The 57,671-nt window shown below is 53.7% G+C and carries 48 protein-coding genes, 2 rRNA genes and 1 pseudogene (2 of these 51 only partly in view); 9 read left to right on the top strand and 42 right to left on the bottom strand.

All coding sequences use genetic code 11. The annotated features are described in order from the left end of the window. A protein-coding gene (locus MMC1_RS19435; RefSeq protein WP_049757542.1) for a tetratricopeptide repeat protein crosses the window boundary here: on the bottom strand, positions 1 to 1,662 show its 5' portion. The gene continues 663 nt to the left of window position 1, outside the view; 1,662 of the gene's 2,325 nt are visible here — the first part of the coding sequence; its start codon is at positions 1,660 to 1,662; its stop codon lies beyond the left edge, outside the window. Positions 1,663 to 2,160: 498 nt separating this feature from the next. Here MMC1_RS19435 and MMC1_RS01545 point away from each other — a divergent pair, with 498 nt between their 5' ends. Further along, positions 2,161 to 2,703, top strand: a complete 543-nt coding sequence (locus MMC1_RS01545; RefSeq protein ID WP_011711991.1) for a hypothetical protein — start codon at positions 2,161 to 2,163, stop codon at positions 2,701 to 2,703. Positions 2,704 to 3,160: 457 nt separating this feature from the next. Here the strand turns inward: MMC1_RS01545 and MMC1_RS01540 are convergent, their stop codons facing one another. The 4 genes from MMC1_RS01540 to MMC1_RS19425 form a co-directional block, all read right to left on the bottom strand. Beyond that, positions 3,161 to 4,246, bottom strand: a complete 1,086-nt coding sequence (locus tag MMC1_RS01540) for an NAD(P)/FAD-dependent oxidoreductase (protein WP_011711990.1) — start codon at positions 4,244 to 4,246, stop codon at positions 3,161 to 3,163. Then, on the bottom strand, positions 4,246 to 6,072 hold the full coding sequence (locus MMC1_RS01535; RefSeq protein ID WP_011711989.1) for a LodA/GoxA family CTQ-dependent oxidase: 1,827 nt from the start codon (positions 6,070 to 6,072) through the stop codon (positions 4,246 to 4,248). Before MMC1_RS01535 ends, MMC1_RS01540 begins: the two co-directional genes overlap by 1 nt. A 46-nt stretch (positions 6,073 to 6,118) precedes the next feature. Continuing rightward, the gene (locus MMC1_RS19430) at positions 6,119 to 7,348 is read right to left on the bottom strand and encodes a ferritin-like domain-containing protein (protein ID WP_011711988.1); all 1,230 of its coding nucleotides are present in this window, start codon (positions 7,346 to 7,348) and stop codon (positions 6,119 to 6,121) included. Positions 7,349 to 7,686: 338 nt separating this feature from the next. Next, a complete protein-coding gene (locus MMC1_RS19425; protein WP_011711987.1) occupies positions 7,687 to 10,455 on the bottom strand; it encodes an SUMF1/EgtB/PvdO family nonheme iron enzyme in 2,769 nt (922 codons plus the stop codon). A 219-nt stretch (positions 10,456 to 10,674) separates the two neighbouring features. Here MMC1_RS19425 and MMC1_RS01520 point away from each other — a divergent pair, with 219 nt between their 5' ends. Next, positions 10,675 to 11,097 carry a YqaA family protein gene (locus MMC1_RS01520; RefSeq protein WP_011711986.1) on the top strand — a complete coding sequence of 141 codons (423 nt, stop codon included), beginning with the start codon at positions 10,675 to 10,677 and terminating at the stop codon, positions 11,095 to 11,097. Between the two features lie 15 nt (positions 11,098 to 11,112). Then, positions 11,113 to 11,463 (top strand): arsenate reductase (glutaredoxin), encoded by a 351-nt coding sequence (gene arsC / locus MMC1_RS01515; RefSeq protein ID WP_011711985.1) that lies wholly within the window; start codon positions 11,113 to 11,115, stop codon positions 11,461 to 11,463. Between the two features lie 103 nt (positions 11,464 to 11,566). Here the strand turns inward: arsC and MMC1_RS01510 are convergent, their stop codons facing one another. The 3 genes from MMC1_RS01510 to MMC1_RS01500 all read right to left on the bottom strand — a co-directional run bounded on the left by MMC1_RS01510 (position 11,567) and on the right by MMC1_RS01500 (position 13,258). Further along, complete coding sequence (locus tag MMC1_RS01510) at positions 11,567 to 11,842, bottom strand: hypothetical protein (protein ID WP_011711984.1); 276 nt, start codon at positions 11,840 to 11,842, stop codon at positions 11,567 to 11,569. 143 nt (positions 11,843 to 11,985) lie between these two features. Then, positions 11,986 to 12,591, bottom strand: a complete 606-nt coding sequence (locus MMC1_RS01505) for a hypothetical protein (RefSeq protein WP_011711983.1) — start codon at positions 12,589 to 12,591, stop codon at positions 11,986 to 11,988. Between the two features lie 217 nt (positions 12,592 to 12,808). After that, the gene (locus MMC1_RS01500; RefSeq protein WP_011711982.1) at positions 12,809 to 13,258 is read right to left on the bottom strand and encodes a hypothetical protein; all 450 of its coding nucleotides are present in this window, start codon (positions 13,256 to 13,258) and stop codon (positions 12,809 to 12,811) included. Positions 13,259 to 13,929: 671 nt separating this feature from the next. Between MMC1_RS01500 and MMC1_RS01495 the strand changes: the two genes are divergently transcribed. After that, positions 13,930 to 14,151, top strand: a complete 222-nt coding sequence (locus MMC1_RS01495; protein WP_011711981.1) for a rubredoxin — start codon at positions 13,930 to 13,932, stop codon at positions 14,149 to 14,151. Between the two features lie 171 nt (positions 14,152 to 14,322). Next, complete coding sequence (locus MMC1_RS01490) at positions 14,323 to 14,700, top strand: toxin-antitoxin system YwqK family antitoxin (RefSeq protein WP_143711324.1); 378 nt, start codon at positions 14,323 to 14,325, stop codon at positions 14,698 to 14,700. 87 nt (positions 14,701 to 14,787) lie between these two features. On the opposite strand, the gene MMC1_RS01485 is transcribed toward MMC1_RS01490, so the two are convergent. Beyond that, positions 14,788 to 15,141 carry a hypothetical protein gene (locus tag MMC1_RS01485; RefSeq protein WP_193770182.1) on the bottom strand — a complete coding sequence of 118 codons (354 nt, stop codon included), beginning with the start codon at positions 15,139 to 15,141 and terminating at the stop codon, positions 14,788 to 14,790. Between the two features lie 443 nt (positions 15,142 to 15,584). Here MMC1_RS01485 and MMC1_RS01480 point away from each other — a divergent pair, with 443 nt between their 5' ends. Continuing rightward, a complete protein-coding gene (locus tag MMC1_RS01480; protein WP_011711978.1) occupies positions 15,585 to 16,859 on the top strand; it encodes an HD-GYP domain-containing protein in 1,275 nt (424 codons plus the stop codon). 1,994 nt (positions 16,860 to 18,853) lie between these two features. Here MMC1_RS01480 and hflX read toward each other — a convergent pair. The 3 genes from hflX to miaA all read right to left on the bottom strand — a co-directional run bounded on the left by hflX (position 18,854) and on the right by miaA (position 21,642). Beyond that, positions 18,854 to 20,152 carry a GTPase HflX gene (gene hflX, locus MMC1_RS01460; RefSeq protein ID WP_011711977.1) on the bottom strand — a complete coding sequence of 433 codons (1,299 nt, stop codon included), beginning with the start codon at positions 20,150 to 20,152 and terminating at the stop codon, positions 18,854 to 18,856. Positions 20,153 to 20,218: 66 nt separating this feature from the next. After that, positions 20,219 to 20,476, bottom strand: a complete 258-nt coding sequence (hfq, locus tag MMC1_RS01455; protein WP_011711976.1) for an RNA chaperone Hfq — start codon at positions 20,474 to 20,476, stop codon at positions 20,219 to 20,221. 245 nt (positions 20,477 to 20,721) lie between these two features. After that, the gene (miaA, locus tag MMC1_RS01450) at positions 20,722 to 21,642 is read right to left on the bottom strand and encodes a tRNA (adenosine(37)-N6)-dimethylallyltransferase MiaA (protein ID WP_011711975.1); all 921 of its coding nucleotides are present in this window, start codon (positions 21,640 to 21,642) and stop codon (positions 20,722 to 20,724) included. Positions 21,643 to 21,700: 58 nt separating this feature from the next. Between miaA and MMC1_RS01445 the strand changes: the two genes are divergently transcribed. Beyond that, positions 21,701 to 22,432, top strand: coding sequence for a YciK family oxidoreductase (locus tag MMC1_RS01445; RefSeq protein ID WP_011711974.1), 732 nt, complete (start codon positions 21,701 to 21,703; stop codon positions 22,430 to 22,432). A gap of 68 nt (positions 22,433 to 22,500) precedes the next feature. Here the strand turns inward: MMC1_RS01445 and MMC1_RS01440 are convergent, their stop codons facing one another. The 15 genes from MMC1_RS01440 to MMC1_RS01370 all read right to left on the bottom strand — a co-directional run bounded on the left by MMC1_RS01440 (position 22,501) and on the right by MMC1_RS01370 (position 40,116). After that, on the bottom strand, positions 22,501 to 22,956 hold the full coding sequence (locus MMC1_RS01440) for a hypothetical protein (protein WP_011711973.1): 456 nt from the start codon (positions 22,954 to 22,956) through the stop codon (positions 22,501 to 22,503). A 212-nt stretch (positions 22,957 to 23,168) separates the two neighbouring features. Further along, positions 23,169 to 23,474 carry a hypothetical protein gene (locus MMC1_RS01435; RefSeq protein ID WP_011711972.1) on the bottom strand — a complete coding sequence of 102 codons (306 nt, stop codon included), beginning with the start codon at positions 23,472 to 23,474 and terminating at the stop codon, positions 23,169 to 23,171. Between the two features lie 245 nt (positions 23,475 to 23,719). Beyond that, a complete protein-coding gene (locus tag MMC1_RS01430) occupies positions 23,720 to 25,069 on the bottom strand; it encodes a FliI/YscN family ATPase (RefSeq protein WP_011711971.1) in 1,350 nt (449 codons plus the stop codon). Further along, positions 25,066 to 26,640 (bottom strand): FliH/SctL family protein, encoded by a 1,575-nt coding sequence (locus MMC1_RS01425; protein ID WP_011711970.1) that lies wholly within the window; start codon positions 26,638 to 26,640, stop codon positions 25,066 to 25,068. The genes MMC1_RS01430 and MMC1_RS01425 overlap by 4 nt, the downstream gene beginning before the upstream one ends. Before the next feature lie 158 nt (positions 26,641 to 26,798). Beyond that, positions 26,799 to 27,809: a flagellar motor switch protein FliG gene (gene fliG / locus MMC1_RS01420; protein WP_011711969.1), complete on the bottom strand. Its 1,011-nt coding sequence runs from the start codon at positions 27,807 to 27,809 to the stop codon at positions 26,799 to 26,801. A 301-nt stretch (positions 27,810 to 28,110) separates the two neighbouring features. Then, entirely contained in the window at positions 28,111 to 29,766 is a 1,656-nt protein-coding gene (fliF, locus tag MMC1_RS01415; RefSeq protein ID WP_011711968.1) for a flagellar basal-body MS-ring/collar protein FliF, read from the bottom strand. 128 nt (positions 29,767 to 29,894) lie between these two features. After that, positions 29,895 to 30,206 carry a flagellar hook-basal body complex protein FliE gene (gene fliE / locus MMC1_RS01410; RefSeq protein WP_011711967.1) on the bottom strand — a complete coding sequence of 104 codons (312 nt, stop codon included), beginning with the start codon at positions 30,204 to 30,206 and terminating at the stop codon, positions 29,895 to 29,897. A 14-nt stretch (positions 30,207 to 30,220) separates the two neighbouring features. Then, a complete protein-coding gene (gene flgC, locus MMC1_RS01405; RefSeq protein WP_011711966.1) occupies positions 30,221 to 30,646 on the bottom strand; it encodes a flagellar basal body rod protein FlgC in 426 nt (141 codons plus the stop codon). A 96-nt stretch (positions 30,647 to 30,742) separates the two neighbouring features. Beyond that, complete coding sequence (gene flgB, locus MMC1_RS01400; protein WP_011711965.1) at positions 30,743 to 31,156, bottom strand: flagellar basal body rod protein FlgB; 414 nt, start codon at positions 31,154 to 31,156, stop codon at positions 30,743 to 30,745. A 303-nt stretch (positions 31,157 to 31,459) separates the two neighbouring features. Next, complete coding sequence (gene purF / locus MMC1_RS01395) at positions 31,460 to 32,890, bottom strand: amidophosphoribosyltransferase (RefSeq protein WP_011711964.1); 1,431 nt, start codon at positions 32,888 to 32,890, stop codon at positions 31,460 to 31,462. 173 nt (positions 32,891 to 33,063) lie between these two features. Continuing rightward, a complete protein-coding gene (locus MMC1_RS01390) occupies positions 33,064 to 33,714 on the bottom strand; it encodes a CvpA family protein (protein WP_011711963.1) in 651 nt (216 codons plus the stop codon). A gap of 117 nt (positions 33,715 to 33,831) precedes the next feature. Continuing rightward, positions 33,832 to 35,190, bottom strand: a complete 1,359-nt coding sequence (gene radA, locus MMC1_RS01385) for a DNA repair protein RadA (protein WP_011711962.1) — start codon at positions 35,188 to 35,190, stop codon at positions 33,832 to 33,834. Positions 35,191 to 35,287: 97 nt separating this feature from the next. Further along, a complete protein-coding gene (locus tag MMC1_RS01380) occupies positions 35,288 to 36,085 on the bottom strand; it encodes an SPOR domain-containing protein (RefSeq protein WP_011711961.1) in 798 nt (265 codons plus the stop codon). Between the two features lie 175 nt (positions 36,086 to 36,260). Then, positions 36,261 to 39,107: a hybrid sensor histidine kinase/response regulator gene (locus MMC1_RS01375; protein WP_011711960.1), complete on the bottom strand. Its 2,847-nt coding sequence runs from the start codon at positions 39,105 to 39,107 to the stop codon at positions 36,261 to 36,263. 13 nt (positions 39,108 to 39,120) lie between these two features. Beyond that, complete coding sequence (locus MMC1_RS01370; protein ID WP_011711959.1) at positions 39,121 to 40,116, bottom strand: ABC transporter substrate-binding protein; 996 nt, start codon at positions 40,114 to 40,116, stop codon at positions 39,121 to 39,123. Between the two features lie 620 nt (positions 40,117 to 40,736). Between MMC1_RS01370 and MMC1_RS01365 the strand changes: the two genes are divergently transcribed. Then, on the top strand, positions 40,737 to 40,925 hold the full coding sequence (locus MMC1_RS01365; protein WP_041640587.1) for a hypothetical protein: 189 nt from the start codon (positions 40,737 to 40,739) through the stop codon (positions 40,923 to 40,925). On the opposite strand, the gene alr is transcribed toward MMC1_RS01365, so the two are convergent. Beyond that, a complete protein-coding gene (alr, locus tag MMC1_RS01360) occupies positions 40,922 to 42,112 on the bottom strand; it encodes an alanine racemase (protein ID WP_011711958.1) in 1,191 nt (396 codons plus the stop codon). The two genes, MMC1_RS01365 and alr, sit on opposite strands and share 4 nt — an antisense overlap. 1,418 nt (positions 42,113 to 43,530) lie before the next feature. Further along, positions 43,531 to 45,021, bottom strand: coding sequence for a replicative DNA helicase (gene dnaB, locus MMC1_RS01355; protein ID WP_227665290.1), 1,491 nt, complete (start codon positions 45,019 to 45,021; stop codon positions 43,531 to 43,533). A 130-nt stretch (positions 45,022 to 45,151) separates the two neighbouring features. Between dnaB and radC the strand changes: the two genes are divergently transcribed. Next, complete coding sequence (radC, locus tag MMC1_RS01350) at positions 45,152 to 45,877, top strand: RadC family protein (RefSeq protein ID WP_011711956.1); 726 nt, start codon at positions 45,152 to 45,154, stop codon at positions 45,875 to 45,877. Between the two features lie 56 nt (positions 45,878 to 45,933). Here radC and MMC1_RS01345 read toward each other — a convergent pair whose 3' ends face one another. The 13 genes and pseudogenes from MMC1_RS01345 to MMC1_RS01285 all read right to left on the bottom strand — a co-directional run. After that, on the bottom strand, positions 45,934 to 47,022 hold the full coding sequence (locus MMC1_RS01345; protein ID WP_160162643.1) for a substrate-binding periplasmic protein: 1,089 nt from the start codon (positions 47,020 to 47,022) through the stop codon (positions 45,934 to 45,936). A 48-nt stretch (positions 47,023 to 47,070) separates the two neighbouring features. Then, positions 47,071 to 47,400 (bottom strand): DUF3551 domain-containing protein, encoded by a 330-nt coding sequence (locus tag MMC1_RS01340; RefSeq protein WP_011711954.1) that lies wholly within the window; start codon positions 47,398 to 47,400, stop codon positions 47,071 to 47,073. A 48-nt stretch (positions 47,401 to 47,448) separates the two neighbouring features. Further along, complete coding sequence (locus tag MMC1_RS01335; RefSeq protein ID WP_011711953.1) at positions 47,449 to 47,841, bottom strand: Rid family detoxifying hydrolase; 393 nt, start codon at positions 47,839 to 47,841, stop codon at positions 47,449 to 47,451. A 100-nt stretch (positions 47,842 to 47,941) separates the two neighbouring features. After that, the gene (locus MMC1_RS01330; protein WP_011711952.1) at positions 47,942 to 50,203 is read right to left on the bottom strand and encodes a RelA/SpoT family protein; all 2,262 of its coding nucleotides are present in this window, start codon (positions 50,201 to 50,203) and stop codon (positions 47,942 to 47,944) included. Positions 50,204 to 50,505: 302 nt separating this feature from the next. Beyond that, positions 50,506 to 50,682, bottom strand: a pseudogene (gene rpoZ, locus MMC1_RS22470) (DNA-directed RNA polymerase subunit omega); the annotation flags it as partial. An 80-nt stretch (positions 50,683 to 50,762) separates the two neighbouring features. Then, the gene (gene gmk, locus MMC1_RS01320) at positions 50,763 to 51,386 is read right to left on the bottom strand and encodes a guanylate kinase (protein ID WP_011711950.1); all 624 of its coding nucleotides are present in this window, start codon (positions 51,384 to 51,386) and stop codon (positions 50,763 to 50,765) included. A 14-nt stretch (positions 51,387 to 51,400) separates the two neighbouring features. Then, positions 51,401 to 52,288 carry a YicC/YloC family endoribonuclease gene (locus MMC1_RS01315; protein WP_011711949.1) on the bottom strand — a complete coding sequence of 296 codons (888 nt, stop codon included), beginning with the start codon at positions 52,286 to 52,288 and terminating at the stop codon, positions 51,401 to 51,403. 187 nt (positions 52,289 to 52,475) lie between these two features. Beyond that, a complete protein-coding gene (locus MMC1_RS01310) occupies positions 52,476 to 52,733 on the bottom strand; it encodes a YfhL family 4Fe-4S dicluster ferredoxin (protein ID WP_011711948.1) in 258 nt (85 codons plus the stop codon). A 148-nt stretch (positions 52,734 to 52,881) separates the two neighbouring features. Next, a complete protein-coding gene (gene argC, locus MMC1_RS01305) occupies positions 52,882 to 53,931 on the bottom strand; it encodes an N-acetyl-gamma-glutamyl-phosphate reductase (RefSeq protein ID WP_011711947.1) in 1,050 nt (349 codons plus the stop codon). Between the two features lie 133 nt (positions 53,932 to 54,064). After that, complete coding sequence (gene rpsI, locus MMC1_RS01300; RefSeq protein ID WP_011711946.1) at positions 54,065 to 54,457, bottom strand: 30S ribosomal protein S9; 393 nt, start codon at positions 54,455 to 54,457, stop codon at positions 54,065 to 54,067. 12 nt (positions 54,458 to 54,469) lie between these two features. After that, the gene (gene rplM / locus MMC1_RS01295) at positions 54,470 to 54,904 is read right to left on the bottom strand and encodes a 50S ribosomal protein L13 (protein WP_011711945.1); all 435 of its coding nucleotides are present in this window, start codon (positions 54,902 to 54,904) and stop codon (positions 54,470 to 54,472) included. Positions 54,905 to 55,128: 224 nt separating this feature from the next. Continuing rightward, a 5S ribosomal RNA gene (rrf, locus tag MMC1_RS01290) occupies positions 55,129 to 55,243 on the bottom strand. A gap of 110 nt (positions 55,244 to 55,353) precedes the next feature. Beyond that, positions 55,354 to 57,671: ribosomal RNA gene (locus MMC1_RS01285) — 23S ribosomal RNA — on the bottom strand; it runs 553 nt beyond the window's last position.

Below are 57,671 nucleotides of genomic sequence, written 5' to 3'. Positions count from 1 at the left end.
CTGCCACATTTTTTCCACGTAGTGGGCGGCCTCATGGGCACGCAAGGTGTAAGGATCACCCATAATATAGTCTATCTGGCTCACCCCTGTGGTGGCCGAATAGCCCAGCCATGTGACCTGAATGGGGGCCGGTTTCCAAGCAAACAGGGCCAACCGATTTTTAGCGGTGTGGCCCGCCAAATCCACCAAAATATCAATGCCATCCTGCCGGATGAGCTGAGCCACTTGGGCATCACTCATAAACTCAATATCCCGCCAATGGGCCATGCGACTTTGTAGACGTTGGGTCAGTGCATCCCCCGGTGGACCACTGTTATAGGCGCACAACATAATGCGCTGACCATCCATGGCATGCACGATAGACTCTAAAAAATAACCCACCGGGTGACCACGCAGATCGGGCGAAACCAACCCCACCCGCAGGGGTTTTGGGGGGCTGGCGGGTACCGCGTGCGCAAAGGGCTTGGCCCGCCCCGCAACCAATTGACCAAAGGCGCGGGCTTGCGCCAACATCTGCGCTTGATGGGCATCTGGCAGATAGTGGGCTAAAAAAAGTTGATGGGTGCGTGCCTCTAAATTTTCGGGATCCAACAACACCGCTTGATCATTACACTGTTTGGCTTCTGCAAGCTGAGCGCTGTTGCGGTAGAGGGTACCTAACTGTAGATAGCTTTCACATTGGGGTTGTTGCTGTAAGGCTGCATGAAAACATTGAATTGCCTGGGTGAATTTTAGTTGCCGTGCATAGACTTGCCCTAGGGTATTACGCAAAGCCACCTGCTGTGGATGGTGCGCGATGGCCTGCTCAAGCAGGGCTTGCGCCTCATCCAATTGCCCGATCTGTAGACAAAGCACCGCAAGGTTATAACCGGTAAAAAGATGGTTGGGGGTGACCGCATTGGCATGACGAAAAAGGTGCAGAGCCTCGGTATAACGCCCCTGACGGCCATAGATAACCCCCAGATTAAGCTGGCTAAGCAGGTGATCGGGCAGGTTTTGACGAAACAGCGTCTCGGCTTCGGCCAAGTTACCCTGATCCATCAACAGATTGGCCAGGGCAAAGCGCAACGGTTGGGATTGGGGATGTTCAACCAAACGCTGCCGTAAGTAGGCTTCGGCGGCGGTGTGCTTGCCAATCTGTTTGAGCAGCCCCACAAGATGCAGCAAAAGATCCAGATCTTCGGGCAACATTTGGGCGAGCTGTTGCAGTTGCTCGGTGGCCTCCTGGATGCGGCCTTGCTGCTCCAACCGTTGCGCCATGGCGCGTAGGGGCTGTGGATTGTCGGGCTGCAAACGATAAGCGTGTGCCCAGCAGCTTAGCGCCCCGTTAACCTCACCATAGTGGGCCAAGGTTTCTGCCCACTGCTGCCACAGCAAGGGATCCCCATGGGTTGCGGCCAATAGGTGTTGCATGAGCTGTTGAGCCGGTTGCTCACGCTGCAAGGTTTTATAAAGGATAAAGAGCTGCTGCTGACACTGGGGATGTTGTGGTGCCAAGGCCAACACGCCCTTGTAGTACTGCTCGGCCTCTTGCCACTGCTGTTGATAGTGGGCGTGTATGCCCAAATTAAGCTGGGCGGTTACAAAACCAGGATCACCAGCGGGGACGTCCTGAAACAACACCATCGCCTGCGCCGTTTGGCCCTGCTGGAGATGATGCATTGCCTGTGTAAACGCTGGGACGGATGAAGGGTTCTGCACAGTCACCAAGGGACCTCACAACAAACAAGGGGGATGAGCAGGGTTTGCATTAAAAAATTTTAGCCCATCGCGTTTTATTAAGAGCGATCGAAAAGGGGCAATCTCTCTTCCAACAAAGCCGACCACACCACCATGGAGCAAACCTATGATGCCTCATCGTCCTAGCAACAGCAAGTGACAGCCACGGCACTCATTCCATGTTCCGTTCATACAATGGGTTAAATTTACCAATTTTTGACATGATCTTCGCTGAGAAAAAACGTTCATAGGATCACTCTGTTTGTTTTTTCGAAAGTTATTGATAACAAAAGGAAACCTAAAGCTTTCCTAATCTGGGTCGATAAGATACCTAAGCAGGCTGCCATGGGTTAGATGGCACCCATCCTGACCGCACAGTTGGCTGTGGCATAGGTCAGTCAACGGCGCAGGAGGCTTTCCTGACACAGAGGAGGGAATACGATGAATGGTCTAAAATTCCTGGTTTTAATGGTGGCCGTGGGGCTGCTGAGTGGCTGTGCCATGGTGACGCCCCAGCGCACCACTGGGCCGAGTAAGGTTGCCACTCAAGGATGGGCAGAGTACACCCAATCGCGGGCTGCGTTTGATGAGGTGGAACCCTTTTTAACCACGGTTGAGCAGCTTCAGGCATTGGGTTTTGATCCCCTGGGTGAGCAAGGGGTGTTGCACTTGAAGGTGCATGAGATCGAGCCCCTGCTGCGGGAGGGCTGGGAGGTTGCCGGTGGTCTGCCCCAAGGGGTGCAGGAGTGTCAAGCGGCTGGTGAGGGGTGTTATGCTTATCTATTGCAGGCGCAAGTGCGTAAGCAGGATCTAGGCGTGGCTGAGGATGCCCCTTTTCGGGCGCTATTCTTGGTTAAACGGGTGCCTGCTGTTAAAGAGGATTTGGTTGTCTATAAAATGTGGGATACCAAACCCCATGCCCAGTTGTTGCGCGGGCGCACCCTGGATGGCTGGAAAAAGCTGATGCAGCTTGCTCGTATGTAGCGGATTTAACGCAACCACTACGGACAAGGGGGCTTTGTGGTGATCACAAAGCCCCCTTTTTTTACGGGGCATGTTTCTCAACTCTCGCCGTTCGTTTCGGTCAGAAAATAATGTTGTGAATCAAGCGGTTCGTGTTGCATTTTGTTGTTTTGTAAGGGCTCTGGTCGTTCTGTTTGGGCAAATACCCGGTTAAGATTAGCATGGGAGTGGGCACGATGGCCTGTCCCTTGGTATGCTGTCTCAAGAAGTTGGCCTCGTCCCTGAGCTATATTGCTGATTCGACACCACAATTATAGCCTATACGGGCCAGCTTTGTCCCTGATTTGCTTGGATCTACTCACTCTAACAGAGCGGTAAATGTACGGCGAAACTTGAGCATGTTTAAACCACCAGCACCAAACAGACCACCACCCCGCTCAACCGAGGGGTAGAGACTTCCTTTATGCTCCACACCGCCTTAAGCCAGGTGGCGACGCTGCCAGAAGGGATGCTCGCACCAGCGCCGCTCCCGCCCATAGTGGATCTGTCGCTCTTGAACAAAAAGACGCTGGCTCTCCTGCAAAGCCAAACCGTGGCGGGTCAGCGCCCCGGCATCCCCCTGTAGATGATCCGCCAAGGCGTGACCCGCCGCTATGCCATCGGCCAACGCCCCATTAATGCCCGAAGCACTCAACGGATCCAATCCCAACGCAGCATCCCCCACCGCCACCCAGTCCCGACCCACCACCTGTGGTAGCCATCCCACATGCGCCGCATAGGGGCGTACCCGCGCTTCTAACCCGCTTACCCCCTGCCCTCCCCATAAGCTCTGTGCCAACAAACCATCAAAAACCGACCCTTGCACCAACCCCTGCTGCCTGCCAATCTCCACATCGGTCAAAAAGACCACCACCGCCTGATCCCCCGGTATACCCGCCACAAACCACCATCCATGGGGGGTAGCCTCCACATAAGAGAGGTGCTTTAACCAACTCTCTTTCGCTAAGGTTCCCAACCGTAAATAGGCCGTCAAACGATCCTGTGGTTGCCACCTCACCCCTAACTTGCCCGCCAAATGCGCACCCCGGCCCGAGGCATCTACCAAAACCCGGTAATCATGACGCTGCGCCCCCCCGCCCGGCTCGCTCAACGTAACCCGGTAGCCCCCCTGGGCGATGGGCTCTAACCGGGTCAAATTTGCCACATGCAAATCAATACCCCGATGCTCTGCCGCCTGCCGCAGTTGTTCATCAAATCGATGCCGGTTGAGATGCCAACCATGGCCCCGACCCTGCATCATATAGTCATTTTCCGCTAGCTCGGCCCCACCCCATCGCCAACGAATACCCCGACACACCCAATGCTGCCCCTGCTCCAACAACTGGGGTAGCTCCAGTTGCCGCAACAGGGGCGCCACATCCGGTGAGGCCGACTCGCCGGTTTGATAGCGCGAGTGGGGCAGCGGACGGTGTAACAGCGTAATCTGTGCCACCCCCCGCTGCCGTAAGGTCAAGGCCGTGGCCACACCCGCTGGACCCGCCCCCAGAATCAAGACCCTTTCCATCAGCTATCCGTACTATCCAAACCAGCACGGGGTAGCGTACGCGCTACCTCCACTAACAACGGCTGCTCTGGATCACGGCTCACATTGATAATAAAACCAAGCTCCTTCCAGTGCTCCACCATCTGCATATAGGTGGGAAAGGTCAGGTAAGAACCCCCATTCATATTATAATCCTCCCCAACCCAGGCCACCTGCTTGATCTGCTTACCCTCCACCAACTGCTGCAAAGGCTGACTAAAATCAATCTCTTCCTTCAGCGGCGTGTAGACATTTAAAGGACGCTGAGCCGGCCACCACCACAAAGTGCGCCCCTGAATGGGTTGAGAAGAGCAGAGGTTAAAATCGGCCTGCCAGGGAATGGCCATAAACTTGGTCACATCTCCCGGCTCCAAACCCACCAGGGGGTCCCAATCCAAGGAGAGCGGAAAAGTAATCTGGGGTTTTTTGCGAATACGCAGAGGCTCGGCATAGATCTGCGGCAGACGCGACACCCAGGTCATCTCAATGCCCGGTGAAAAGGGACCACCCACACAGTTCTCCAACACGCCACGGCTGATGGCCTCGCCCGGATGGTTAACCGGGGCGGATTCGGTGCGAAAATAGCCGTTGGCCCACTGCTCCAACATAAAATATTGGGTATCGGTCAACCGCATGTAGCGAGATTTGGTCTCGTTGGTGGTACCAATACAGCCATCCCCCGCCAAATAGGGCATCATGGTGCCACCACGGCTGGGATCAATGAGCACGTTCTCATCCCCCGGGGCCCGCAGATAGTTGAGAATACGTTGCCGCATGGGATCATATCCCGGATCGGGATCACCCAGCACATCATACTGCAAACGGTGGGGCTTGGGCGGAATCGCCACCACCCAAGGATAGCCATCACCCCGTTTAATTAGGGGTAAAATCTCATCGACAAAAGAGGGCTTATAGCCATCCGCCCCCTTTTTCCACATGCCCTGGGCAAAGATGTCAGGACGAGCCCCCAACTTACAGACCGCCGTATCAAAGATGGTGTCGTACAGCGTCACCATATTGGCCACCTCTGGCGCATAGGCCGGTGGTCCGGCAATGACCCACGCCCCCTTGGCCTCGATCACCTGTCCATCCTCTAGGGTAATTTGGGCATCTACCGGGCCATCTGAGGTATCATCAAACCAACCATCATTATTGGCGTAGGCGGTGATTTGGCAGTTATCCTTACTCATCTGGCAACCCGAGCGCCCATGTCCACCCACCACCAATAGGTTCCCCTTGGCATCAAAGCTTAGATCGCCCAACGTGGTAATGGCGTAGGGTTTGGTGTGGGCTGGGGGAAAGGAGTGGGGAATCTCGCTCTGGCTATCGTCAAAGCTGGCAAAAAAGATCTGTTGCTGGTTTGGCTGCGCCACCACCTGCCGGGGACCTGGATCAATCATCATCCCTTGGCGCTGAGCTGGATCGGTAATATCTGCATTACGCAAGGGATGGTTGGGCGCATAACCCAGCTCGCCTGGATTGGTTTGAAACTCATACCAAATGGACTTCTTATTGGCCAAATGCACCGTCCACTCAATACGCTTTACCCCTGGTGTTGCTGGGGTTACCTCAAAGACTTGGCCTTGGTCATCGGTGGCATAGAGGCTAAAACGTGCCGCTTGGCGCTTCATCTTCTGCTCAGCATCTCGCAAACCGTTTTGGTCTACCGTTTGGCCTGTTAAGTCTGTGGGCATGGCACAAGCGGTTTCGGGTCCAATATAAAACCCTTGGCTATCCCCAACGCGGGCAATACCAATGGCCGGATAGACGGTGATCTGTGTGGTGGCGTTGAATGTCGGATGAGACATGATACTTTCCTTATTCTCAAATGGCGTATGTCACAAAAGCAGTGGTTTAGGCTTGAGCCATGCGGCAAAAACCGTCCAGGGCCGTGGTGCAATGCTGGAGCAGTTGCGCCTCTGCCTCGTTCTCATTCTGGTCCGCCAAACGTTGTGTCGCGGTCACGGTAGCTTGGGGAGTGGTCGCAACCCAGCTCCAAGTGGGCAGTGCGTTGGGACCCACGGAGCTGGAGGCTTGATCTGCCCAGATGGGGGTACTCATGAGCACACGGGCCAAATTGGGAAGGGCGATATTCATGATGGGCATCGCCTGTTGTAAATAGGTTTTGCGTGCCTCTGCCCCCCCCTTAAAGGCGTTTTCCAACGCCACCAACAGGTGGGAATAGTACTGGTTGAACAGGTTGGCCGTAGCTATGGCCGTGGGATTGCTGTAGTTGCTTAAACTGGCTACCCCAACCACGGGGTAGGTGCTGGGCAGGGGATCTACCCCATCCACCACACGCTTAAACTTAAAGTAGTGGGAAAGCTCCATGGGGGTTCCGGCAATGGGGCCATAGTTGCCATCCACCCGCACCCCATAGTGGTTGTAGGCCCCCCATGGGGATGTTTGAACCAAGGCATGGTCTGGCGTCACCGCCCCTTCACCCTGTTGTACAATCTGCAAAATGGCCAATTTGGCATCGTCCAGATTGGTCACTTCGATAATCTGCCCACCCCCCTTGCCAAGATAGTAGTTTAAGTGCTGACCATAACCGGGGGTGTTTTTAAAGATGCTCTCCCCCTGCTGCTGCGCCTGCGTCTCCAGATAGATCAAACCCAGCTCAATGGCTTTGTAAAATTGTCCAATGGTTTGTATCTGCTGATCCTGGGGTGGCGCTTCGTATGGGGCGGGGGTTTCAATACCCATAAACACCGTTTCATACACGGCCACGCTGGCCCGGTTCAGGCCAATGTAGGGGGTTGTGCGTTGGTTGGCATTGGGAATAAAGGTTGGATATTTCGGGGTATAGGCCTCCGTAAATCGAGGCACTCCCCCCACCGCCACCAACAAATTGGCCGCTTGATAGACATGAAACATCTCTTCAAACGCGACACTGCGGGTCAGTTGATAGGCACCACTGCTGGTATCCTGCATGGAATAGAGGGCGGTGGTATAGGCGGGGATGGTCGCAAACTCCAACGTTACCGCCGCTTGCAGGTAGGTGTGCAGGGCATCCAGAGTGGTAATGGGTGTATAGGGGCCTTTAAAAAGCGTCTCAAAACAGTTGCAAGGGTGATCTGCCACGCGCTGACTCCTGTGGAATAGGGTGTATAAAATGGTCCGTCGGCATACCCATGGCGAGCGCACTGATACATAAATAGTTTTCTGGGCAGGCCATTTATCCCAAATTGTGCGCACAGCAAGCAGGTTAATACTCTTTTTATTATATTACAAGATGGAATATCTAATTATTGGTGACTAAAATTAATTTAAATATGAGACTAATATTTATGTTAGGCTTGTTATGCCTCACAATCGGTTCATATTGGTGATTAAAGCAGGGCCAAAGGGAGGTGTGTGTGAACACAAAAGCCAGCTCGAAGAGAGCTGGCTTTTGTGGGGTGTTACGGTGTCATCGCCGCTTATGGCGTGGGCAAAATCACCGGCGGGGGATCCATAGAGCCCGCTTGCGGTGTCACAAAACGGGGGATGCCATTGATCATATTGGGCTGTTGTGCTTGGGCGATATTAAGCTGTTCCACGGTGATGGCGGCAGCACGGCGTTCGTCGGTACGACGCACAACGGTGTGGGCTGGGCGTGGCGGCGTGGTACGAATAACCCGGAAACCCAGTGAGGCATGCCGTAACTTGGGGGACAGATCATGGCGCATAGTGGCCCGTGCCTCATCCAAGGGCGGGGTACGCCAGCTCCCACCACGGGCGGCGCGATGGTTGGCCACTTTAGGCCCACTGGGATTATTGCGCGGGCTCTTGGTATAGTAGTTCTCTTGAAAACCGTCCAAGGTCCACTCCAAGACGTTACCACTCATATCAAACAGACCCAAACCATTGGGACGCCGCAAACCCACCGCATGGGTGGAAAGTCCACCATTACCCTGGTGCCACCCCACCGCACTCAGGTCATCCCCCCCACAATACTCCTCATCCTTACCACCACTGCGGCAAGCATATTCCCACTGTGCTTCGGTGGGTAATTGATAATAGGGCTGGCCCACCTTGCGGTTGATTTTTTGCACAAAGGATTGCGCATCCTCCCAAGAGACCTGCTCCACCGGATAGTTGGGACCCAGCTTAAAGAAAGAGGGGTTTTTCTTCATAACCGCAGCCCACTGCCCTTGGGTAACTTCAAACCGGCTCATCCAAAAGGGCGTTAAGCAGACCTCATGGGCTGGCCGTTCCGCAGGCGTCATATTTTTGTCATTACCCCCCATGCTAAAGCAGCCACCGGGCACCTCTACAAAGGTAATACCCGTGTCTGCATCCACCACACTGTTGGTGTCCTGCGTTGGCACGGTTTCCGGATTCACCGTAGCAACCAGATTAACCGGTGCCGCAGGAGGTCTGGCTGGTTTTACCCAGACAGGGGCCTTTTTGGGGAGCGTCTCAGCCTTTTTTGTGACCACCGGTTCAGGTGCGGGGATCGCTATGGCGGTCTTATGCTTGGGCGTAACCTGGGGCCGCGCAGCCAATACAGCACCAGGAATGGGTGGAGCCGTCAACACCTGACCCAACGCTTTATTACGCTCTGGTATGGCCACCCCACGCCCACCTGCCCCGCCAGTTGGATGCCCAGGACCCGGAATAACCTGTCCTTGCATCACGGGGGTAGCATCCAGTGCCACGGGACGATAAACGCTGGATTGATCAGCGCGTTTACCCTGCACCGCAGGGGGGGCCGCCGGCATTAAACCATGGGGGGTGCTGCCTTGGTTGGGCAGCATACCACTGGGCATAGAGAAACTTTGGGCGGGTTGTGCCATAGGGGGAGCCATTGTTGCCCCACCCCTATTTTGCCCACTATCCTGAGGGGGGGCGCTGTGCATTCCCGGCAAAGCCGTACCCGGTTGCACCTCTACGGGCGGGCTCGCCGGTGTGGTTACGGCACCTGCACCGTTTAACGCAGGACCACCGGGCATACCGGGGGCTGGTGCGCCATATCCATGACCAGACCCTGAGAAAGCGGGGGCTTCTCCTCCAACCGAAGGGGCCGCAATGGCTGCGTTCTGATGCATCCAAGTACCCGGTACATGGGGACCCGCCGTACCAGGAGGCATGCCCAATGATACCCCTTGGTTGGGCAACATCGGGTCATGGGTGGGTGGATTGAGCAGCGAATAAGCCCCACCCCCCCCTAAACTGTCCCACACGCGCAACATGCCGCGCTCCCCTAAAAAGAGCGGTTTGGCTGGCGGCCCACCATGCAGAGTGGCTGCCAGAATATTGCCAGGCGGGGCCTGCACACTCTGTAGCGGTTGACCGGTACGGGCATCCCACAAAATCCAGGATTGCACACGGTCTGCACTGAGCAACATGGTGCCATCCTGGCTAAAAACCAGCTCGCTAATGGGGGCGGTGTGCCCCTCTAAAATACTGATGGGGGTCTGATTTTGCGCCTCCCATAGAATAATACCACCCCCTGCATCGGCGGTGGCCATGCGTAAGCCGCCAGGGGCATAGGCCATGCGGGTAATCGCTTTGTTGTGACCTTGGTAATAACCAACGGTTTTGCCCGTCACCACCTCCCAACGCCGCATCAAGCGGGGTTCGTCGGTATCCACCGACAAGGCATAACGTCGGTCTGGTGTAAAGGTCAACAGACGGGTGCGACGTTGGTGCCCACCCAGCATACGACCACTCTCGGTATCCCACAGGCGTACGGTACCATCATCACTGGCGGTGAGAATAAACCGGCCATCCGATGAAAAAGCGGCATCCCGTACCGGGGCTGCGTGACCGGCTAAGGTGTAAATTAGCTGACTGTTATCCAGATCCCATAGTTTAACCAGTAGATCTCCACCGGCGGTAAGCAAACGCTGACTGGCGGGTGAAAAAGCCATGGCGGTTACACCATTGCGGTGACCCGTCAAGCGCACGGCTTGATCCTCTAAACCCACGGTGCGTACCTGAATACCACCCCCTTGGGCGGTTTCCGCCAACCGGTTGCCGTCTGGAGAGAAAACCGCCTCTCGCTGGGGAGGGGCCAACAGCGCACGCGGATCCAAATTACGCTGCACAGCCTTGGTGGCTTCGGGAGCCTGATAGGTACTTACACCCTGATTTTCAACACCTTCCGGTGGTGCTGTGCCGTGCGCATAGGGCAGAGCTGCATGGCACTCCAGCCCAACAAGCATGAGCATGGGTAGAAGCATGAATCGGATAATGGTATGCATGGCTGCGATCCGGTTTCATCTGGATGTTAACAAGCACCACGCCTCAAGGGGCGGCACATGCGGAATCAGGGTCAAGCCTAAAACCTGTTGGGTCAGACCTGGATGTATGGATAGAGTGAACCATCCAACGGCTTTAACGCAAAGATTGTGCCCAATAGGTGCAAGCGTTACCATTTAACCGGTTGGCTCGGCTGTTTAACCCAAAAAGAGGACATTTGCATGGGCATGGGGTTGATCACACTTTTTCTATTGGCTCTGCTGGCCGCAACCCTTTTACCCTTCTCATCCGAACTTATGCTCGGTAGCATGGCCGCCACTGGGGAGTGGTCCTTGTGGCATTTATGGTTGGCGGCCACCGCTGGTAATGTGTTGGGGGCGTTGGTAAACTGGTACCTAGGTGGATGGCTGATGAAATGGCAACACCACCGCTGGTTTCCTGTTTCGCCCCAGGCACTAAGCACGGCAAAACAGCGCTATGATCGGTTTGGGGTGTGGAGTTTACTCCTGGCTTGGGTGCCGGTGATCGGTGATCCCTTGACCTTGGTGGCGGGGCTGTTTCGTACCCCACTTTATCTGTTTATTCCCCTGGTCTCCCTCGGTAAGGGGGGGCGTTATGGGGTGCTTTTATATCTACTCGCCTAAGTTGGAGAAAACCCTATGTCCGTCACCATTTACCACAATCCCCGCTGCTCGAAATCACGCCAAACCCTGCAAATTTTGCAGGATAAAGGCATTGAACCGACGGTGGTGGAGTATCTAAAAACCCCTCTGGATAAAGCGGCTTTACAAAATTTGCTGGCACAGTTGGGGTGCTCCCCCAGAGAGATTTTGCGCAAAGGGGAAGAGGCCTATAAAGAGAACCATCTGCACGATCCCAACCTAACCGACGATCAGTTGCTCAACGTGCTGGTGGCACACCCGAAATTGATGGAACGCCCGGTGGTGGTTCATGGTGAGCGGGCAGTTCTGGGTCGTCCGCCGGAGTCGGTGTTAGCGCTTTTTCCGTAAGAGCACCGCTTAGACAACGACCCATAAAACCACAAAAGCCCTTTTATCCAATGGGATAAAAAGGCTTTGCGGGGGTCATACCTACACCATCACCAAGAGATTGCTACTGAACCAGTTTGCTGCTCTGTTTACTCAGATTATGGGTCAGGGCGCTTAGGTCAACTTCGTGGTTGATTAGGGCATCCATCACCTCATTGACCATGGCATCTATGGCCTTTACCACCGGTTCCGAGCGTTGCAAAGTCACCACATCCTTAGCTGGGCTTGGGTTGAGAATGGGTGAAGGTTCTACGCCATGTCCGCCACTTTTCGTGGGGGCGGCTGGCTTGGGTTGTTGGGCTGCGGTTTGCAATTTTACCATCGTGCTGATGTCGTTCATGGCTCTCTCTCGACATACAACGTAAGGCTCGTTTTCTCGCTTTGCCAGTGTGGTGGACGCCCGTGAGCCTGGTTGAGACGCGCACCCTGTTATGCTTCTGCTTGGTGTGGGTTAGGGTTTAACTAAGCCCACACCACGCCGTGTCAGCTGGCCACACGGCCTTGCAGATCATCAATACGTAAACGCCAAGCCCGATAGGTAGCGGGGGGTATGCTCTCACGGTCTGCTTCGAGGGCGGTGAGCAGATGGTTAGAAAGCCCTTCTAAAGGAAGCCCTTTTTCGGCAGCCGTTTGTAGGTGCGAACCATCCTTGCTCTCACCATGCAGCAGTTTGGTCAAGGCTGCCCGCAGATCGGTGCTGAGACCATTAATAGCTTCCATCCAACGTTTTTCCAGGTTGGGGGGCAGTGGATGATCCCCCACCTTCTCTTTGCTGGGCGGGGCATTGAGCAGTTGGCCAAAGGCCTCCATCTCTTCCCGGCTGAGGGTTTGACGTAGGGCTTCGGGTGTGACGATGCCTTTGGCCGGATCATAACCGGACAATACCCGGTTTTGCAGGCCACGCGGGGGTATGACCGCAGCGGCCATGGTCGCTACAGGATCAACCGTTGAGGGGGGGTCCACTTTACGGCTGGCCTCTTCCAGGGCGGTATCAAAACCCGAGGCATGATCCATTGGCCCACCGCTGGTGCCTACTTTGGTCTGCGTCGGCCCCTGGGGACGATGTGCCGTTGAGGTAATGTGCAACATGGTTGGTCCTCCCTAGACCCCGGTTCTATACGCCGGTATTCAATCCATGAAAAGGGTCATAAAAACGTGGTGAATCCTTCACCTGAAACATCTTCTGCTCTTCTGTCTGAGCACAGACCACGCAGGTACGCACAGCTGTACCTAATGGGCTTGGTTTGACAGAGCTCCCGCCCACCCTTACCCTGGACGTAGGGCAGGTGTAGGGCGTAGCGATGGTTTAGGGTGCATCACACGCGGTGAGCGCCCATAAAAAGAGTTCAAGCAGCGCGTGCTGTTCGTCAAAATCAGCACGGGCATGGCCGGTTCGAGAGAGTTCCGCCATCAACTGGCGGGTCCAAGCCCGATAGGAGCCATGGTTACTGGTCCCTGCATCGGTGGTTAGACCGGGCAGGGGAAAGCCCATAAGATTGGTGCCTTTGTAGAAACGTGCGGCCAAGCGGTCGGCATCTTCATCGCTGAGCATGTTGACCGCCATATCCCAGGCCCGATGCACCGATGTGGGGGCACCTCGTGGTGGAAAGCACCATGCGCGTACTGTGCCAATCTCAAATAGATCATCGCGACGAATTTCCAGCATTGTGTCGTAAATATCTGAATTTATGTCTGATTGACTCTCAAAATGGCAAATGTTGAATCCAAAATTAGCCTGGGGTTGGGTTGATTTCATGGTCGCATCTCCCTGAAGTGATGGACGGGCTGGTTGCGATGTCAAGGGGATGGATGACAAGATCATGACAGTCAATCATGGGGTATCCAACGACCCAAAACCCGCATACTAGAGACCGAACCGTTTAGGATGATGCAATGGTTGTGCCGGTGGTGATGGCAGGGATCCATTAAAAATTATGACAAAATAGTGTATTGTGGATTGAAGAAATGGGGATTTTTAGCCGATCTAACAGTGTAAGCCCTATTGGAGGGTGGTTGTGATGGTCTGTTTTGGGCATGTTTAAGCTTCAGACCACGGGCGAAAGGGCATGGGGGAGGACCGTTTTTTTGGGGGGCTACACCTTAGGCATTGGGTGGGCTTTGAGGGGGGAACTGTTGGTTTTTGAACGCGGGGTTGGCGGGTGCTAAGCTGGGCATGTTGCGCGACCCCTGTCATGGATAAACCTAGGGTGTGTCGTCAATAAATCCATGGCTGTGGGATGAAGATCGGGGCTTGGGCGTGTTGTGTGGTGGGCGACCGGCAGAGTGCGTTGGGCGATCTTTGTGTGACCACTGGGATGAACATTTAGAGCTGACCTGAGTATTTTAATGGCTGGAATAGGGCAGTTATCTTATACGTGGGACGACACACCTCAGATACGGTTTAGGTAGGGCCGTAAAGGAGTTGATATGGGTGTTTGGTGCTGTATGAGTTGTGAGTATGAGTATGATGAGGAGGTTGGTTCCACTGCGACGGGGATCGTTGCGGGAACGGATTTTGACACCCTGCCCAAAGATTGGCGCTGTCCTGTGTGTGGTTTATCTAAGGAGCATTTTCAGAGTGAGGATATGCTCCGGGGTGAATCCCCTATTGAGTTAGCGGATGCTGACGATGAAGAGATTGAGTTTTAGGATCAAGCGATGCTGCTTTCTTTTTTGAGCAAGAGACAGAGGCACGGGCTAGTAGCTCTATTACTTGGCCTGTTGCTGACTGGGTGTGGGCCGACAGAATTTTCCGATTTGGAGATGCGGGGTGGGCGTGCCTATTTAAAGAATTCTGCCGTTCCTTATACGGGTCCTGTGGTGGCTTTTTTCCCAAGTGACGAGGAAGGGGGTGAACGTCAGATCTACATGGAGGGGGGATTTGCCAATGGGTTAAGGGATGGCACATGGACCACCTATCGCACCAATGGTGGTAAGATTGAGGATAAGTATGTTTTGGGGCGGCGCAATGGCACGATTAAGCGGTTTGATGCTCGGGGCAAGGTGCGTTCGGAGGAGTCTTATTTTAATGGTCGTCGGCACGGGGGTGCGGTCTATTATAATGAGGATGGAGGGGTAGCACGCAATCTTTATTACCAAGAGGGCAATCTTCGGGCTTATCCGAGTCCTGCGCGGCGGACCATGATTGAGGATAAGATGAAAGAGGGGCCTGACAGCGATTTGCTTGACATTAAGTAGGCGAATCGTTAGGGCGTGTCCTATCGTAAGACATGGGGCGCGTCTCATGGATATTTTTGGGACACGCCCTAGCCAAGCCGGGGTTTATTAGCGTCGCGCGGTGGGTGTAGGACGCTTGAGTCGCAGCAGCAGTTCATCTTCGATGGAGGCTGCTTTGTTGAAGGTGGCTATTGCTGAATCTTTGTTGCGTTTACGGAAGGTATATTCCCGCACGAAGTCCAAAAATTCAGAGCTATGGAAGCTCATGATCCGGTAGCGTCCTTGGCCGCAGTGGCGGCAGAGGGTACCGGAACCAGCCCAACCTGCATGACCATCTTCGCTGCCGGTGCAGCTATTTTGACCACAGCGCACTTCACCACAGCTTACACACACGTAGATATGTGCCGGACGTCCGTTACAAATGGGGCAACGCATTCCTGTAAATTCTGGCATCTCTTTCATGGCACCAACACATTTTTTAAGGGCTGAGATCATGGTCCCTGGCCTTAATTGCTTGTAAGGCCAGGCGAATGGGTGTTGCATTGTTCAATTTAGCAATGGCTATGCCACAATATTTTTCTAATATTATCCTATATTTGACAAATTTTTGCTGGTGGCATGGGGTATTTTTTGCCGTCCAATATTCGGGAACCAGCAGAAAGGTTCTGTTGAGTAGTTGACGTGCTGGCAAATGCACGCCAGAATTGGTGGTGGTACGTTTAAGTTTGTGTTCTGGCGGTGATATTTTGTGTGAGATTTAAGGGCATTGAGCCCCCTTGTGATGACAATTTGTTACAAGTCTTCATATTGGGGTTATAAGCTGGGCAGGCGGTAAGGTTAAGGCGGGGCGTTGAGATCGTTTTGCATCTTTTTCCACAGGACGTGATGTTTTAAGAGAGTGACTCATGAAAAAGAAAGTATCTGTCAGTCAGCTTGAGCCGGGCATGTATGTGAGTGATTTCAACAATGGTTGGAATGAGGATGCGCGTTCTGGCAAGGATCCCAATGGATTACCGCAGCAGATGATGTTGAAGAGTGATGCGGATGTGAGGCGGGTATTGGCGGATAGCACGATTCGTGAGGTATACATTGACACGGAGCGTGGGCGGGATGTTGAGGGTGCCAAGAGTCAGGCGGAGATTGAGGCGGAGTTAGCGGCGCAGATGATGGAGTTGGGGGAGGAGGGTAATGCGGTTAAGTTACCTAATCCGGATGTGAAGAAGCAGCCGATGGAGCAGGAGTTGGAGCATGCGCATGAGGTGAAGCAGAAGGCGCGTCGTTTGGTTGGGGATATGTTGGATGATGTGCGGTTGGGCAAGACGATTACGGTGGGACCGGTGAAGGAGTTGATGAAGGACATGGTTGAGTCCATGTTTAGCAACAAGGATGCGATGTTAAGTTTGAGTATGATCAAGGCGAAGGATGAGTACACATTTATGCATTCGGTGAATGTGGGGGTATTTTTGGTTGCGTTTGCGCAGTCGATGGAGATGACGCCGGAGGAGTTGGTTGCGGTGGGTGTTGGTGCGATGTTGCATGACATTGGCAAGATGAAGACGCCGCAGGAGGTTTTGAACAAGCCTGGCAAGTTGGATGATGAAGAGTTTTTGCAGATGAAGATGCACGTTGTGCATAGTGAGAAGATATTAGCGGCGGCGCCTGGGATTAGTGAGTTGAGTGTACAGATTGCGGGTCGTCATCATGAGCGTTGGGATGGTTCTGGGTATCCGCGTCAGTTGAAGGGTCATGCGATTGGTCAGATGGGGCAGATGTCGGCGATTGTGGATGTTTATGATGCGATAACGTCGGACCGTTGTTATCACAAGGGCAATTCGCCGCACCAGGCGTTAAAGCGCATGATGGAGTGGAGCAAGTTTCATTTTAATCCTGATTTATTTCAAAAGTTTGTGCAGTGTGTGGGCATTTATCCCATGGGTACGTTGGTACGTTTACATAATGGGTATTTGGGGGTGGTATTGGAGACCAACACGGAGAGTTTGTTGCATCCGGTTGTGCGGGTATTGATTGATTCGAAGGCGAAGAAGAAGTTGAAGCCTGTGACGTTGAATTTGATTGAGCGCAAGGCGGACAAGAATTGGGCGGTTGAGGGTGTGGAGGATGCGCGCAAGTGGGGAGTTGATCCGAAGAAGCACATGCCGAAGCCGGAGTTATTTCAGTAGGGTGTGGGTTGGGCGTTCCTGAATGTCTTTATGTCCAGGGAGTCTCATTATTAAAAGGGATTGGGGGGTCTGGGGGGAAGCTCTGCTTGCCCGCCCAGCGGGTGCAGGGCAGAGCCCTGCCGGGTCTGGGCGGCGCCCAGTGGGGTTCGGGGCGAAGCCCTGAGATCTTTTGACTTTTTTAATCTTTTGATCTTTTGTAAAGCCCCGTACCGATGGAGCAAGGGTGCAGGGGTTTTATTAAGAGAGCACGGGTTGTGTAGGAGCGCGGTACGGGGCATAGGGTAGCGATGTCACGCGCCAGCGTGGCGGGCGGTTGGGTACGGAGTGGCTGGGGTGAAAACCGCGCTTGGGCACACTGGCGCTGGGGGGGGCAATCTCTACATCCCCCAACCACCGCCCAACCCGAAACTGAATGCCTCTATGCCCAGGGAGTCCCATTATTAAAAGGGATTGGGGGGTCTGGGGGGAAGCTCTGCTTGCCCGCCCAGCGGGTGCAGGGCAGAGCCCTGCCGGGTCTGGGCGGCGCCCAGTGGGGTTCGGGGCGAAGCCCTGAGATCTTTTGACTTTTTTAATCTTTTGATCTTTTGTAAAGCCCCGTACCGATGGAGCAAGGGTGCAGGGGTTTTATTAAGAGAGCACGGGTTGTGTAGGAGCGCGGTACGGGGCATAGGGTAGCGATGTCACGCGCCAGCGTGGCGGGCGGTTGGGCACGGAGTGGCTGGGGTGAAAACCGCGCTTGGGCACACCGGCGCTGGGGGGGGGGGCAATCTCTACATCCCCCAACCACCGCCCAACCCGAAACTGAATGCCTCTATGCCCAGGGAGTCCCATTATTAAAAGGGATTGGGGGGTCTGGGGGGAAGCTCTGCTTGCCCACCCAGCGGGTGCAGGGCAGAGCCCTGCCGGGTCTGGGCGGCGCCCAGTGGGGTTCGGGGCGAAGCCCTGAGATCTTTTGACTTTTTTAATCTTTTAATCTTTTAATCTTTTGATCTTTTGATCTTTTGTAAAGCCCCGTACCGATGGAGCAAGGGTGCAGGGGTTTTATTAAGAGAGCACGGGTTGTGTAGGAGCGCGGTACGGGGCATAGGGTAGCGATGTCACGCGCCAGCGTGGCGGGCGGTTGGGCACGGAGTGGCTGGGGTGAAAACCGCGCTTGGGCACACCGGCGCTGGGGGGGGGGGCAATCTCTACATCCCCCAACCACCGCCCAACCCGAAACTGAATGCCTCTATGCCCAGGGAGTCCCATTATTAAAAGGGATTGGGGGGTCTGGGGGGAAGCTCTGCTTGCCCACCCAGCGGGTGCAGGGCAGAGCCCTGCCGGGTCTGGGCGGCGCCCAGTGGGGTTCGGGGCGAAGCCCTGAGATCTTTTGACTTTTTTAATCTTTTGATCTTTTGTAAAGCCCCGTACCGATGGAGCAAGGGTGCAGGGGTTTTATTAAGAGAGCACGGGTTGTGTAGGAGCGCGGTACGGGGCATAGGGTAGCGATGTCACGCGCCAGCGTGGCGGGCGGTTGGGCACGGAGTGGCTGGGGTGAAAACCGCGCTTGGGCACACCGGCGCTGGGGGGGGCAATCTCTACATCCCCCAACCACCGCCCAAACCTAAGCCCCGCTGGGGCGTTTGGCATCCGTATGGATGGGGAAATTGGAAAAAACCCCAATTTCCCCATCCATACGGATTAAAAAGCAGGCTCGCTGGTCGCTAAGCTGCAAAAAGACGCAGCTTAGCTCCCGTTGCGAAGGGCGAGCCTAAAAGAAAAAACAAAAAAAAACAAAAGACTAAAAGCAAAACCCTGAGGGGAGACAGAGAACTTCTCCCCCCAGACCCCCCTCTAACCTTTTTTTAAGCGTAAAAGCTATAAAATTAAGGGCTATGACGGGAGAATTTTCAACAAAATCAACAAACTAAAAGCAAAACCCTGAGGGGAGACAGAGAACTTCTCCCCCCAGACATCCATTCAAAACCCCAACCCAAACAACACAATCCCCTCACTCAATCCACCGGTCGAAACTGAACCTCAACCCCCTCACGCTCAACCTCACCCTGTAACCGCCCCAATACCGCCGGCGCTAACTCCACAATCAACGTGGTGAAATCCTCACCCTCTCGCACCTCAACCACCGAGGCCTCCGCATGGAACTTCGCTAACCACCGCCCATCCGATACCGGTAAAATAACCTCATACCGCAACATCGCACGCCCCACCGCACGACGTAATTCCGATAATAACGGCTCTACCCCCTCCCCCGTCTGCGCCGATACCCCAATGGTGTCCCCACGCGCTAACTCACGCTCTAAAATACCCCGACTCTCCAAACGGTCTATCTTATTGTAAACCGTCAAAGTGCGCGTGTGCTGTACCTCTAACTCCTGCAAAACACCATTAACCGACTCAACATACCGCTCCCACTCCGGATCCGATAAATCCACCACATGCAGTAACATGTCCGCACTCATCACCTCCTCCAAAGTCGCCTTGAAGGCCGCAACCAACTGATGCGGTAACTGCCGGATAAATCCCACCGTGTCCGAAAGTAAAATCCTACCCCCATCCGGTAAATCTACCGCACGCATGGTCGGATCTAACGTGGCAAATAATTTGTCCTCCGCCAATACCCCCGCACGCGTCAATAAATTGAACAATGTCGACTTGCCCGCATTGGTATAACCCACCAACGCCACCGTAAACAGCGGTATATCCTGACGCGGCTGACGCTGTAACGCCCGCGTACGCTCAACCTCCTCCAACTGCTTTTTTAACTTGTGAATACGTTCCCGAATTAAACGCCGGTCAACCTCAATCTGCCGCTCACCAGGACCACCCCGTAAACCCACACCCCCTCGCTGCCGCTCCAAATGCGTCCAAGAACGTACCAAACGCGACTGCTGATACATCAATGAAGCCAACTCCACCTGCATAATACCCTCGCGGGTACGCGCACGAGCCGCAAAGATCTCCAAAATCAATCCCGTGCGATCCACCACCTTGGCGTTGAGCTTTTTTTCTAAATTGCGCTGCTGAATCGGCGTTAATGCATGGTTAACCACCGCCACGTCAATCTCGTCTTCCTCAATCCGACGCGCCAACTCCTCCACCTGCCCTGAACCAAAATAGGTGGCCGGTACCGCCTTTTGTAAAGAAAGTAGCTGCGTGGCGTGGACCTCTAAGCCCGCCGTGGTTGAAAGATGCACCAACTCATCCAGCAGGCGCTGGCATGCATCACGGGTAACTTTAGGCTCTAAAGCCTGGAGCAAAATGGCCCGATCAGGGGCTTGATGGGTCTCAAGCATGGGCGTAAACAGGGAAACGCTCCCAAAGGAGCGCTCCCAACAGATCAGCTATAGGATACAATCGGTTTATTCCTTACTCTCTTTAGCATCATCACGCTCATCACCCATATGGATGTTGCGCGATGGCATAACCGTTGATATGGCATGCTTGAACACCAACTGCGTCACACTGTTTTTCAGCAGTAGGCAATAGTTGTCAAAGGAGGTGATCATCCCCTGTAATTTAATACCGTTAACCAAAAACACCGTAACCGGCACCTTCTCCCGACGTAGTGTGTTCAAAAACGGGTCCTGTACATTGTGTCCAGCATGGCTATTACCCATGGTCCACCCTCCCTGTCTTCATTCTCGTTATAGGTCCGGCATCGGGTGCGGCGAATCCGTCCCAGCTCATCCACAGGTTCAACCCATGGTATGAGGACCAATGGTCCATGTCCGGCAAAAAAGCAGATTTTGCGCCCCCTAAAAAAGAGAGCCGTACAACAAAGCACCCAAGCGGGGTGTCAATCCTTTTTTAGGCACTCTACGGATTTTTAAACCCTCGCAGGGTGGTACTCAACGGAAAAACGCTATTTTTTCTTAAAAAATTGCAAAAATGCCCTTACTTCGTCCAAAGCAGCCTGTTTGGCCCCCTCAGGTGCCAACCATTGCAACCCCGGCTCTGCTTTAAGCCATGTGATCTGCCGCTTGGCATAACGTCGGCTATCCCGCTGCCCCAACTCCACCGCCCGCGCTAAATCATAAGCCCCCTGCAAATAGCCAATCAATGCCCGATAACCAACCGCCCGCATGGCCGGTAAATCCCCATGGTAGCCCCTCGACAACAAGCCCTGCACCTCCTCCATAAACCCCTCCTTGAGCATCTGCTCAAACCGCTGGTTAATGCGTGCATAAAGCTGCTCCCTGGGCCACTCAATGGCCAACTTACAAATACGCAATGCCGGACCTTCCGGTGCCTGCTGGCAACTAAGCTGCTGCCAATAACTCAATGGCTGACCGCTGGCAAGATAGACCGATAACCCCCGCACAATACGCTGCCGATCCCCCGGCTCCACCCGCGCCGCCCATGGTGGATCCACCTGCTGTAACTGGGCATAACAGCACGCCAACCCCACCTCGTCACACACCCGCCGGTTTAACTCAGCCACAATCTGGGCATCAACCTCTGGAATCTCCGCAATGCCCTGCTCCACCGCGCGAAAATAAAATCCCGTGCCCCCAACCAACGCCGGAATCACCCCCCGTCGGTGACAATCCTCAATCACTTCCAAAGCTGCGGTGCGAAAACGGCCCGCCGAAAAGGGATCATCCGGCGTGGTGACGTCAATCAGATGGTGCACAATCGCCTGCCGCTCTTGCAATGTGGGCTTGGCCGATCCAATATCCATTCCCCGGTAGACCTGAACCGAATCAGCGTTTACGATCTCTAAAGGAAAATGTTCGGCCAAATGTAAGGCAAGTCCGGTCTTGCCCGATGCGGTGGGGCCCATTATAAAAAGCACCGGTATGGCCCCAGGGTCATGTGAATGTAAAGAGGATGGATCAACCATGTTGCTTGAAAACCGTATTGCGCTGGTCACCGGCGCGGGTTCCGGTATTGGTAAGGCGATCGCCGAGGGCTACGCCGCTGCGGGGGCCACTGTGCTGCTGCTGGGCCGCACCCAGAAGAAGCTGGAAAATGTCTATGATGCCATTACTCAAGCCGGCGGCAAAGCCACCATTGTACCCATGGATCTAGAAACTGGCCTTGGCGCTATTCCCGAACTGGTCAAAAATACCTACGAACGCTATGGACGCTTAGATATTCTCGTCAATAATGCCGCCCTGCTGGGCACCCTCTCCCCCTTGGCCAACTACCGGCCCCAAGAGTGGGAACAGGTGATGCGGGTCAATGTCACCGCACCCTTTTTTCTTATGCGTGAATTTATACCCCTGCTAACACAAAGCGATGATGCCTCCATCATCAACCTAAGCTCCGGTGTGGGCCACCAGGGCCGTGCCTTTTGGGGCGCCTATGCCGCCTCCAAAGCCGCCCTGATTAACCTAAGCGAAACCTTGGCGCAAGAGTTGGAAAAAAGTCCGATCCGTGTCAACACCGTTAACCCCGGCGCCACCGCCACCACCATGCGCGCCAAAGCCTTCCCCGGTGAGGATCCCACCACCCTGCCCTCTGCCCAAGCCATTTTACCGGTTTTTCTCTACCTGGCCAGCCAACAAAGCAAAGATGTACGCGGAGAACACCTCAATGCCCGCGAATGGATGGATTGGAAGGCCGTATAAAACACCCACGCCAAGCGGGTCCCCCCCCAACGGGACCCGCTGCACACCTTTAACCCCTCGTCATATCCCTATTTGGGCTGTACCGTCGCGCGCACCTCTTCGGCGGTAAACTGCTTGGCCGTCTGTAATAGATAGATCTCGTGCTGTGTCTCTTCAATCACCCGCTCATAGAGCGCCTGTAGTTCTGGGTTTACCGGCTGCTGCTCTTCTACCCCCAAGCGATAGAGCATCATTTTATTTAAAAAATTATGTAAAATATGGTGAACCGCACTCATCGTAGCCTGATAGAGTTGAGCCTTCTCCCGCTCCTTCTTCTCTATGGCCAGATGGTCCATTCGAATAATCACAAACAGCATGGCACTGGTTAGCACCACATAGATCCACCCCTTAAACGTCTGTATAATGCCCATCAATTGAGCATCACTCACCAAAAACTCCAAGACCCGGTCAGAAACAAAAATCCATAACACCCCAAACAGGGCATAAAAGAGGGTGACTTTATAGTGGATCGGTATACGTGACATAACAAACCCTCTTGAGACGACAGCTTCAACACTTTTGCGCTAACATCAATCACCATAACGCACAAAGCCCAGCAAGAAGGCCAAGCTCTGACGATGGAGCGTACCACCTATGCGCACGTGGCACCCAAAAATAGGGAAAGATCTATGCCTATTAGTCCTCCACCCGTTCTGTGAAGTTTCTCTTAAATCATGTTTATAATGGCATCAACACCTTATCGCAGCCCCCCATAGGGTGAAAAAATTTTCGGCGGATTGGACGCAAAGGGATTATTGACCGATTCGCTGGAATAGCGACTGCCATAGCGACCAAAAGGGTTGTTAATGGAGTCGGGCGAATAACGGCTGCCATATCGACCATAGGGGTTGGACACCGAGTTAGGATCATAGCGGTTGTTGCTCAATGTACCAAGATAGCGCCCATCTGCACCAAACAACATGGGGGGACCAGCCACCGCGATTTGGGCCAGCAAAGAGATACCAATACCTATAAACAGACCGATTATCGTCGCCTTTTTCATAACATTCTTCCTTATATGATCTTATCAATATATAATTGTTTTACATGCCGGTAGCATAAGGCATCCCCAAACCGAGTTCAAGCCTCTTCTCCCACCCCTCAACAAACCACCAATACCCTACCGTCATAATCCACCAAATTTGCGCCACATCACCAGCGCCCTTCTGCCACAGGAATACCCATGACAACAAAGCCCCATCTCGCAGGAGATGGGGCTTTGTTTATCAGCGCGGCATGCGATGGGGATTAGGCGAACAGACTCTCTAACTGAGCGATGCTCTCTTCCAAAGTCGAGGGCTCCTCCACCGACTGCTTCAAAAAGGTACGTATGGGCTCAATAAACCGAATGGCCCGGTCAATGCGCGGGTTACTGCCCGCCACATAGGCACCAATATTAATCATATCCTCGGCCTTAACATAGGTGGCCAAAATTTCCCGTAGTTGACCGGCAGCCCGTTTATGCGCCTTCTCCGACAGCCCCTCCATCAAACGCGACAACGAACCGTTGACATCAATGGCGGGGTAGTGGTTGGCCGCCGCCAGATCCCGCGACAACACAATGTGACCATCCAAAATACCCCGTACCGCGTCAACAATGGGATCCTGAATATCATCCCCTTCCATCAACACCGTATAGATGGAAGTAATCGAACCACGCCCTTGATCCCGTCCCCCCCGCTCCAACAGGCGGGGCAACAGCATAAAGGTTGAGGGTGGATAACCACGACTGGTAGGGGGCTCGCCGGTGGCCAAACCCACCTCCCGCTGCGCCATGGCAAAACGGGTAATGGAGTCCATCAACAACAGCACATCCTTTTGCTGGGCACGAAAAAACTCGGCAATGGCCGTTGCCATATACGCCGCCCGCAAACGCAATAACGGAGGTTGATCCGAGGTGGCGACAATCACAATGGAACGCGCCATGCCCTCAGGGCCCAACTCATCCTCAATAAACTCCACCACCTCGCGCCCACGTTCACCGATCAGGGCAATCACATTAATATCCGCCGCCGTATAGCGGGCCATCATACCCAACAGGGTGCTCTTGCCCACACCGGTTCCGGCAAAAATACCCAAACGCTGGCCCCGACCCACGGTAAGCAGACTGTTAACCGCCCGCACCCCAAGATCCAAAGGCTCCTCAATCTTGCGCCGCAACATGGGATTGATCGGCGCGGCATGCAGGGGTACATGATCATCCAAATGGGGTAAGGCGTGACCATCCAATGCCTCGCCCATGGGTCCAATCACCCGACCCAGCAACTGCGGCCCCACCGGTACCTGCTCCGCTCGACCCTGGGAGATAATCCGCGAACCCGGAAAGATCCCCTTAATAGAACCCAGCGGCATCAACAATACCGACTTGTCCCGAAAACCCACCACCTCGGCCTTAACCACCTCGCCATTCTCACGAACGACATCGCACATCTGACCAATGGAGACCGCTGGACCATTGCCTTCAATAAGCAATCCCACCACCTTTTTTACCCAACCCAAGCGGTGAAAACCCAGATCTTCCTGCGCCACCTGCGCATAAGCACCCCAGGGTAGCCTAAGGGGATGCTCTTCCGTCGGCGTCTGTGCCATGGAGATCATGGTTGAAACTCCTTATCTTCTTCATCCAACAGACCCTCAAACAGCGCATCTTGATCCTCATCGCTGCCTTGATCCGCCAACATCTGCGCAATATCATCCATGGCATCTTGCTCATCGGCATCCAGCAAAGCGGCCAGATCCTGCTCCACATCCTCACCTATCTGGGTCAACGCCGCCGCCTCGGCTGGGGTGGCAGAACCCAAAGCACCCGCCTCCAGCGCCGCTAAGGTCGCACCAGTGCCATACTCTTCCTCTTCATCCGCAACCTCATCCACATCGGCCAGCACATCGGGTTCATCATCCCCAACATCATCATCCAACAAGGCCGAGAGATCCTCCTCCACACCCTCACCCATCTGAGTCAGGGCCGCCGCCTCGGCTGGGGTCTTCGATCCATGAGCACCCGCCTCCATGGCTGCCAATGTCGCGCCAGTGGTGCCGCTGGTTAGGGCTTCCTCATCCCACGCCGCTTCATCCAGCTCATCCAGCTCCGCCGCCGCCTGCTGTGGCCGCGCCTTGGGCATGCCAGAGAGCTCACCGGGGCCGATGATGCAGGCGTCATCATCCTCTTCATCCCCTTCGTTTTCCTCGGTTATATCCCCACCCAAGAGATCTAAGGCCGCATTGGCCTCCTGGGCCTCACTCTCATCAATCAGGGTGCTTAAATCTTCGGCCACCTCTTCGCCCAGCGAGGTCATTTCATGAACCTCTTCAGGCGTGTCGTCACTGCCCCCAGCCTCCATGGCTGCCAGCGTTGCACCGGTGGTATCGTTGGCATCAGGCTCCTGCAAATCGTCCAGTTGCTCGACCTCTTCCTCTTCATCCAGAGCAATCTCCCCCGCGCCGACGGCGGCATCATAGAGCTCCGGTTTCTCTAAGCGCTCTTCCAAAAAGGCGCGAATACCGTTCTGCATATGGGCCAGCCGGTCAGAAATATCATCCTCAATGCCGCCGAAATTGCTCTCTAGGCGGGCCGTACCCTGGGGTACCATGGGGTCCCCTATAATCTCCAAACCCTCAAAGGAGGCACTGGCACCCAACAGCTCAACATCCTTGGGGTTTAGGTGAATGCCCATACGATCCCGCGTCGCCACCTCACGCATAAGACGATGAATGCGGGCCTTTAAGCTCTCCACATTGACCGATACCTCATGGGCCAGCAGCTCCTGCAACAACAGGATGCACGATTCCACCATAAACTGTTCACTGGCGGCAAATACACGCTGCGGTAGGCCGTCCAGATCTCGGATGATCCCCTCCAAGCGAGGCACCCGAGCGGCCATCTCCTCTTCCATCTTGCGCAGGCCCGCCTCCATACCCGCCTGTTCCGCCGCCGCAAATACGCGCTGATAGAGCTCCCGCTCCAGCGCCTCATCACGGCGTGTCTCGGCCTCGACCTCATCAATAATGGGCTCGGGTTCCTTGACCTTTAACGAGGGGAGTTTGCCGTTGGGCAGATAACCAACAAAGGCCCCACGCATGGGGTCTGGCTCGTGCTTGAGTAGTGCCGCAAAGCCGCCTTCAACGGTAAGCCCGCTGCGGTCGCGATAGAGGTGGGTTTTTTGACTCATGGTACGCCTCTTCCTTGATAGGACCATTAGCCCCGCCACTGGGGGGGGCCATAACCCTTAGAGACTGGAACCTCCAACGAAGATCCCAATAGGGTCCAATCCGTGGACCTTTATCCCGCTGGGTGCCCAGCGGGGGGCACCCATTACTACAATAGCCCTTATAGAACCACGTCGTCGCTGCCTTTGCCCATGATGACAATGGCACCATCGGCCTCCAACTGACGTGCGACCTTGAGAATCGCCTGCTGCGCCTGCTCCACATCGGACACCTTCACCGGACCCATCATCTCCAGATCCTCGCGCAGCATCTCCGCCGCCCGCTCCGACATGTTGGTAAAGAACTTCTCTTTAAGACGATCGTCGGTGCCTTTAAGGGCGGTGAGCAGCTCGTCGTTAGAGACCTCTCGCAGCAGGGTCTGGAAGCTCTTATCATCCATCAACAGCAGATCTTCAAACAGGAACATCTCCTTACGCACATCTTCGGCCAGCGGATTATCCTCTTCATCCAAAAAGGCCAACAGCTTGTCGGAGGTATCCCGGGGCATAAGGTTGAGCAGTTCGGCCACCTTTTTCACACCACCACCACCCTCGGAGGTGTAAAGCCCCCGTGAGGCCCCCATCGCCTCCAGCTCCGCCAGCAGTGACTCTTCAATATCCTCCAGCGCACCGGGGGGTAGATTGCCCAGTTTGGCCATGCGATAGATCACCTCTTGCTGCACCTCAGGGGCCAGATAGTCGATGATAAACGAAGCCTGCTCGGCGTTGAGCTGCGAGATAATCAGGGCGATACTCTGGGGATGTTCATTCGCTAGAAAAGTCGCCACCAGGGTGGGTTCCATCTCGTTGAGAATCTCCCAAGGGGTGTTTTTCGGCCCCTGTTGCAGCTCCTTGAGCAGATGCCGCCCCTTCTCTTTGCCCAGTACTTTGAAGATCAAATCCTTGACCTTCTGCATACCGCCGCGAACATTGAAAGATTGGTTCTCAAAGAGGGAGAGAAACTCTTCGCGCACCGCTTTAACGGTCTCTTCATCCATCTGCCCCAAGCGGGCGATGGTACGGGAGATCTCTCGGATCTCATCCTCACTCATCCCTTCCATGATCTTTTTTGCATCATCATCTGGAAGTGAAAGAATGAAGACCGCCGCTTTTTCCTTGCCGGTGAGTTTCATGGTTGCCTGGCTCCTTGCTCCCGTTGGCGTTAGCGCCAAGGATGGTTCGGTTCCTTCCGAACCCTATTCCACAGCCTGCCCGCGAATGGACAGGCTTTTAAGCGGTTCACTGGGCATCCTCGCCCAACCAACCCCTCGCATAGGTCTGCCGAATGGGTGATCCGTCACCCATCCGGCAGTGTCATCAAACCGGCATGGCACTCTGCATCCTGCGTGGCCTGCCCATTTGGTTATCACTTGCACCCCTCTGTGGGGGGTGTGCGGCGGGTGGCATGCCGGCCACCCGCCTTTTAAACACTGCTTAGTAGCTATCCTGCGCCATCCAAGAGCGGATGATCTCACGGGCCTCTTCCAGGTTATCCGCAATCATCTGCTGGGCCAACTGTAGGCTCCGATCAGGAATCTTCATGCGTATGGGCGAATCGACCGGAATCGTGCCTACACCTTCAGCTAGCAACTGCCGTTCCAAATCTGCAACCGTACCGGGCAGGCGGTCGTCCTGCTCCTCTTCGGGGATCAGCAGCTTGGTCACCAGCGGACGCATGACGAAGAACACCAGCAGGAAAGCAAGCAGGGCAATGGCACCATATTTGGCCATCTCCAACTGGAACTCCCGCGACAACCAGGGGCTCTTCACATCCAAGGGTGGTGGCAGCGGCTCAAAGGCGGTATTGGTTACCTCAATACTATCCCCACGCTTGGCGTCAAAACCCACCGTCTGCATGATGATACGCTTGAGCTGCTCCATCTCCTCTGTCGAGCGCGGCGTATAGACCGCTGGCTTTTCAGGATCAATGTTACCATCCTTATCCTTAACCGCTTCGTAGGTGCCATCAATCATCACCGCCACGGAAAGACGACGAATATCACCCACCGCTTCTTGTACCGTTGTAACCTTTTTGGGTACCAAGAAGTTGACCTGCTCACGCTCCACATCCCGCGTCTGCTGCGAGCCGGTACCACCGGCCACCGCCGTCTGGTTGGGATCGTTGGGGATCACCCCAGGGACGCCACCGGTGCCAAACATGCCACGGCTGGATTCCGTAACCGTATTGGTGCTTAGCGGCACCTGACCATCGGGATCATAGGACTCCTCTTGACGCTGCTTTTTGTCCAGATCCAACTCAGCGGTAATACGGATAATGGACTTGTCTGGACCCAATACCCGATCCAGCAGGCTCTGCACCCGCTCTTCAATCTTCTTCTCTTTCATGCTTTGCAGTGCCAAAGCATCATCCGTGGGCATGCGCCCATCCAGATCTTCGGTCTTACCGCCCGCAATCAGATTACCCTTTTGATCCAGCAGGGTCACTTGATCTTGACTCAACCCTTCTACCGCGCTGGCCACCATGTGGGTGATGCCATCAATCTGGGTCTTGTTCAGAGCGTGGGTAAGCTCCATCACCACCGATGCAGTGGCGGTGCGCTCTTCGGCTGCAAACATGGACTTTTTCGGTAAAACCAGGTGTACCCGCGCCTTTTCTACAGCCGCAATGCTCTCCACCGAACGGGCCAGCTCCCCTTGCAACGCGCGTTGATAGTTCATGCGCTGCACAAAGTCGGTCATGCCCATCAAACTCTGGTTATCGAAGATCTCAAAGCCTACCCCGTCGGTGCTCTTGGGTAGGCCAGCTTTGGCCATCTCCAGTCGCACATCGTAGACCTTATCTTCAGGGATGCGGATGGTGGTACCCCCGCTGCCCAGCTCATAAGGGACACCCAGCTTGCCCAGCTGCTCCACAATGCGGGCACTCTCCAGATCCGGCAGGCCGGAGTAGAGCACCTTCATGGAAGGCCGTGTGGCAAACCAGATGATCGCCGCCAAGATGAATACTGACGCCATTGCGGCAATGATAACGCCATTACGCCCCGTTAAGGGCAAACTACCAAATAGCCCACCCAGGGAGGGCTCTTCTGCCGAGGCTCCGCCTTCAGCATCATTGGGTGTCTCTGCCATGATCTTCGTCCCACGTCAAAAGCAGTAATGCCCACGCCGCGCCCAATCCCTTGGCTCGGCGCCTTCGCCGGGGCCATCCTGGCCCTACGAAGTAAATAATTCCGGATCAACCGGTCTGCGTACAGACCTTAGACCGGCATGTTCATAACCTCTTTATAAACCTCAACCGCCTTGTTACGGGTCTGCACCAACAGCTGCATATGCAGCTCGGCGGTCGCCCCCGCAATCTGCGCCTCATGCAGGCTTACCCCGGCATTACCGAGCATCGCCTTTTCACCCAATACGCGCGCCTTCTTCTCCAGCTGCTGGGTCTCTTTAATCTGCTGGGAAAGCAGGGTGGAAAACGACTCCCACGGCCCCCCCGCTTTGGTGCTACTCAAACTCATGCCCTTACTGAGTTGGGCAATGTTAGGCAGTTGCGGTAGTGCAGCTATTTTCATGATCTATCCTCCCCTTAACGTCCGATTTCCAGCGCTTTAAGCGCCATCTGCTTCGAGGCATTGAGCACCGACACATTGGCCTCGTAAGAGCGGCTGGCGGACATCATGTTGACCATTTCGGTCATGACATCAATGTTGGGCATGGCCACATAACCATCGGCGTTGGCATCGGGATGGTTGGGATCATACTGCAACCGGGGTGGCCGATGATCCACATTGACCCGATCCACCGCCACACCAGTCGCCCCCGCCGACTCCTCGCGGGTTAGATAATCCTGGAACGGACGGGACATAAAAACCGGATCACGCCGCTTGTAAGGTCCCCCTTCTGGGGTGCGGGTGGTCTGTGCATTGGCCACGTTTTCGCTGATGATGTTCATGCGAAGACGCTGCGCCGCCAAACCCGATGCCGTCACCTTAAAGGATGTTAAAAAATCCATGCTGCACCTCTGAGCCAAGCTCGTTCGAGGTTGTCACCCATCCGTGGTGGTTATGGCCCGCTCATCCTTGAGCTGTCGACCCCATTAATCGGTTGCTTAACGCACTTCGCCGCGAATCGCCATCTTCATCTTGGTAATCTGGCCATTCAGAGATTGAGTGGCATAGTTATAGAGCAGTTGGTTGGCGGTCTGCCGAGCCATCTCTTGCTCCATATCAACACTGTTCATATCTCCCTTAGAGATGGGCGTTTCCACCTCTTGTATCTCACCGGACGCCGCTAAAAAACCTTGGGCGGGCAGATGCCGTGGATCGCTACGTGCCATGGGCAGATCCCCATCCCGCGGGGTCGATTTAGCCAACTCCTCTTCAAAGCTTAAACGACGCGCTTTGTAGCCGGGGGTATCTGCATTGGCAATGTTGGCAGCGATGATATCCTGACGCCGTTGGCGCAGATCCAGTAAATTAGCCTTAAATGCCCCGCTGTTGCCCAGCAGTCCAAATCCGGACATGGTATGCCTCCAGTCACGTTATTGACGGTTCAACACCGGTTCCCACCACCGGTTATCCCTGAAACTGCACGGCTTGTGCCAAATTCCAGAATCCTTCCTCGACGCCCTAACGAGCCTACTCTTCACAGTTTGTGCCAAAGGGGGGAGCCAACAGGCCCAATCAAACGGAAAAAGTGGCGGGGTTCAGAGGATTTATCCCACTCAAACAAAAAGCCCCCCTCAGTTTGACCAAGGGGGGCCTTTATGCCGAACAACAAAACTTGGGCCGTACCTTAAAGCAGCGAGGCACAGACCCGAACTTGGTTATTTATAGAAGGACTCTTTCAGCAAGGTTAGCTGTTGATCCCCCACTTGATTGGGAAAAGGGATCGGATACTCCCCACTAAAACAGGCATCACAATAGTCCACCCGTTTGGCATTCAGGGCGCTGTAGAGACCCTCAAGGGAGATATAACAGAGGGAGTCTGCGGTAATGTAGCTGCACATCTCGCTCACAGTATGGCTAGAGGCCAACAGCTCCTGTCGAGTTGGGGTATCAATGCCATAAAAGCAGGGGTTGGTGGTGGGGGGCGAAGAGATGCGCACATGCACCTCGCGGGCACCCGCAGCCCGCACCATTTTAACAATTTTACGGCTGGTGGTACCCCGCACCACCGAATCATCCACCAATACCACCCGCTTGCCTTTAAAAATGTGGGGGTTGGCATTGAGCTTAATCTTTACCCCAAAATGGCGAATCTGCTGCTGAGGTTCGATAAAGGTACGTCCCACATAGTGGTTACGGATAATACCCAGCTCAAAGGGTATGCCCGACGCCTGGGAAAAACCCAACGCCGATGGCACCCCAGAGTCCGGCACCGGAATGATAACATCGGCCTCTACCGGTGACTCTTCCGCCAATTTAGCACCAATCGCCTTACGCGCATTATAGACGTTGATGCCATCCAGGTTAGAATCAGGACGGGCAAAGTAGATATATTCAAAAACGCAAAAAGAGCGCTTCTGTTTTTGGAATGGAAAGTAAGAGCGTATGCCGTCGGGGCTAATGACCACCATTTCGCCGGGTTCCACATCCCGCCAGAACTGAGCCTCGATCAGATTAAGGGCACAGGTTTCTGACGAGACCACAATGCCCTTCTCGCCCACCTTGCCCAGTACCAGCGGGCGCAGACCGTGGGGGTCACGCACCACAATGATCTGGTTCTCATCCATCGCCACCAAGGCATAGGCACCCTGTACCTGTTTGAGCGCCTCCACCAGCCGATCCGAAAAGGTGTTCTCCCGCGATAGCGCGGTCAAATGCACAATGACTTCGGTATCCATGGTGGATTGAAAGATCGAGCCGCGACGTTCCAGCATGCGGCGCATCTCGGTACCGTTGACCAAGTTACCGTTGTGGGCAATGGCCAAACCACCGTCGGCGGTATCCACCACCAGCGGTTGTAGGTTACGGCTGTTGGCACTACCCCCGGTGGTGGAGTAGCGCACATGACCGATGGCCTTATCCCCCTCCAGGGCGTCCAACTCTCTCTGTTTGAAAACGTCTGCCACCAAGCCCTGACCACGGGTGGTGTGAAAGATGCGATCTTGCACCGAGACGATGCCACCGGACTCCTGCCCCCGGTGCTGCAAAGCGTAAAGACCCAGATAGGTCAAATTGGCGGCTTCGGCATGGTTGTAAACACCAAACACGCCACACTCATCATGAAAATGTTCGTCGGTAGGATCAAACAAGGGTCAATTCCGCTCTATGGTCGTACGTGGTATGGCAAAGGTCCATACACCCCCAAAGTCACTGCGTCGGTAAAATGGCGTAGTGACCACGAGCTGGGCCTGCGTTGTAATAGCTACCCCACAGACCCGCCATTAACGCGCTGTTAGCATATCGTAAACATGCAGCCTGCGCTTTAAAAAAGACGTGTTACTTTTTCTACCTGCTTATGGATCATAATCGGTGCCGGTAGCTCCGCAGGGGGGGCTTCCAATGGCCGATGCAACCAAGCCTCCAACGTGCGTTCATCGGCCTCCCAGGTGGGCACCGGCACGGTCTGAATGCGGGTGGGACGTTCATCCCCCTGCACCCGCAACATGGAGTCCGACGGTTGCAGAATACTTAAACGCCATGCACCCTGGGCAAAATGCTGCGCCAAGACGGAGCGTTTCATCACCCCTTGGGGTGGTCCACCAAAGGCCATCACCGTGCTAAACCCAATCAAGATGACCAGCATACCACGAACCAGGCCAAAGCTCATCCCCAGGATGCGATCTTGCCAGTTTAATTGAGCGGGGGCAATGGCCCAATTCAACAGATAGCCAATTCCCCATACGGCCATTAAGGTACTGATAAAGACCAACGAAATGGCCATAATACGCACCATCTCTGCATCGGCCACATAGTGGCCCAGATGAGCGGCTAAGCGGCCACTTAAAAAGGTGGTGGCAATGAACGCCAACACCCAACCAATCAGGGCGAACACCTCGCGAAAAAAGCCCCGGTTTGCGGCTAGCAGCAAAACAGAACCGAGGATGAAAATCAACAGATAATCAAACCAGATCATGGGATACCTCGTTTCACTAAAAAGATAGCTGTAAATCCATGGTATGTAACACGCTTATCGGGCCCCACCGTACCCTGCGGGCCGACCACGGCTTACATCCCTAAAACCCCTTCACCTTCATGCCAACAGCGCAATAGCATCTTCAATCAGCGCCACCGGATGCAGGGTAATACCCAACCCATCGGGCACCCCTTTCATACTTTTTTTTGGTAAAATACAGCGGGTAAAACCTAATTTTTGCGCCTCTTTTAAACGGGTCGTCGCGTGGGAGACCGCCCGCACCTCCCCTGCCAGACCCACCTCGCCCAGCACCACCATGCCAGGGTCCAGACTAATGTTTCGCAACGCTGCATAAAGGGAGAGCGTCACTGCCAAATCCGCCGAGGGCTCATTGATGCGAAATCCCCCCGCCACATTCAGAAAAATATCGTGGTTAAACAGCCCCAACCCCAACCGTTTCTCCAACACCGCAATGAGCATCGCTAAGCGGTTGGTATCTATCCCCACCGTGTTGCGCCGGGGTTGGGGGAGCGGGCTGGGGGTAACCAGGGATTGAATTTCAATCAAAACGGGCCGTGTGCCCTCCAACCCCGCATAAACCACCGAGCCCGCCGCTCCACCTACCCGCTCGGCTAAAAACAGCTCTGAAGGGTTGGTTACCTGCGCCAAACCGTTCTCACGCATCTCGAACACGCCAATCTCATTGGCCGCCCCAAAGCGGTTTTTAACCGCCCGTAAAATACGGTAACTATGGCCCCGCTCCCCCTCAAAATAGAGCACCGTATCCACCATATGCTCCAAAATACGCGGACCAGCAATCTGCCCCTCTTTGGTCACATGACCGATGAGAAAGAGCGCCATATTGCGCCGCTTAGCCCACTGAATCATGCGCGAGGCACACTCCCGCACCTGGGTCACCGTGCCCGCAGCAGAGGGAATTTCATCCCCGGCGATGGTCTGGATTGAGTCCACCACCAGCACATCAGGCTGCTGTTTATTTACCGCCTCTTCCACCGCCTCTAAGCGGTTTTCCATGAACACCCAAAAGTTGGCGCCATCCACCCCCATGCGCTCCGCCCGCAGCTTGAGCTGTATCAGCGACTCTTCACCCGAGACATACAACACCCGCAGGCTGGTGCTCAATTTGGCCAACGCCCCCATGAGCAAGGTCGATTTACCGATGCCTGGATCCCCACCAATTAAGATGGCGGCCCCAGAGACCAAACCCCCACCCAGCACCCGATCTAGCTCTGAGATCCCAATTTGAATGCGGGGGGCTTCACCCCCCGCCACGCTATCCAGAGTAATGGGCTCCATGGCCACCCCAAGGGTGGGATGGGCCGCACGCGCCCCTTTTTTAGCCGGGGTAAATGCCTTGAGACTGTTCCATGCTTGGCAGGTGTGACATTTTCCTTGCCACTGACTGTACTCTGCCCCGCACTCGGTACAGACAAACTGTTCTTTTGCCTTAGCCATAGCGATGGGTCACTTCTCTCATCCATGTTCAGGTTTGGAAAAATAGCCTCACACGTCGCCCCACTGGGTGATCATCCCACCCGCTCTGCCGTATAACTCAATGTATCTGCTGATATTGCGCAGTTAAACCGGTCTCATCCTTAATCAGACGCACCACATCCTCGGCGTCCCATTTATCCTTAAAAGGACCCACCATAATGTTGAAACGGCTACGTTCACCCTGACCGACCATCTTCATCCGTGCAGGGATGTTTTTATGCAGCAGGTTTTCCAACACCAAAGTACCGTTCTGCTGACTACCAAAGGCACCCACCAGAACAATATAGTCGCCCTCTGCTGCGGTGCTCGGCGCATTTACAGGCAACCGACGACCCGACTCACCGCATGTTTTAAGACGTGTTTGCGCATCAGGCACCACCTCAGGATATTGGGTCACCCGTAACATGCCCTGAATGCCTGTGCGCCGAGCCACCCAATCCCGCAGTTGCTGGGCCTGGGTGGTGGTGCTGTATGGCCCCGCGATCACTTGGATCTGGGGGGGACGCATATCTGGCTGCTTGCGACACCAAACCTGTTGCAAACCGATCTTTTGCACCGCTAAGTGTGTCGCCACAGCCTCATCCTGACGGCTGGTGCTCGCTAATAACACCGTATGCAGACCATGGGCAACGGTGACCACAGGAGGCACATTTTGCCCTCCCTCGGTGGGCATCGCCACGTTCTTACTCCACCCCTCTTGCGGAGGATGAAACATGAATAACATTAAAGCCAGCAGCCCGAAAATGCGTAACCAACTTGATGATTGATCCATGATTTCAATCGCTTCAATTTTCTGTAGAGATCCGATATTGGGCGAGGATAAACCGGTAAAATCGACACGGAATAGCGCACCCATGTCTCTCTTTGAGCAAGGCCAGTGCCAAGGGCAAATCTCTTCAAAGGGGGTGGCACAGGAGGTATGAAAAGCGCACTCGGTGGGACACCAGCAGGGCTGCTTGGTGCCGTCTTAACAAATGGGTGGCGACTCTATGCTTTGGTGATGAAAATATTTTGCGTGGGATCGGTGGGTATCATGAGTATGCCATTTTCTCGTGATACCGGCCCAACACCTCTAAAAGGATCCGTTTAGATACGGGCTTTGCCATATGCAGATCACAACCCGCCGCTTTTAACTTTTCGGCCTCTTCGGCCATGGCGTGGGCCGTTAGAGCAATGATGGGGATTCGCGACTGCCCTTGTTGCTGTTCAAGCAAACGGATCTGCCGGGTGGCCGCATAGCCATCCATAATGGGCATCTGAATATCCATAAGAATAAGATCCGGGGGCGTGTCAGCCTGCATAACGTACTCAACAGCCTCTTTCCCGTTGTACACCGTACTAATTTGATAGGATGTCTTTTTTAAAAAAGCTTGAATTAAAAAGATATTATCTGGACTATCGTCCACCAGTAAAATATGCATGGGCAGAGTACCCCCCTGGCCCGATGTTACCGCTGACCGGGGTCTTTTACTGAGCTCTGTCACGATTTGTTCGCACAGAACATCCTGCATCAGACTCTCTGGCAAAAAGCGCACCCCCAACTGGTTAAGCTGTTTTAGCAGGGCGGGATCATAACAGCGCCCATAAACCAGAACGGGGATTTCATGCAGACTTTGTTCGGATCGAATCGTGTTTATGAGCTCCAGCGGGTTGGTTTTATCCTCTTCATGGTAATGGATAATCATCATATCGGTCGTTGCTAAAACCGCATCCCCCTGAATGGCACAGTTGGCCAACGTCATGGACTGGTTACAGCTACGTACCTTTGCCCCCCGCTCCTTGAACATCTCCTCAATGTAGAGCGTGCTGATGGGGTGGGTATGCCAGATCACCATATGGTAGCCCGTCAATCCCCGCTCCACTTTAAGCGATTGGATCTGCTCGGCCGGTGCAACCGTTAGCGGCAACGTTAAGGTAAAGGTGCTGCCCTTGCCCGCTCTACTACTTAAACTGACCGAACCTTGCATCAAGGCAACCAGCTTTAAACAGATCGCCAAACCTAAGCCAGTACCACCTTGTTGGCGCTGGTTGGAGGAATCAACTTGATGAAACGCCTTAAAAATCGCTTCTTGCTCCGATTGTTCAATACCTATGCCCGTGTCGACCACGTGAATCACCAGTTGATCTTCCTTATTGGCATGGGCGCGCGTGGTGACCAATGTCGCAATGGTGCCAGATTGGGTAAATTTAACCGAATTTCCTAAAAAATTGATTAAAATCTGGCGGATGCGTGCCTGATCTCCAAGAAGAATGGTTGGCACAGCAGGATCTATGTAGACAATCTGGTTAAGGCCCTTCTCTTGGGCGCGAAACAGAATGACTTGGTTGGCGTCATGGATAATACGGTGCAAATGAAAAGGCGCAACCGCGACCTCCATACGCCCGGCCTCCACCTTGGAAATATCTAGGATATCGTTGATCAGTTGCAGCAAATTTTGACCTGAAGAACGGCAGATGGAGAGATAGTTACGCTGGATGGTGGTCAGTTCCGTCTCTTCCAATAGCTCGGTCATACCCATAATGGCATTCATGGGGGTGCGAATTTCATGACTCATGACCGCTAAAAAGTCACTTTTCGCTCGATTGGCTTTTAAGGCTTCATCACTGGCAATTCTCAAGGCAATTTCTGAACGCCGACGCTGTACAAATTTTCCGACTTCGTTGGCAACCGTTTGAAGTTGCCGCACATCATTTTGATTATAATCTTCTGCTTTGTTGCCCACCCCCATGACCATACGTACATTGTTACCCTCGATTACCGGTACACTCAGGTGACGAAAAAAAGTAAAACGATCTGCGGAAACCTCTTGATCATCCTGAAAATTTGGTTTGTTATTTTGGATGATCGGTTTTTCCCGCGCGGCCCAATCGGTTAAAACGCCCGCTTGGTTGAGAAAAACAAGCGCATCATCCAGGGCATGACCCAGCGCCATGCGGGGGTGGTTCCAGGTAACCCGTGTGAGCGTCTCTTGATCACTATGTACCATATGCAGGTAACCAACCTCACTTTGGGTTAGGGATACCACAATGCCAAGGCCACGGTCACACAGCTCTCGTTCACTTAAATGCGAGGCTTCTTCATTGAGTTTGAGCAACTGTCTAAGGTGCTCTTCATTGTTTTTGCGATATGTTATGGCGATCTGTAGTTCATCCAACAGATGCGAAAAGGCGGCGAATAACGCACCCAACTCATCCATAACCCTATGGCTTGGCCGATGTTTTACATCTCCCTGTTGAATGCGTTGGATACCCTTGTGCAAGCGGTTCAAGGGTTCTAACAGGCGGGTATAGAAAAAGAGTATGGCGAGCACTGCATAGAGAATCAAAGCAAACAGAAACAGGCCAAACTGAAACAGTACCCCCTCGTAAGAGGAGCCGGCGGTTTTTTCTGCTGCATCGTTGCTTATATTGGTCAACTCTCCCAAGCGCGTTTGCAATTCGGCAATGCGGATGGAAATTTGCGACATTTGTAACAGATACAGGCGCTGCTGAGCTTGGTAAGCATTTCCTTCTAAAGGGCCAATTTTAAAGCCTTCGGTTACGCGCTCAAACAGCTGGTGTAAATTTTGTAGGCTATGTTGGATCCCTTGAACATAGGATTGCACAGGGGTAAGTTGCGCCGCATTTTTTTCCAAAAACTGCTCAAGCATCCTATATAAACTGAGCCATTGCTGTTCTGCGCGGATCTCGCGCTGCAAGAGCACTTCATTGGTCAACAGAGCCAACCGGTAGCCCTGGTCCGTGATCTGACTTATGATGTTTTGTCGTTGAAACAGGGCCGTTACCTCCCCATAACTCACGGAAAACGACCAGATACCCGCAGCAAGAATGGCTGATCCTGAGAAACCAAAAAGAAAAACAATTGAGCGTATGTTCATCAACCCATACCGTTCATGGTGTTATGGTTACCATGGATGGAGCCACTTTTTTTAAAGGTCCCGGACTCATGATTTGCAAATAATTATCCATTCGTCTGCTCAGTCCCACGCTACTTAGCCAGCGAGCTTCGGCCTCTAACATGGTTAGGAGGGATTGGGGTAGTGTGACCGCCAGGTGATAATCAGCCAGCGCCTTTTCTAACAGAGCGGGAGGGAGTGCAAACAGCCCAGCCATATAGGCGACACCCTCTTGGGGATTGGCCTTAAACCACGCCTCGGCCTGAGTTAAAGCCAGCATAACCCGCTCGGCTTTGAGAGGGTTTTTTTGCAACCAAGACTCAAGCCCCATAAGCACATAATAATAATCTTGCTCGGGTTGCCCATCAAACGACACCACCCGATCCCCAAGCTGACCTTCTATCTGTTGCACCAGTGGAGGCCATATCATGACGCCATCCACCTCCCCCTGGGCCAAACGGGCTGCCATTTCTTGAGGTTTTAAATCAACCCGCTGGATCGCTTGCTGGTCTAACCCATTAAGGGCCAATAAGCGCTCAAGAAAATATTCACCGTTGGTACCCAAGCGTACCCCTATTTTTTTACCCTTTAAATCTACCGCAGAACGGATACCCTTTTCTTTGAGGGCAATCAGTTTCATCTGGTGCACAAAGGCCAAGGTACCCAGCACCCGTAAATCTGCCTGGGTGTTGACCATACGTAGCGCAAGGAACTCTGTGGCGGCAGCCAGATCTGCCTGACCATTGAGTAGGGACTCACCCGCTACTTTACCCGTCGCGGCGGGTATAAGCGTGACCTCTAGACCCGCTTTTTGAAAGAACCCCTTGTCATGTGCCAGCCATACCAAGGTGGGGGAGAGCGTCTTCGAAGCCGCAATGCTTAATGTCCCCACAGGATCCAGCGCACCTGGCGTTTTATGGTAGGTGTAATAAACGCTGCCGGTCACAACCGCAACCAGCACCAACGCAACACGCAGCAAACGTCTCTCCATGGTCGTCTCCTTGCACGGCTGCTATTGACTCAACTGACGCATTATCATTACTCCAATATTTGTGGCACAGCACGGCCTTACTGTGCTTACATGGGTAGTGTAATATAGCTCAACCAGTATGAAATATCCATTTTTTGAGCCTGTGTTCGCAACTTAAACCCTTAGAAAACCAGTTGATCCCTGTTCTTATTATCTTTATGCCACTAAGTCACAAAATTTTACATTTCAATGATTTTTGTATCTATATTCATTTTTATATCCCTTTTATTGGTTTTCGTTCTACAGCACAACCCTTTCCAGTGGATTGCATTGCGTCATTTAACGGCCTGTGCCCATAGCTACGGCCTGCCTTGTTTGGCAAAGGCCATCCACCAAGACCCTCTTTAGGCCAAAGCAAATTTGGGTTTTTTGTCTGGCAACACCAAAGGGGGCGATACACAAAAAGCCGCTACCGACACACTTTTGCGTGATGCACCGTTTACAGCCTATCTATCATTATGCTTTTAACTCTTAGCATGCTCTTGACCATCTGACGAATCTTACATACAATAAACGGAATATGTTGAAGTGCTTCAGGACTATGTTTTGATACCTAGTTTGCTTTGATGAGGGGTCTACTCATGGATACCGATGGTGCGCGTAAAAGGCATGCCGTAGAGGCTTTAAAGCAGAGCTTACTGGATCTTGATCAATTTATGGCCGAGCACCAAGATGGACTTGAGCAGCTGGTGGTGGACCATGAAAATGGTTTGGCTAGGCTTCTGAAAAAGCGCCATATGTTGAAAGAGATGATGGCGATTATTGCTTAGCCAAAGCTGCCTGACAGGATGCTACCATCGCGGTAGCGTCGGGGCACTCTTGGCCCAATGCGGGTCAGGATTTCGTATGGAATGGTTTTAAGTTCGGTTGCCCAGTTTTCCAGGGTGATTTCAGCATTGTGTTGTTTTCCCAGTAGTACCGCTTCATCCCACTGTTTGACCTCACCTTGAAGATCGCTAATATCCACGGCGATTTGATCCATGCAGACGATCCCCACCACGGGGCAGTGTTGGCCTGCGATCAACACGGAACCTTTATTACTCCACAGGCGGTTATAGCCATCGGCGTAGCCGACGGGCAGTTGTGCGATACGGGTAGGGCGTGTGGCGGTAAAGGTGTGGCCGTAGCCAAGGGATTTACCTTTTTCCAGGGTGTGAATGCGTTGGATATGGGTGACCCAGCGCACCACGGGTTGCAATCCTTCGTTGGCGGCATTGGTATGGGGAAAGAAGGGGGAGGCTCCGTAGATCATAATACCGGGGCGTACCCATTGGTAGTGGGCGTTGGGGTGGCCGAGGATGGTTGCGGAGTTGGCTAGGGAGAGTTGGGCTTGTGTTTGTTTAACCAGGGGGTGTTCAAGTATGGGGCTTAAGGTCGCCAACTGGGCATTGGTGATGGGGGAGTGACGGTCATCGGCACAGGCCATATGAGAAACCAGGCCGGCCAATTTAAGTTCGGGCATATGGGCGAGTTGATCTAATAGGCTCGGCACGTGTTCGGGGTGGTAACCGAGGCGGGCCATGCCGCTATCTATTTTGATATGCACGGAGATTGGGCCGTAGCATTTGGCGGCTTGCCACAGAGCGTTTAGGTTGATTTCGTCACTGAGGAAGGGTTCAACACGGGCGCGGATGGCGCGTTCTTCTAGACCGGGGTAGAGTCCTGAGAAGAGCATGATGCGTTTATTAATTCCGGCGGTGCGCAGTTGTTCGGCCTCTTCGACCAGGGCCACGCAGAAGCCGTCGGCCTCTTCTTCGAGGGTGTGGGCGACGGCGATGGCGCCGATGCCGTAGCCGTCGGCTTTGATGACGGGAAAGTGGGCGACTTGGGGTCCGGTAGCGGTGCGGGCTTGGCGGAGGTTATGGCGTAGGGCGGCGAGGTCGATTTCCAACCATGTGGGGCGATGGGTCCATTGCATAGGGTTTGCGGTGGTGTATGCCAGGGTTGGAGGTAGCATTCTTTTTTTCCCTATGGGCTTTGGGTGTTTTGGCAGGTTGTGGGGAGTTGTTTTCTGTCTCCTCCCTGGGTTTTGTTTTTGATCTTTTGACTTTTTTGCGTTTTCCCCCTGCTTACGCACCCAATGGTATGGCTTTTAAATGATTAAAAAAAGGTTTGAGGGGGGTCTGGGGGGAGAAGTTCTCTGTCTTCCCCCAGGGTTTTGCTTTTGATCTTTTGACTTTTTTGCGTTTTCCCCCTGCTTACGCACCCAATGGTATGGCTTTTAATGATTAAAAAAAGGTTTGAGGGGGGTCTGGGGGGAGAAGTTCTCTGTCTTCCCCCAGGGTTTTGCTTTTGATCTTTTGACTTTTTTGCGTTTTCCCCCTGCTTACGCACCCAATGGTATGGCTTTTAAATGATTAAAAAAAGGTTTGAGGGGGGTCTGGGGGGAGAAGTTCTCTGTCTTCCCCCAGGGTTTTGCTTTTGATCTTTTGACTTTTTTGCGTTTTCCCCCTGCTTACGCACCCAATGGTATGGCTTTTAATGATTAAAAAAAGGTTTGAGGGGGGTCTGGGGGGAGAAGTTCTCTGTCTTCCCCCAGGGTTTTGCTTTTGATCTTTTGACTTTTTTGCTTTTAGGCTCGCCCTTCGCTAGGGGAGCTTACAGGCCGTTTTTTTGGCCTGTAAGCGACCAGCGAGCCAGCCTTTTAATCCCCTCTGGGGGGTCCCTTGAGGCTTTTTTCAAGGGATCGCCCAGAGGGGATGCCCAATGCCCCAGCGGGGGTTAGGTCTAGGCTGTGGTTGGGGAATGTATCGGTTTTACTCCCCCAGCAGCGGCTGGGTGCCCAGGTTTTTACTCCAGCCACCATGTGCCCAACCGCCCGCCACGCTGGCGCGTGACATCGCTACCCTACGCCCCGTACCGCGCCCCTACAAAACCCCTGCTCTCTTAAAAAAATCCCTGCACCCTTGCTCCGTCGGTACGGGGCTTAAAAAATAAAAAGATCAAAAGATTTAAAAGTCAAAAGATCTCAGGGCTTCGCCCCGAACCCCACTGGGCGCTGCCCAGACCCGGCAGGGCGCCGCCCTGCACCCGCTGGGTGGGCAAGCAGAGCTTCCCCCCAGACCCCCCAATCCCTTTTAATAATGAAACTCCCTGGACATAAAGGCACTCAAGACCCCTCGAATATTGCTCCATCGGTACGCCGCTTTACAAAAGATCAAAAGATTTAAAAGTCAAAAGATCTCAGGGCTCCGCCCCGAACCCCACTGGGCGCTGCCCAGACCCGGCAGGGCGCCGCCCTGCACCCGCTGGGCGGGCAAGCAGAGCTTCCCCCCAGACCCCCCAATCCCTTTTAATAATGAAACTCCCTGGGCATAAAGGCACTCAAGACCCCTCCATTGCCACGCTCAAATCACCCTCTATACCTCCACCAACCTAATACTCCTGCCGATTGGCAAAATTCTCAAAACGGGTAAACTGATTCTGAAACGCTAACTTAACCACACCAACCGGACCATTCCGCTGCTTGGCAATAATAACCTCAGCCTTGCCCTTTAAATCAATATCCTCCCGCTTGTAATACTCCTCACGAAAAACAAACATCACCACATCCGCATCCTGCTCAATACTACCCGACTCCCGCAAATCCGATAAAATAGGCCGCTTGTCCGGCCTCTGCTCCACCGAACGCGATAACTGCGACAATGCAATCACCGGTACCGACATCTCCTTGGCAATCGCCTTTAACCCCTGACTAATCTGCGAAATCTCCTGAACCCGATTATCCGTGTTGCTGCTCCCCCGCATCAACTGTAAATAGTCCACCACTATTAACTTTAACCCCTTGTCCCGCTTTAACCGTCGCGCCTTCGCCCGCAACGCCGTAATGGAAATCGCCGGCGTATCATCAATATAGATGGGAGCCTCCGACAATAACGTCGCCGTGTTGGTTAATTTTTGATAATCACTCGTCGCAATCTTGCCAATCCGCATCGCCTGCGCATCCATCCTCGCCTCAGAGGCTAACATACGCATCGCTAACTGCTCCTTAGACATCTCCAACGAAAAAACCCCCACCGCCTCCCGATGATGCAACGCCGCATTGGCCGCTATGTTCATCGCCAACGCCGTCTTGCCCATGGATGGACGCCCCGCCAAAATAATCAAATCCGACGGCTGACACCCCGCCAACTGCTGATCCAAATCAATAAATCCCGTGGCTACCCCCGTCACAGCCTTCTGCTGCTCCATAAGCAGCTCAATTTTCTCAAAAACCGGGACCATAATCGAACGCATATCATGATAAGTCGAACGACGGCTATCCTTGGACTCCCCCAACTGAAAAATCTTCTGCTCCGCCTCCTCCAAAATCTGATCCACCGGCGCTTCACTGGTGTGACACCGCTCCACCACCTCCGTCGCCGTCTGCGCCAAACCCCGTAATAACGCCTTGTCCCGCACCATGCGCGCATACGCCTTGGCGTTGGCCGCTGTGGGTACCGTATTCAACAACTCCGCCAGATAAACCGGACCCCCCACCGAATCCAACTCATCCGAACGCTCTAAATATTGACGAATAACCACCGGATCCAGCGGCTCGCCCCGCTCCAACAGATCCAACATCGCTTGATAAATCTTACGATGCGCACCCATGTAAAAATCATCGACATCCAGGGCATCCGCCACCGAATCCATGACATGGTTATCCAGTAAAATCGCCCCCAAAACCGACTGCTCCGCCTCACGCGACCATGTGGCCCGCTTCTTCGGCGCATCCGGATCCTGCCCCAGCGGCGAACCACTGTTTAACGGCTCCATCGCCATCGCTTGCCCATGCAAACCAGCCTCATGCAGCCCCTCCTCAGCATAGAATGGCTCATCCATAGGGGGGGGCGCTTCGTCCCTAAACGGGGGGCTCTCTTCCATGCTCTACCTTCTCTCTCAATGACGGTAACCCCCCTACGCAAAAAACCATGCAATAGGTTGGCTATCCGTTTTACAATGGGCCGCTCAATCATCGCCCTTTCCATTGTAAGCCAAGCGACTGCATAAGCAAATGGCCCAAGAAAATCCTAAAAAAACGACAAAAACCAAGCTGCACGGCGGTCACCGTGACCGGCTGCGCAATCGCTTTGCCCAAGAGGGCTTAGACGGCTTTGAAGATCATCAAATTTTGGAATTGGCCCTGTTCTACGCCCTGCCCCGCCGCGATACCAACCCCATCGCCCACCGCCTCATGCAACGCTTTGGCTCTCTCTCCGCCGTGATGGAGGCCGACCCCGTGGATTTAGCCACGGTCGAAGGTATGGGCGAAACCGCCGCACTCTTTATTACCATGCTGCCCGCCCTCACCCGACGCTACCAACATGATGCCGCCACACGCAATAAAACCCCCCTAAACCGTGCCGATAACGTGCGTGACTACCTTGTGCCCTTAATGGCCGGACGTACCGAAGAGGTCTTTTATGTGCTCTGCCTCGATGCCCAGTGTCGGCTGCTCTTTCCGGCCCTCGTCACCGAAGGCACCATACGCCAAGCCCACGTGCACCCCAGACAAGTGGTCGAGTTGGTCATACGTCACAAAGCCGCCCATGTTATTTTGGCCCACAACCACCCCTCGGGTAATCCCAAAGCCTCGCAGGATGACATCTTGCTAACCAGCCATTTAATGCAGGCGCTCAATCCCATTGATGTGCAGGTGCTGGATCATCTGATTATTGCAGGAGAGAAGGTTTTTAGTTTTGCCAGCGCAGGCATGATGCCCAAACAACGGGTTCGCTAAACCAAGTATCTACAAGCCGTTATCTCGGCTATTTCCTGAACAAACCAACAGCAGCCCTATTTACCACGCACGGCAATACGGTAGCTCTCTTGGATGGGATGATTCTGTAAATAGTGGTTGGCCTGCGCCTGTAGGGCGGCGTTCCAGGTGGCTAAAATATAATGATCTTCGGTCAATAAAGGGGTGTTGTTCAACGCCAGTGGCACCGTTTCGTGCCAACCTAACGCAATGATCTCATCCGTCAAAAACAGAATGCGATTAAGGGGATTCTGAAACCGCTCCCGCAACCAATGGACCTTTTGCGGGATCCCCTCCACGCTCTCCACATAGTGGATCACCGCTCGGGGAAAACGTCCCCGTGCCAGCTCCGCTGCAAGGCTCTGTTTGACCACCACCAGTTTGATGCGCCCATTGTTAATATTACGTTTTTCAACCAGCTTTTGCGCATCCTCACTCTCAAAACTGCCCAACATTAGCCCGGTATCCAAATAAGCATTGCTCAAATAGAACTGCTCATCGCGCTCTTCTGTGTAGGCTATGTGACCCTCCGCCACATCGGCAATACCAAATCGCACAGCATCCAATAACGCATCCACCGACTTCATCTCAACAAACAGCACCTCACCCTCAGCCCGATCTTGCCGTGCTATCCCGCGCCCCAACTCGGGGATAATGCCTTCCCAACGCCCGGTTGTGCGATCCAGATGGGCGACATTACCCGACCCCTCATGCAGCGCCATACGTAGTACCCGCCCAACTTCAAAAAGCTCATCAACCCCACGCCCCCCCACAGGCGCTAAACCCGCCGGACGGGGGGTCAAAACCGCCAGTACCACCTGACAGCGGTTGTTACCCTTAGCCCCATGTAAATCCAACGTACTGACCCGCCAATAGGCAGGATCTTTGACCGATGCCTCTCTGCGCATGGTCTGCATAATCCGGCCCCGAACGGCCTCTCGTACGCGCAAATCATCTCTATCCGGTGCAGGACCGTACAAGGGCATGCAAACCTCAAAAGAGACCTCTAGCCCCGTGTCGCTCAATAGGCTGGTTACCTCACCCACCTTCACTTTAAACAGGGGCATCATACGCACGCCCAACCCAAACAGCAGCAGCAGAGCTACGCCTACTACAAATCGCGTCAAAAGACGATCCAGGCGGTGCGAAATGGGCGGTGTCTCAGTAACCATAACTTAGTGCTGGTTTGGATTAGGCACACACTGGGCACGACGCGCCATGGCTTGTACCATGCAACTCTCCATACTGGGATAGATACAGTGCACCCGCCACTTTTCAGCAATACAGTAGGGAGCCCCGCCGACGGGTTTAAGCATACCGTTTTGATTTAACTTGCACTCTCCATGGCTGCCCGCCGCCGCCGCCATACAGGCAGTAAACGAAGCATACACACAATGTATGCCCGCATCCCCATGTAGACAGTACAACCCCTGCCCGGCCCGTGCCTGGGGAACGATCCCCACCAACAGGGCCATAACCAACCCCACCAGGGTTAATGGACGCATCTCTCTACTCCTTTAGCGTTGGTAAAACGGCCTTACCCGCAACCGCCCTCAACCCCCAACAAATGCGGTGGCATCAATCTCCACCTTAACCCCTTTTGGCAACTTCGCCACCTGCACCGTAGCCCGCGCAGGAAAGGGTTCTGACAAGTAGGAAGCATAAATTTCGTTGACCGTGGCAAAGTCATCCATATCGGCCAAAAAAATTTGACACTTCACCACATCTTTAAACCCTCCCCCAGCCGCCTCTAAAATTGCCGCCAAATTCTGCATAACGCGATGGGTCTCTGCCCCCACATCGCCCTGCCCCACCACCACACCCGTAGTGGGATCTAAGGCAATCTGACCCGAAATATAGAGCCAACCATTCTGTTGAATGGCCTGACTGTATGGCCCAATCGCTTGGGGAGCGTGGGGGGTAGCAATGGCAATTTTTTGGTGCATGGGATTCCTCTTAACAAAACCGTTGGTCCAATTTGGGGCAGCAAGCTCGGGCCATAGAACCCCCAACGTACGCCTATTTTAACCCATTTATAGAAGTGACCTAGGCATTCATACGATCCACACTCCGCACCTCGGGTACAGAACGCAGGTTCGCCAAAACACGCTCTAGGTGGTCATGATTGATGACTTCTACTTCCAAAACCACCATGCAGGGATCGCGGTCGCGATCCTGCACATGCACATCCAACAGATTCGCCTTGGCCTCGGTAATCACCTGACTGATGGGGGTAAGCAGACCACGCCGATTACTCACCATAGCACGAATGCGCGCCGTGTGAGCCAGTAGCTTATCCCCACCCCAATTAATATCCTCTACCCAGCGCTCCGGTTGATCTTCCATACTCTTGAGGTTGTTGCAACTGATGCGGTGTAGCGTAATGCCCCGCCCTGTATTGATAATACCCACCACCACATCCCCCGGTAGGGGACTGCAACAGCGGGCCGCTTGCACGGCGATACCCTCCAACGCCCCAGTGAGCGCCAGTTTATCTCCGCGTCTCTCTACCCCGGCCCGTGCTACTTGGTTCTTACGCTCGGTAAACGCTGGCGCACTGCCCGGAAAGAGCTTGTGCACCACCTGTAAGGCCGAAACCCGCGAGATACCGATGTTATAGTAAAGATCATCAATATTTTCACAGCGGAAGGTTTCCAGCACAACACGTAGCTGTTTTTCTGTGATGGAACTACCTACCTTGCGCCCCTCACGTTCCAGTATCTCCCGACCCAGACCAATGGATTGCTGGCGCTGCTTCTCTTTGACAAAGCGGCCTATCCAATATTTGGCCTTGGAGGTCACCACAAACTGCAACCAGTTGGGGTTGGGCTCGCGATTTTTACCCGTGATAATGGAGATGGTATCCCCCGTCACCAAAGGGGTTTTTAGCGGTACAATACGGCCATTGATTTTAGCCCCCTGACAGCTATTACCCACTTGCGAGTGTACCGCATAGGCAAAATCAACCGGTGTTGCTTTACTGGGTAGGGTGATAATTTCTCCATTTGGCGTAAAGACATAAATCTCTTCTGGAAAGAGATCAAAGCGCACGTTCTCCACAAACTGACCTGGATCATCCACGCTCTCTTGTAGGGCCAGTAGATCTTTTAACCACGCATAACCGGTGGTGCTGTTGCCACCCCCCCCTTTACCCTTGTAGCTCCAGTGCGCCGCCACCCCGCTTTCGGCAATCTGGTGCATTTTTTCGGTACGTATCTGTATCTCAATTCGGTTGCCAAAGGGACCAAATACCACCGTGTGCAGCGACTGATAACCGTTGCGTTTGGGGATGGCCACATAATCTTTAAAACGCCCGGGGATCGGCTTAAATTCGCTGTGGATCATACCCAGCGTTCGATAACAATCCTCTTTATTCGGAACAATAATGCGGTACGCAATCAGATCAAACATATCGTCTAGGGTGATCTGTTTGCGGTTAATCTTGCTCCACACCGAATAAAGATGCTTTTCGCGACCAAACACTTGACCCTGAATATGGTGGCTGACCAGCTTATCTCCCAAAATGGCGATCACCTTCTGCACCACATCCTCACCACCCTTGCGACGCTCTAACACCTTGGCGCGAATGGCGTCATACTGCCCCGGCCACTGCATGCGGAAGGCCAGATCCTCCAACTCATTTTTCAGCCAATAGACCCCCAACCGGTGGGCTATGGGCGCATAGATCTCCATTACCTCGTGGGAGAGATTCGCCACCGATGCCACCGGACCCATGCGCATGGCCAAACGCAATTGGTGCAAACAAAGCACCAAGCGAATCAATATTACCCGAATATCCTTGGCCATGGCCAAAACCAGCTTACGAAAACCTTCCGCCTGATTTTCATCCCGCACCAAAATCGTGCCGTGATGAATCTCACCAATCATCTCCCCCACACTGCGGGGGGTCGGTGGCCCATCCTCCAGCGATGCTCCCTCTTCGGGTTCCTCGATGGTCGTCTCTTTTTGTTTTTTTTCAGGGGTACGTAAGGAGAGCAGGGAAATACGGGAGATACCCTCTAGCAAAAAGGCAATATCATCGCCAAAACGTTGTTTGACGGTATCCAGCTCAAAGCGTCGCTGGCTGTATGGGTGGACCAACAGCGCACAGGCTAGAGAGGCAACATCCATGCGCATTTTTAAGAGGGTTTTGGCAATAACCAGGGGATGAATCGGGGAGTCTCTATCTATTGTCTCGGCGGGCCATTGAATCTCCTCAAACAGATCCACAACCCTTTTCAGCGGTGACAGGTCGGCCTCAGCATGATAGCTGATAACACCCTCATAGATGGTATCCCACCCTTGCAAGCCGCAACCCCCCTTATGGTTGGTATGGTGTTGCAATTACGCTGGCGCACCACTCAAGTCACACAAATGGGGCTTGGTTTTCCAAGCCCCATTACTCAGCAACGAACAGTGCTTCAGAAACCCAGATCCTCGGCTTCATCCAAACCCAAGCCCAGGTCATCTTCTTCACCCTGTAGATCATTGGCAGCATCGCCATCGGCAAGATCGTCAGAAACAGCAAGATCGGCTATTTCAAAGCGAATCACCTCATCCACCACCTCTTCTTCGACTACCGTCTCTTCCATACGACGCAGATCATCCATATTTAACTTGGACTCGGCAATCTCACGCAGAGCAACCACGGTATTTTTATCACGATCCACTGAAACCTCGGGCTCAGCACCCTTGGCCAGCTGGCGGGCCCGCTTGGCGGCCAAAATCACCAACTCAAAGCGGTTGGAAACATGTTGTACACAATCATCAACGGTAACGCGTGCCATCGGCTTCTCTCTTTAAGCTTGCTGCTGTAGCATTGCTTGAAAAGCATAATGTGGTTAGCGGCCTATGTAGCCTAACCACCCTATGCAAAGGTTTTCAAGATAGGTTGAATTGTAGCCTGCATGCGCCCCCGCCGCAATCTTTCTGCCACAAGCACCGCAGAAAGTTCTACCTTCGCTTGGGCCAGATCATCGTTTACCACCACATAGTCAAACTCATCCCAGTGGGAAAACTCGGCGGCGGCTTGCTGCATGCGTTTTTGAATCACCTCTTCGCTGTCGGTCTTACGGCCCCGTAAACGGATCTCTAATTTATCCTGCGCGGGCGGTGCAATAAAGATACTCACCACATCATGGGCGTCCATATTGTCACGTATTTGCCGTGCACCCTGCCAATCAATATCTAGCAGCACCACATGGCCTGCTTCAATATGCTCCTTAACAAACCCACGATCCGTGCCATAATAGTTACCGAATACCTCGGCCCACTCCAGAAAGCAGCCCTGCTCGATCCGTGTTTCAAATCTGTTTTTATCCACAAAAAAATAGTGGGTACCCTCTTCTTCACCTGGCCGCGCACCCCGTGTGGTGGTCGAGACCGAAAGGGCTATATTAGGCTGGGTTGCCATCAAATGGCGGGTCAAGGTGGTCTTGCCCGTGCCGGATGGTGCCGAAACAATCAGGGCAAAGCCCCTGGTCTGTAACATGCGCGAATCCCCCCCTACTCCAGATTTTGTACCTGCTCCCGGATCTTCTCGATGGCTACTTTCATATCCACACCAATACGGGAAATGGTCGGATCTTGGGGTTTGGAGCAGAGGGTGTTGGACTCCCGATTAAGCTCCTGGCAAAGAAAATCTAAACGCCGCCCCACTGGCTCACTGAGCTCTAACGTGTCACGCATCTCACGAATATGGATCGAAAGACGCTCCAACTCCTCTGATACATCCACCTTGGTCAGCAAATAGCCCACCTCTTGCGCCATGCGCGCGGGATCGGCAGGATTTTCTGCAATCTGCGCCAACTTTTCGTGCAGACGCTTCTCCAAAATCTCCCGCACTCTGGGTAGATCCGCCTCGATCTGCTGGGCCAACTGCTCCAGCTCGTGTAGGCGCTCCAAAATACCCTGCGCCAGCGCGGCCCCTTCGCGACCACGAAACTGGGTCATCTCCTCACAAGCAGACTCAAGCAAGCTGTCCGCTTGGTGCCAAATCTCTTCCAACTGCTGGCTATCCCACGCAACGGGCAACTCCTTGAGCACCCCAGGCCAGGAGAGCAGCCGATCCATACTGAGCTCACCACGGTGAGAGCCATCCAGTTCGCGCATGTTCTTCTCAGCCGCCAGGATCTGACCAAGCCGTTCCCGATCAAGCTGCATTTTAACCTGACTGGGGCCATCCTGCTGCATGGTCAGTGTCGCCTCCACCGAACCACGCGCAAAGTGCCCCCGTAGACGTTGGCGAAACCGTGGCTCCGCATCCAAAAAGAGATCGGGTAGACGCAGATTCATCTCTAAAAAGCGTTGGTTGACACTGCGCAAACGCCAAGCAAGACGCATGCCCTGCACGCTCGCTTCGCTCCGACCAATGCCGGTCATACTGTTGGGCATAACCACTCCTACTGATCTTCATGGGAGACCTATCCGCCACCCCTGCTTGCGCCCTGGAACCGGTTTACTCAGATCGCACGTATGGACCAGTGTGGGGTCTAACCGAACCGACAAACATGGTTGCACAAATGGCAAAAGGGGCGCCTTGAGCAGGCGCCCCTCCAGTCCGACAAAAGAGGCGGTGCAGTTAGCCGTGAATCGCTTCGTGCTTAGCCAGCAACTCTTCTTCGCTCTCAACATGGTCGGGGTCCTGCTCGATGCACTCTACCGGGCAGACCGAGACGCACTGAGGCTCATCAAAAGAACCTTTACACTCAGAGCAGAGGTCAGGATGAATATAATAGATGTCGGAGTCTACATCAGAACCATCGGTGATGGCCTCATTGGGACACTCAGGCAGACAAACATCACAGTTGGTGCAATCTTCATTGATAATCAGAGCCATTACGTTGTTCCTCTCAGAAAAAAGGATTCTATCCTCACAGGTCGCCCTTCGCATGCTAGTTAACAGACTTGGCACGCCTTGGCAAGAAAAACCGTACACGCACACCTGTTTAGCGGTATAACCGCGTTTAGGTGAGAACGCCTCCCACTTACGGAAACATCGGCAAACTGTCAAGCGCCGTTGTTTCATCCCATCCGGTCATCAGGTTAAAGTTCTGTACCGCAGCCCCAGAAGCACCCTTAACCAGATTATCGATAACTGAAACGATGATCAACCATCCACTACGTAGATCTTCTGTCACGCCCATATGGCAAGCATTACTGCCGCGCACATCGGAGGTGGCCGGCATATCCCCATGGGGTAACACCGTCACAAAAGGCTCATCCCGGTAGCGTGTCATTAAAGTATCCCGCACCCGTTGTGCATTCACCCCACTTGTTGGGCGTAGATAGCAGGTCGAAAGTATACCACGGCTTTGAGGCAAAAGGTGGGGGGTAAAACGTATTTTAATCTCTTTCCCCGCTGCCAAAGCCAAATTTTGCTCCATCTCTGGGATATGCCGGTGTGCCTCTACTTTATAGGCTTTAAATCCTTCTGACAACTCAGCAAACAGCGTGCCCTGCGCAGGAGAACGCCCCGCCCCACTCACACCCGACTTACTATCCGCAATGACCAGTGCTGGATCAATCATGCCCTCTTGTAAGAGCGGAAAGAGCGGCAGCTGCACCGAGGTTGGATAACAGCCAGGGTTCGCCACCAAGTTGGCCCCTTTGATGGATTCACGAAACAGTTCGGGCAACCCATAAGCCGCCTGTGGCAGCAGTTCCGGGGCCAAATGTTGTGTACCATACCAATGGGCATAGGTCTCGGCGCTTTTAAGCCGGAAGTCGGCGGATAGATCCACCACCTTAGCCCCCCGCTGTAACAGCTCTGGCACCACCTCCATGGAGGTGACATGGGGCAAGGCACAGAAGATAAAGTCCGCCGCCTCGCAAGCCTTTTTAGCATCCATGGGTTGGCAGATCAAATGTCCCACCGCTTGAAGATGGGTATAGACCTTGGCAATGGATTGACCCGCAAACCGTTCGGAGCTCACAAAGCTCAACTCAGCGCCAGGGTGTCGATGCAATAACCGGATAAGTTCACCACCGGTGTAACCAGTTGCGCCCAAGATGGCAACCCGCAGGGTGCGACCCATGTTTCCAATCCTCAACCATCAGAGGGTAAAAAAAGGCACATTCTCTACCCCTTTACCCTAGGATGTAAACCCAAAAAAAAGAGGAGGGCCCCATAAGGAGCCCCCCTCTTTATAAAACCCCATCTCAACAGGCTTAACGCTTGGAGAACTGGGTGCTCTTACGTGCCTTGTGGCGACCGTACTTTTTACGCTCAACGGTACGCGCATCACGGGTTAGAAAACCCGCTTTTTTCAGGGCCGGACGCAGCGCTTCATCATAATCCACCAGCGCTTTGGAAATACCGTGCTTGATGGCCCCGGCTTGACCCGATACCCCACCGCCATGCACATTGACCAATACGTCAAACTTATTTTCCATCTCGGTGACGGAGAAGGGCTGGTTTACCACCATACGCAGCACAGGACGGCCAAAATAGACATCCATCGGCTTTTGGTTGATGGTCACTTTACCGCTGCCAGGCACGATGCGTACACGGGCCACAGACTCTTTACGCTTACCAGTGGCATTGAAGGTTTCTTGAGCCATGATCTCTCTCCCTTAACCCAATTTCAGTTCTTCAGGCTGTTGTGCCGTATGCGGATGCTCAGACCCTTTATACACATTCAGCTTACGAAACATTTGACGGCCCAAGACATTTTTGGGCAGCATGCCTTTAATCGCTTTCTCCAGCACCCGCTCGGGGTGGTTGCCAGAAAGCTCTTTATCGGCGGTAATGGATTTTAGGCCACCAGGAAACCGAGAATGCCAGTAGTAGACCTTATCGTTGCGCTTGTTGCCGGTAAAACGCACCTTCTCCGCATTGACGATGATGATGTTATCACCACAATCCATGAACGGCGTATAGGTAGGCTTATGCTTACCGCGCAGACGCTTGGCCACTTCCGATGCCAAACGACCCACCACCATATCGGTGGCGTCGATGACATACCATTTACGTTCAATTGTGCTTGGTTTTGCCACGAAACTTTTCACGGCGGTTCCTCCATTTTCTAATACACGAAAGCCGGAGCAATGGATGGCCCCGGCCCGGTTATTGTTATCATTGAGTTCACTCTTGCGTTGAACTCTTGGTGGTGCTTATACACCACCAGGATCTTTTAAACCAGAAAAAAGATCCAGATACTGGACGGTCATCCTCCCGCCCAGAAACTCAAAAAAGGCCAGATTGGCCTTTTTGATTATAAAGTTATAAGGATTTCCGGCGGTGTCCTACTTTCCCACGTCTTAAGACGCAGTATCATCGGCGCTAAGGGGCTTAACTTCCGAGTTCGGGATGGGATCGGGTGTGACTCCCTCGCTATCTCTACCGGAAATCCTTATCTTGAGGGCCATCACCATAGAGGGGGCCGATATGTTTGGTCCGAACCGGGTTTAACCGGGTGAGTTGGACAACTGAGGGGAATGGGCTGCGGCTGTGGTATATATAGAAGTCAGTGGATCGATTAGTACAGGTTAGCTGCATGGGTTACCCCACTTCCACATCCTGCCTATCAACGTGGTGGTCTTCCACGGATCTCATAGGGAAAATTCATCTTGAGGTGGGTTTCCCGCTTAGATGCTTTCAGCGGTTATCCCTTCCAAGCGTAGCTACCGGGCGATGCCGTTGGCACGACAACCCGAACACCAGAGGCTTGTCCACTCCGGTCCTCTCGTACTAGGAGCAGATCCTCTCAATTTTCCAAACGCCCACGGCAGATAGGGACCGAACTGTCTCACGACGTTCTGAACCCAGCTCGCGTACCGCTTTAATTGGCGAACAGCCAAACCCTTGGGACCAACTACAGCCCCAGGATGCGATGAGCCGACATCGAGGTGCCAAACCTCCCCGTCGATGTGAACTCTTGGGGGAGATCAGCCTGTTATCCCCGGAGTACCTTTTATCCGTTGAGCGACGACCCTTCCTCTCGGAATCGCCGGATCACTATGACCTACTTTCGTACCTGCTCGACTTGTCAGTCTCACAGTCAGGCTCGCTTATGCCATTACACTCTACGGTTGATTTCCGACCAACCTGAGCGAACCATCGTGCGCCTCCGTTACTGTTTGGGAGGCGACCGCCCCAGTCAAACTACCCACCATGCACTGTCCTGACGCCGGATAACGGCGCGCAGTTAGATACCAAAGAGAGCCAGGGTGGTATTTCAAGGGTGGCTCCACATGAGCTGGCGCTCACGCTTCAAAGCCTCCCACCTATCCTACACAAACTGTCTCTAGTACCAATGCAAAGCTATAGTAAAGGTTCACGGGGTCTTTCCGTCTTGCCGCGGGTATGCTGCATCTTCACAGCAAATTCAATTTCACTGAGCCTCTGATAGAGACAGCGGGGAAGTCGTTACGCCATTCGTGCAGGTCGGAACTTACCCGACAAGGAATTTCGCTACCTTAGGACCGTTATAGTTACGGCCGCCGTTTACTGGGGCTTCGATTCAGAGCTTGCACCCCTCCTCTTAACCTTCCAGCACCGGGCAGGCGTCAGACCCTATACTTCATCTTGCGATTTAGCAGAGTCCTATGTTTTTGGTAAACAGTCGCTCCCCCCTAGTCACTGCGGCCCCCTTCTGCTCCAGCCGTAAAGGCCTTCACATACAAGAGGCACCCCTTCTCCCGAAGTTACGGGGCAATTTTGCCGAGTTCCTTTACCAGAGTTCTCTCACACGCCTTAGAATTCTCATCCCACCCACCTGTGTCGGTTTGGGGTACGGTCTCTCATAACCTGAAGCTTAGAGGCTTTTCTTGGAAGCTTGGAATCAATCAGTTCGCCTAGTGGCTCCACATCACGCCTCAGTCTTAACAGTCCGGATTTACCTAGTCTGTCAACCTACACGCTTGTCCCGGGACTACCAACGCCCGGTAGATCTATCCTTCTCCGTCCCCCCATCGCAGTTATAAGAGGTACAGGAATATTAACCTGTTTCCCATCGGTTACGCATCGTATGCCTCACCTTAGGGGCCGACTAACCCTACGCGGAATAGCCTTGCGTAGGAAACCTTGGGTTTTCGGCGTCAAGGATTCTCACCTTGATTATCGTTACTCATGTCAGCATTCTCACTTCCGATACCTCCACCGCTCCTCTCGGTACGGCTTCAACGGCTTACGGAACGCTCTCCTACCATGCCTCGCGGCATCCATATCTTCGGTGCATACTTTGAGCCCCGTTATATTTTCGGCGCAGGACCACTCGACCAGTGAGCTATTACGCTTTCTTTAAAGGGTGGCTGCTTCTAAGCCAACCTCCTGGCTGTCAGGGCATTCCCACATCCTTTCCCACTTAAGTATGACTTGGGGACCTTAGATGATGGTCTGGGCTTTTTCCCTCTCGACTACGGACCTTAGCACCCGCAGTCTGTCTCCCGAACTATAACATGACCGGTATTCGGAGTTTGGTTAGGTTTGGTAAGGCTTTGGGCCCCCCTAGCCCATCCAGTGCTCTACCCCCGGCATGCCAATTCGAGGCACTACCTAAATAGTTTTCGGAGAGAACCAGCTATTTCCGAGTTTGTTTAGCCTTTCACTCCTACCCACAGTTCATCCCCCCATTTTTCAACATAGGTGGGTTCGGTCCTCCAGTGCGTGTTACCGCACCTTCAACCTGACCATGGGTAGATCACTCGGTTTCGGGTCTAATCTACGAAACTTAACGCCCTATTCAGACTCGCTTTCGCTTCGCCTACACTTTCGCTTAAGCTTGCTACGCAGATTAACTCGCTGACCCATTATACAAAAGGTACGCCGTCAGGC

Source organism: Magnetococcus marinus MC-1 (assembly GCF_000014865.1).
GTDB classification, from domain to species: Bacteria; Pseudomonadota; Magnetococcia; order Magnetococcales; family Magnetococcaceae; genus Magnetococcus; species Magnetococcus marinus.
Note: the sequence above shows the minus strand (reverse complement) of the source record. Positions and strands in the feature narration are given on the sequence as shown.

Bases quoted from the DNA above. Each gene is read 5' to 3' on its own strand.
- dnaB (WP_227665290.1), bottom strand. From the start codon at position 45,021: ATGGAAGAGAGCCCCCCGTTTAGGGACGAAGCGCCCCCCCCTATGGAT.
- arsC (WP_011711985.1), top strand. From the start codon at position 11,113: ATGTCCGTCACCATTTACCACAATCCCCGCTGCTCGAAATCACGCCAA.
- MMC1_RS01315 (WP_011711949.1), bottom strand. From the start codon at position 52,288: ATGCCCAACAGTATGACCGGCATTGGTCGGAGCGAAGCGAGCGTGCAG.
- MMC1_RS01505 (WP_011711983.1), bottom strand. From the start codon at position 12,591: ATGTTGCACATTACCTCAACGGCACATCGTCCCCAGGGGCCGACGCAG.
- MMC1_RS01520 (WP_011711986.1), top strand. From the start codon at position 10,675: ATGGGCATGGGGTTGATCACACTTTTTCTATTGGCTCTGCTGGCCGCA.
- MMC1_RS01375 (WP_011711960.1), bottom strand. From the start codon at position 39,107: ATGAACATACGCTCAATTGTTTTTCTTTTTGGTTTCTCAGGATCAGCC.
- hfq (WP_011711976.1), bottom strand. From the start codon at position 20,476: ATGGGTAATAGCCATGCTGGACACAATGTACAGGACCCGTTTTTGAAC.
- MMC1_RS01480 (WP_011711978.1), top strand. From the start codon at position 15,585: ATGAAAAAGAAAGTATCTGTCAGTCAGCTTGAGCCGGGCATGTATGTG.
- MMC1_RS01310 (WP_011711948.1), bottom strand. From the start codon at position 52,733: ATGGCTCTGATTATCAATGAAGATTGCACCAACTGTGATGTTTGTCTG.
- MMC1_RS01500 (WP_011711982.1), bottom strand. From the start codon at position 13,258: ATGAAATCAACCCAACCCCAGGCTAATTTTGGATTCAACATTTGCCAT.
- MMC1_RS01545 (WP_011711991.1), top strand. From the start codon at position 2,161: ATGAATGGTCTAAAATTCCTGGTTTTAATGGTGGCCGTGGGGCTGCTG.
- MMC1_RS01440 (WP_011711973.1), bottom strand. From the start codon at position 22,956: ATGTCACGTATACCGATCCACTATAAAGTCACCCTCTTTTATGCCCTG.
- gmk (WP_011711950.1), bottom strand. From the start codon at position 51,386: ATGTTACAGACCAGGGGCTTTGCCCTGATTGTTTCGGCACCATCCGGC.
- alr (WP_011711958.1), bottom strand. From the start codon at position 42,112: ATGCTACCTCCAACCCTGGCATACACCACCGCAAACCCTATGCAATGG.
- MMC1_RS01430 (WP_011711971.1), bottom strand. From the start codon at position 25,069: ATGATCTCCATGGCACAGACGCCGACGGAAGAGCATCCCCTTAGGCTA.
- MMC1_RS01445 (WP_011711974.1), top strand. From the start codon at position 21,701: ATGTTGCTTGAAAACCGTATTGCGCTGGTCACCGGCGCGGGTTCCGGT.
- MMC1_RS01365 (WP_041640587.1), top strand. From the start codon at position 40,737: ATGGATACCGATGGTGCGCGTAAAAGGCATGCCGTAGAGGCTTTAAAG.
- hflX (WP_011711977.1), bottom strand. From the start codon at position 20,152: ATGCTTGAGACCCATCAAGCCCCTGATCGGGCCATTTTGCTCCAGGCT.
- MMC1_RS01510 (WP_011711984.1), bottom strand. From the start codon at position 11,842: ATGAACGACATCAGCACGATGGTAAAATTGCAAACCGCAGCCCAACAA.
- radA (WP_011711962.1), bottom strand. From the start codon at position 35,190: ATGGCTAAGGCAAAAGAACAGTTTGTCTGTACCGAGTGCGGGGCAGAG.
- MMC1_RS01390 (WP_011711963.1), bottom strand. From the start codon at position 33,714: ATGATCTGGTTTGATTATCTGTTGATTTTCATCCTCGGTTCTGTTTTG.
- radC (WP_011711956.1), top strand. From the start codon at position 45,152: ATGGCCCAAGAAAATCCTAAAAAAACGACAAAAACCAAGCTGCACGGC.
- MMC1_RS01335 (WP_011711953.1), bottom strand. From the start codon at position 47,841: ATGCACCAAAAAATTGCCATTGCTACCCCCCACGCTCCCCAAGCGATT.
- fliE (WP_011711967.1), bottom strand. From the start codon at position 30,206: ATGAAAATAGCTGCACTACCGCAACTGCCTAACATTGCCCAACTCAGT.
- MMC1_RS01425 (WP_011711970.1), bottom strand. From the start codon at position 26,640: ATGAGTCAAAAAACCCACCTCTATCGCGACCGCAGCGGGCTTACCGTT.
- flgC (WP_011711966.1), bottom strand. From the start codon at position 30,646: ATGGATTTTTTAACATCCTTTAAGGTGACGGCATCGGGTTTGGCGGCG.
- MMC1_RS01380 (WP_011711961.1), bottom strand. From the start codon at position 36,085: ATGGGTGCGCTATTCCGTGTCGATTTTACCGGTTTATCCTCGCCCAAT.
- MMC1_RS01540 (WP_011711990.1), bottom strand. From the start codon at position 4,246: ATGGAAAGGGTCTTGATTCTGGGGGCGGGTCCAGCGGGTGTGGCCACG.
- rpsI (WP_011711946.1), bottom strand. From the start codon at position 54,457: ATGGCTCAAGAAACCTTCAATGCCACTGGTAAGCGTAAAGAGTCTGTG.
- MMC1_RS01340 (WP_011711954.1), bottom strand. From the start codon at position 47,400: ATGCGTCCATTAACCCTGGTGGGGTTGGTTATGGCCCTGTTGGTGGGG.
- argC (WP_011711947.1), bottom strand. From the start codon at position 53,931: ATGGGTCGCACCCTGCGGGTTGCCATCTTGGGCGCAACTGGTTACACC.
- miaA (WP_011711975.1), bottom strand. From the start codon at position 21,642: ATGGGCCCCACCGCATCGGGCAAGACCGGACTTGCCTTACATTTGGCC.
- flgB (WP_011711965.1), bottom strand. From the start codon at position 31,156: ATGTCCGGATTTGGACTGCTGGGCAACAGCGGGGCATTTAAGGCTAAT.
- MMC1_RS01435 (WP_011711972.1), bottom strand. From the start codon at position 23,474: ATGAAAAAGGCGACGATAATCGGTCTGTTTATAGGTATTGGTATCTCT.
- MMC1_RS01485 (WP_193770182.1), bottom strand. From the start codon at position 15,141: ATGAAAGAGATGCCAGAATTTACAGGAATGCGTTGCCCCATTTGTAAC.
- MMC1_RS19425 (WP_011711987.1), bottom strand. From the start codon at position 10,455: ATGCATACCATTATCCGATTCATGCTTCTACCCATGCTCATGCTTGTT.
- fliF (WP_011711968.1), bottom strand. From the start codon at position 29,766: ATGGCAGAGACACCCAATGATGCTGAAGGCGGAGCCTCGGCAGAAGAG.
- MMC1_RS01495 (WP_011711981.1), top strand. From the start codon at position 13,930: ATGGGTGTTTGGTGCTGTATGAGTTGTGAGTATGAGTATGATGAGGAG.
- MMC1_RS01535 (WP_011711989.1), bottom strand. From the start codon at position 6,072: ATGTCTCATCCGACATTCAACGCCACCACACAGATCACCGTCTATCCG.
- fliG (WP_011711969.1), bottom strand. From the start codon at position 27,809: ATGAAACTCACCGGCAAGGAAAAAGCGGCGGTCTTCATTCTTTCACTT.
- MMC1_RS01370 (WP_011711959.1), bottom strand. From the start codon at position 40,116: ATGGAGAGACGTTTGCTGCGTGTTGCGTTGGTGCTGGTTGCGGTTGTG.